Here is a 57,671-nt window from a genome sequence, read left to right on the forward strand (position 1 = left end):
AAGATAATGGCCGTTCAGTAAGCTTATTACCTGAAAAATCGATTGTAGTAGTACGCAAAAGCCAGATACTTCCGCGCGTCGCTCAGCTCGCCAAAATTTTGCATGAAAAAGCACAACATGGAGAGCGAATGCCATCTTGTATCAATATTATTGCCGGTCCAAGTTCAACCGCAGATATTGAATTGATTAAAGTGGTTGGCGTACACGGCCCTGTGGCAAAAGTTTATTTAGTGATTGATGACCTATAAAATTTGCTAAAAATTGACCGCACTTCGTGGTGAAAAACCGCAAGTGCGGTTTTTTATTGCGCGATTTTCTACTAAAATAGATTCATTCAGAAGCATTTTTCTACTATACACAGAACATCAATATGCAAGTTGCCCTTCAAAAATACTACGATTATTTACGTATTGAACGCCAATTAAGTGCTTATACGTTAACCGCGTATCAACGCCAACTGACTGCAGTGGTAGAAATTTTGCTGAAAAATGAAATTCATTCTTGGCAAGCTGTTTCACCAAGCGTAGTGCGATTTGTAGTAGCAGAAAGCCGAAAATCAGGTTTACACGAAAAAAGCCTTGCCTTACGTTTATCTGCCTTACGTCAATTCTTAGGCTATTTGGTGATACAAGGTGAATTAAAGGTCAATCCTGCTACCGGTATTTCAGCGCCCAAACAAGGAAAACATCTACCCAAAAATATTGACGAAGAACAAGTGACTCAACTTCTCAATAACCAAAGCAAGGAACCGATTGATATTCGTGATCGCGCGATAATTGAGTTAATGTATAGCTCCGGATTACGGTTATCTGAATTACAAGGATTGAATCTCAACAGTCTCAATCTGCGTGCTCGTGAAGTTCGCGTGTTGGGGAAAGGAAACAAAGAACGAATTCTGCCCTTTGGGCATCACGCTTTGCATGCTATTCAAGCATGGCTAAAAGTGCGGTTGCTTTTTAATCCAAAAGATGACGCATTATTTGTGAGTTCTTTGGGGAACCGCTTAACCCATCGTTCTATTCAAAAACGCTTGGAAGTGTGGGGTATAAAACAAGGATTAAACGCCCATTTAAATCCCCATAAATTACGTCATAGTTTTGCTACTCACATGCTGGAAGCCAGTTCGGATTTACGTGCTGTGCAAGAATTATTAGGCCATAGCAATCTTGCCACCACACAGATTTACACCCATTTAAATTTCCAACATTTAGCGGATGTCTATGATAAAGCACACCCGAGAGCAAAACGCAAAAGCTGATATTCAAGGAAAACAAGATGAAATTTTACTGCACTTTTATGCCATTTAAGGCGATCAGTTTCGATCTTGACGATACGCTTTACGATAATCGCCAAGTTATTCAAAATGCTGAAAATCAGTTTGTGGCTAAACTGTCGGAATTGTTAGGACAAGGGGTTTCAATCGATGAATGGAAGCAATGGAAATTTAAGATTTTGGCAGAAGATCCTGTGTTGTGTGAAGATGTGACCCAATGGCGGTTTGAAGCGGTTCGTGCTTTTTTGTTAAACATCGGAAAAAGTGCGGTAGAAATTGAGACCATTTGGCAAACCACTATCGAACATTTTTTTGTTTGGCGGCATAAAATAGCGATTCCGGCACAAAGTTTTTCCGTGCTTAAACAACTCAAACAACATTACCCTTTAATTGCCATTACCAACGGCAATGTTTCGCCGGAACGCATTGGCTTAGATTTTGATCTGACTTTAAAGGCCGGCGTTCACGGCAGAGCTAAGCCACATCAAGCATTATTCCACCAAGCCGCCGCGGCATTTCATCTTCATCCGCAAGACATTTTGCACGTAGGCGATAATCTTGTAACAGATGTTCAAGGCGCGATACAAGCGGGTTGCCAATCGGTGTGGATTAATTTATCCGATTTAGGCATAGGAAAATTTACAGAAGCTCGACTGCTACCGACTGTGGAAATCGCAGATTTAACCGAACTCTTGTCACTCACAAAATAAGCTTATAGAATTCATTTATTTATACTCTTAACACAAGGAACCACTATGCGCGGATTAAAACATCTCAGCTATTTTCTCACTAAATTCACGGCTCTCGTGATTATTCTTACGGCAATGGTCACATTCTACGTACCGAGTGCATTTACCTGGGTAAAAGGCGATGCACAGATCATCGTATTAGGCATCATCATGCTCGGCATGGGTGTGACACTGGGCAAACAAGATTACAAAATCTTAGCCCAACGCCCTTTAGATATTTTTATCGGTGCCGTAGCGCAATACACTATTATGCCCTTTATTGCCATTACCATCGCCAATCTCTTTGATCTTTCCCCGGGTTTAACACTAGGTCTTGTATTAGTCGGTTGCTGCCCCGGTGGTGTATCTTCCAATATTATGAGTTTCTTATGTAAAGGGGATGTGGCGTTTTCTGTGGGGATGACAACGGTTTCAACCATAGTTGCACCGGTTATGACACCCTTATTAATCAATTACTTAGTCGGCGAAACCATTGATATGGATGGTTGGGCAATGTTTAAATTTATGCTCTTAGTCACCATTTTGCCTGTGGCTATTGGCTCAGCATTTAACATTTTCTGCCATAAACAAAAATGGTTCCACGATGTAAGAAGCGTCATGCCCGGTGTGGCGGTCATTGGATTTGCATGTATTGTCGGTGGCGTAGTAGCGGTTCACGGTCCAAAATTTCTCGAATCCGGTTTGGTTATCTTCGTTTGTATCGCATTCCATAACATTATTGGTTATGTTTTAGGCTATCTTGCGGGTCAATGTTGCGGTATGAGCACAGCGAAAAAACGCACCTTATCTATCGAAGTAGGCGTACAAAATGCCGGATTAGCCACAGGATTAAGCTCAAAATTCTTCCCAACCAGTGCAGAATCCGCGATCGCCGCCGCCGTATCTTGTGTATGGCACTCTATTTCAGGCACAATCTTAGCGAACCTTTTCCTTTGGTGGGATAAAAAACGCGCTCAACCTACAGAAGCATCTCAAACGGAAGTTGTGGATGCCTAAGTAACAAAAAAGTGCGGTGAAACAACCGCACTTTCTTTTTTATGGTACAAATTAACGGCGTCCAAACATTCCGCCTAAGCCGCCTAATCCACCGAGACCGCCCATGCCGCCGCCCATTAATCCTTTCATGCCACGCATCATTTTTGCCATACCGCCATTGCGCATTTTTTTCATCATACGTTGCATTTCGTCAAATTGTTTAAGCAATTTGTTCACATCTTGCACTTGCGTACCTGAACCTAAGGCAATACGGCGGCGGCGCGAACCTTTAATGATTTCAGGGTTTGCCCGTTCTTTTAACGTCATGGAATTAATGATCGCTTCCATTTTGATAAACATTTTGTCATCCACTTGATTTTTCACGTGATCAGGCAAATTTTTAGCACCGGGTAATTTCTCAAGCATTGACATCATTCCGCCCATTTTTTTCATTTCAACGAGCTGTTCACGGAAATCATCAAGGGTAAATTGGTCGCCTTTTTTGAATTTTTGCGCCATTTTTTCCGCTTTTTCATGGTCAACGTTGCGTTGTAAATCCTCAATCAACGACAACACATCGCCCATACCCAAAATACGCGATGCTACACGATCAGGATGAAACGGTTCTAATGCATCGGTTTTCTCGCCAACACCCAAAAACTTAATCGGTTTTCCTGTAATTTGACGAATCGATAACGCCGCACCACCGCGGGCATCACCGTCCACTTTGGTTAAAATCACCCCGGTTAACGGCAAGGCTTCATTAAAGGCTTTTGCGGTATTGGCGGCGTCTTGACCTGTCATGGCATCAACGGTAAAGAGCGTTTCAATTGGCGAAAGTGCGGCGTGAATTTGCTTAATTTCGTCCATCATTTCGCCGTCAACATGTAAACGACCTGCGGTATCCACAATCAACACATCGTAGAATTTCAATTTGGCATCCGCAAGCGCAGCTTTGACGATTTCAACAGGATTTTGTTGTACGTTTGATGGGAAGAAATCCGCGCCAACCGCTTGCGCCAAGGTTTCCAATTGTTTAATCGCCGCAGGGCGGTAAACGTCCGCGGACACCACAAGCACTTTTTTCTTATGACGTTCTTTTAAGAATTTCGCGAGTTTACCTACAGAAGTGGTTTTACCCGCCCCTTGCAAACCTGCCATTAAAATTACCGCGGGCGGCTGAGTAGCCAGATTGAGTTCTTCATTCGCATCACCCATGGCCATTTCAAGCTCGCGCTGAACGATTTTCAAAAACTCTTGCCCTGGGGTTAGGCTTTTGTTCACTTCTTCGCCAAGGGCACTTTCTTTGACTTTGTTGATAAAATCGCGAACAACAGGCAACGCCACATCCGCTTCAAGCAATGCCATACGCACTTCGCGCAAGGTATCTTTAATATTATCTTCAGTTAAACGGCCTTTCCCCGTGATATTGCGTAGGGTTTTCGATAGGCGATCGGATAAATTCTCAAACATAACATTCTCATTTCTAAATGGAAAAATTGCGCTGATTATACCTGAATTCTTCCCCTATTTGAATTTTTAACTTAGAATAGCTCTCAATAAGATAAATGAAGGATCTATAAATGTCATACGCCATTTTTTCTATGCTTTGCTATTGTGTCAGTATTTTACTGATTGCGCCTTCTTTGGCACAGGGTCAAACGGTACAAATTAATAAAATTTGGGTTTTATTGACCGCACTTGCCGGGATTGCGTTGCACTATTTGAGCCTGCATTATTGGGAAGATAGCACGCCCAATGGTACAAGTATGACCTTACTGGAAATCAGCTCCTTGCTCAGTCTATTTATCGCCATTTTAGCCAGCTTTCCCCTTTGCTTAAAAGTGCGCACCATTTCCTTTTTGCTACCGATTGCTTATGGGTTTGCGGTGATCAATTTAATTATGGCAGAATTTATTCCAAGCCAAATGGTGCAATTACATCATCAAGTTTTTGCCCATATTGTCTTATCTATGGTGGCCTATTCTGTTTGCTTTATTGCGATGCTTTACAGTATTCAAATTGCGTGGTTGGACAATAATTTGAAGCAGAAAAAAATCATGCCATCCCCTGCGGTTCCGCCGTTAATGTTAGTAGAACGCCATTTTTTCCGCGTGTTATTAAGTGGGGAAATCTTGCTAACCATTACCCTTATTTCAGGAATGTTCTACTTGCTAGATGCCCTTGAACCCACCAATATACATAAAGCCCTCTTCTCATTTTTTGCTTGGGTGGTGTTTGGTGTGTTGCTATTTGGGCACTGGAAATGGCATTGGCGCGGAAAAAGAATGATCATTTTCACAATTTCAGGTATGATTTTGCTCACCATTGCTTATTTTGGTAGCAAAATTCTTTAATATTTAGCGAGTTGGCTCAGGGAAAGCCCTAGCCCAACTTTTTTATCAACAAACAAAAGGATCCGATTTTGGACAGTATCCCCCTTAGTACATTAGTCATCTCTCTCATTATCTGTTTAGTTCTCTCCGCCTATTTTTCAGGCTCAGAAACCGGTCTTCTCTCCGCAAACCGTTACCGTATGCGCCATTTAGCAGAAAAAGGTCATCGCGGGGCACGTAAAGCAGAAAACTTATTAAAAAAGACAGATAAATTACTCAGCCTTATTCTTATTTGTAACAACCTTGTCAACATTACCGCCTCTGCCATTGCCACGATTATTGGTATGCGTTTGTATGGTGATGCCGGGGTTGCCATTGCAACAGGTGTGCTAACCTTTGTCATGTTAGTCTTTTCTGAGATTTATCCTAAAACAGTTGCCGCACTTTACCCTGAAAAAGTCGCGTTTTTATCGAGCCATTTCTTGTCATTGCTGATGAAGATTTGTTCGCCATTAGTTTTCTTAATGAACGTTATTATCAAATTAATGATCAAAATAACCGGATTAAAAACAGAAACTAAAACCAATCATTTAAGCCCTGAAGAACTGCGTTCCATTGTTAACGAAAGCGGCAAATTTATTCCTTCCGCCCACCAAGAAATGCTGTTATCCATTTTGGATTTAGAAGAAGTTACCGTAGACGATATTATGGTACCGCGTAATGATATCTCAGGCATTGATATTGAAGATGACTGGAAAGCCATTATGCGCCAGCTGAACCACGCGCCGCACGGTCGGGTCTTGCTGTACAAAAATAGCATTGATAACAATGTGTTAGGTTTTTTACGCGTACGCGAAGCCTATCGTTTAATGCTAGACAAAAATGAATTCACCAAAGAAACCTTAATTCGCGCGGTAGATGAAATTTACTTTATTCCTGAAGGTACGCCACTCAACGCCCAATTGGTCAATTTCCGCAATAACAAAGAACGTATCGGATTGGTCGTGGACGAATACGGCGATATTAAAGGCTTGGTCACCCTTGAAGATATTTTGGAAGAAATTGTGGGGGAATTTACTACCTCAACCACGCCATCCATTGATGAAGAAATCGTGCCACAATCAGACGGCTCAGTGATTATTGATGGATTAACCAATATTCGTGATATCAATAAGTTATACGACTGGAATTTAGATACAGAAGAAGCACGCACCTTCAACGGGCTGATTTTGGAAACCTTAGAAGATATTCCTGACGAAGGCACAGAGTTTGAACTCAACGGACTTAAAATCACCATCCTAGAAGTGGCGGATAATATGGTTAAACAGGCAAAAGTAGAAAAATGTTAGAAAAAATGACCGCGCTTTAAAGTGCGGTCATTTATTTTCCTATTCTAACGCTTTCCCTTTCAATTCAGGGATTAAGAAAATCGTTGCAAGCATATCAAGCACATAGATTGTGGCTAAGAATGCAATGGCGATTTGGAATGAATAGGCAGAAACAATTGCCCCGACAACCACAGGTCCAAAACCGCCTACAGCTCGACCTAAGTTGAATAAGACATTTTGCGCTGTCGCACGAGCTTCCGTTGGATAGGCTTCTGACATTAAAGCCCCATAACCGCCCATCATCCCGTTTACAAATGCCCCTAACGCCGCACCTGCAAATAACATGGCGGTTGGGTTAGTCAATTGTGAATAGGCAATGATGCTGATGACTGCACCGGCTTGGAAAATTAAGAAACTCGGTTTGCGCCCAATTTTATCCGCTAAACGCCCAAAAATCCAAATACCCGCCATCATGCCACAAATGGTAACTGCCGTCCATAAACCTGATTTGGTTAAACTAAAACCTAATTGTTTCGACAAAAAGTTAGGTAACCAAATCATAATGCCGTAATAGCCGAAGTTTTGTACTGACGTTAAAACAACAATCCCTGCGCTCACTTTGGCGGTTTTGCTGTCATTAATCAATAATTTGAAAGGCGATTGTTTCGGTTTTTCCCTTTCTAATTTGCGGGTAAAGACTTCCGGCTCATGTAAACGCGCGCGTAAAAACCACGCCACAAAAGCGGGGAAAATCCCCACCACAAACATTCCACGCCAGCCAATCACAGGAAGCAATAATGGCGTTAATAAGGCAGCAGCTAATACCCCCACTTGCCACCCCAGCGCCACATAAGATGACGCTTTGGCACGATGACGTGCCGGCCAAGCTTCGGCGGCTAACGCCATCCCGATACCAAATTCACCACCTAAACCGATACCTGCAATAGTGCGATAAATCAGTAAATCCCAATAACCTTGTGCGATAGCACATAAGCCTGTGAAGACGGCAAAGAGAACGATTGTCCAAGTTAATACGCGGACGCGCCCATATTTATCGCTTAATGCGCCGAAAATAATCCCACCCGCCACAGCACCAATTAAGGTCCAAGTCACTAATGAGCCACCTTGCGCAGGGGTTAAACCAAGATCAGCGGAAATAGCAGTTAACATAAAACCAAGGATAAGTAAGTCAAACCCATCCATTGCGTAACCTACGGCTGAGCCTAATAGGGCTTTCCAGCCATAATTATCAACTTTGTGTGTCATTTTGATGTCCTTTTGTTGCTCACAGGCAACCTTTTAAAGATAAAGAAGGGAACCGTTTTTGTTAAACAAAAACTTGCGGCGTAGTGTAGTATTTTTTAGGAAAATGGCAAGGAAATTTATCGTAAAGTATATTCCACAATCAAACTATTCTCTTGAATAAATATAACTCAAAGGTTATTATAAGGGTAAATCACAGCCGGTATATAACTTATATGTTTGAATTATTGTTTCATCCACAAGCATTTGCTGAGATAGAATCACTCAATGATGTTATGAAAGCAAAATTGTTAGCAAAATTAGATAATTAGAACTGCTGGGCAATGAGCTTCGTTTTCCCGATACGCGCCCCATTCAACAGGGATTATTTGAATTACGTGTCGGGAAAAAGGATATCACACGAACGTTTTTCGCCTTTGCTATTGGTCGGAAAATTTATATTTTGCGTACCTTTGCGAAGAAAACCCAAAAAACACCACAATCTGAAATAGATATTGCACTAAGTCGTTTACAGGAGCTAACTGATGAAAATCCAACCTATCTCATATAAAGCCGTCAAAGAAAAATTACTCGCTGATGAAAATGTAAAAGCTCTTTATCTTGAAGAAAAAGCAGCTGAAGATGCGGCATCACTACTTTATGATATGCGAAGTAAAGCAGGCTTAACATCATCTCAAGTTGCTGAAAGAATGGGGGTCTCACAACCTGCTATATCGAAATTGGAACGAAATGCGAATAAAGCCACCCTATCAAGTCTTATTCGCTATGCCAGAGCTTGTGGTATGGAATTACAACTTTCTGCGCACTCTTAATGGTATCCAAAAGCGCGGTCAAAAAAGGCAGGTAAATACCTGCCTATGTCTGAAAAAATATATTTACTCTACCGTTACCGCTTTCGCAAGATTGCGAGGTTGGTCAACGTCTGTCCCTTTAATTAAAGCAATGTGATATGACAATAATTGTAACGGTACGGTGTAGAAAATTGGTGCCGTAATTTCATCCACTTTCGGTAATACGATAGTTTTAAAGCCTGTGGCTTCTTCGAAACCGGCTTCATGATCAGCAAATACATATAACTGACCACCGCGCGCGCGAACTTCTTCGATGTTAGATTTGACTTTCTCTAACAAATCATTTTCAGGCGCAACGACCACGACCGGCATTTCACTATCGATTAATGCTAACGGACCATGTTTCAACTCACCTGCCGCATAGGCTTCTGCATGGATATATGAAATTTCTTTTAATTTCAATGCAGATTCCATCGCGATTGGGTAGTATTCACCACGACCTAAGAATAAGGTGTGATGTTTTTCTGCGAAGTCTTCCGATAATTTCTCAATTTGTTTATCGAACACTAATGCACTTTCAATTTGTGCCGGTAAACGTTGTAACGCTTGAATAATGTGATGTTCTTGTTCATCGCTTAAATTGCCTTTTAAACGACCAATCGCAGCATTTAACAGCAACATACAGGTTAATTGCGTAGTAAAGGCTTTCGTTGATGCTACGCCAATTTCCACACCGGCTTTGGTCATAAAGGCGAAATCGGATTCACGCACTAATGACGAGCTTGCCACGTTACAAATTGTCATGGCTGACATATAACCTGATTCTTTCGCCAAACGAAGTGCGGCTAACGTATCCGCCGTTTCACCTGATTGAGAAAGGGTGATTAACAAGCTATTTGGACGTGTCACAAATTTACGGTAACGGAATTCTGACGCAATTTCCACATCACAGCTTACACCTGCAATGGCTTCAAACCAGTAACGCGCCACCATACCTGCGTTATATGATGTACCGCAAGCCACGATTTGTACGTGTTCCACTTTGCTTAAAATTTCTGCTGCATTTGGCGCAATCGCTTCAATGTTCACGCGACCATCTTTGATACGACCATCAAGGGTATTCATAATTGCCACTGGCTGTTCAAAGATTTCTTTTTGCATATAGTGACGATATGGACCTTTATCGGCCGCATCGTTTTCATAGTTACCTTCGTGAATTTCACGGGTCACTTTATTGCCTGCGCGATCGTAAATATCTACGGTAGTACGTGTAATTTCAGCTACATCGCCTTCTTCAAGGTAAGTAAAACGGCGAGTGACGCTTAACAACGCCAATGGATCTGAGGCTAAGAAGTTTTCGCCAATACCATAACCAATCACTAACGGCGAACCAGAACGTGCCACGATTAAACGAGAAGGATCTTCTTCATTCATCACCACCGTACCATAAGCACCACGTAATTGAACCACGGTTTTTTGCACTGCTTCTAATAAGGTTTTCGCAGTGCGGAATTCCCATTCCACCAAGTGTGCGATAACTTCAGTGTCTGTTTGTGATTGGAATACATAACCACGTTCTTGTAAAACCACTTTTAATTCTTCGTAGTTTTCGATAATACCATTGTGAACCACCGCAATTTTGCCTGAGCGATGTGGGTGCGCATTGGTTTCAGAAGGTTCACCATGGGTTGCCCAACGAGTATGAGCAATCCCTGTTCCGCCTAATAATGGGCTCGCTTCTAACGCATCATCTAAGGCTTTCACTTTACCCACACGGCGCACAATGTGCATTTGTTTGTCTTGACCCAGTACAGCAACGCCCGCAGAGTCGTAACCACGATATTCTAAACGGTGTAAGCCGTCCACCAAAATTGCTGCTACATTACGTTCTGCTACTGCACCAACGATTCCACACATAATTTTTTCCTTTTTCAGTTAATTTAATACATTTACTTGGCAATAATCACTTCAACATTCTGTTGTTCAATCATTGCTTTATCTTGTTCCGTCAACAAATCATCGGTAATTAACACATCAATCTGCTGCCAGTTTAATTCTAAATTTGGCATTTTCCGCCCAATTTTTTGGCTTTCCACCATCACAATCACTTCGCGGCTCACATCTGCCATGACCTGACTGAGACCAATCAATTCATTAAACGTTGTGGTGCCACGTTCCAAATCCACGCCATCGGCACCAATAAATAATTGGTCGAAATCATAAGAACGCAAAACCTGTTCCGCCACTTTTCCTTGGAAAGATTCCGATCGGGTATCCCAAGTGCCACCGGTCATTAAAAGCGTAGGTTCATTTTCCAAGGAACGTAATTCAGTCGCCACAGACAAGGAATTGGTCATCACAATCAACCCTTGCTTTCCGTTAAGTTGTTTGATTAAGGCGGCGGTTGTGCTGCCACTATCAACAATAATACGATTATGATCACGAATACGTTCGGCTGCCGCCTTGGCTATGACAATCTTTCGTTCCGAAAGTTCTTCTTGCTCATCTTCAATAATGTCTTGCGGCATCAAAATGGCACCGCCATATCGGCGCAATAAAAAACCATTGGCCTCAAGTGCGGTTAAATCTTTGCGAATAGTCACTTCTGACGTATCAAAAAGTTGCACTAATTGGTCAACGCTCACTTCACCTTGTTCTTGCAAAATCTGCATAATCCGATGACGGCGTTGTTGTGTGTTGCGTTGATTTAAATTTCGTTTCATTATCCAAACCCAGCCCTAAGTTTCGTTTCGGAATTATATAAGTAAAAAAAAGAAAGGCAAGATGATTTTAAAAGAAATGATAAAAAATAAAAAACCCTGCCACATCCATGGCAGGGCTTAGATTTTGAAATATTAAAATTACGCGTTTACAGCGTCTTTTAATGCTTTACCCGCAACGAACGCAGGTGCTTTTGACGCAGCGATTTTGATTTCTGCACCAGTTTGTGGGTTACGACCGGTACGTTCTTTGCGCGCGTTTACTTTGAATGTACCGAAACCGATTAACTGCACAGCGTCCCCTTTTTTCAAGCTATCAGAGATCGCATCTAAAGTGGCTTCTAATGCCGCTTTTGCGTCTTTTTTAGTTAAACCAGCTTGTGCTGCGATTGCATCGATTAAATCCGTTTTGTTCATAATATAATTACCTATTTCTTTAAATTTAAAGATTGTTTATTTGTATTAGGAAAAATTCCTAGCACATTGACTGTGAAACAGCACTGTAAAGGATAATCGAAGTTCAGCGTTAAGCCAATAGCTAGAAATGCAAATTTTTGTAAATTTCGTGATGCCGGTCACATTTTACACAATTTCTATCCCAATATTGGATAAACGCGCTTCACGTAATTCATTTTTTAGGTCTAAGATCAGACCAGTATCACGCTCTTCACATTCATTTAATATCCGATAAATTAGCCATTGCACATCTAATTCTTCTTGAATTTCTACCGCACTTTTAAGCTCATTTTCCGACAATTCGCGTTCCTGTTCCGTTTCTAAAACAGTGGCCACGGTTTGCATCGACAGTTGGCTAATTTTAATGGCTTGCTCTAAGCTTTCCCCGGCAATAATGGCGTGCAACAATTCAGACAACCCTTCGCAAGCATCAAGCGCCGGCACAACACCAAAGAAATCATAGTCATTCACATCAGGGATAAGGTTTTCCAACTTTTCAAGCTGATTTTCAAAATTGATTTTCGCCCCTTTTACCGTTAAATGTTCCCACACTAAATTGAGAATATTTTGGTAAAGTTTGGCATGCTCAGGTTGTTCAGTGACATCACAAAACAACTTGAAATTCGGGTACATGCGCTCACACAGGCACGCCATAAAAGTCAGGTTTTGCCAGGTTTCAAAGCGTTCAATACGTTTATGAATTGGGTTTCTCATAATATTTTCCTGTAAGGGGTTAATTAGATTAACCCCGATTCACGTTTATTTGTGTTATTTATGATAGGGTTTGGAATATTGATGAATGGCATCAACAAACACTTTCGGACTTTCAACAGGCACATCTTGATGAATACCGTGTCCCAAATTGAACACATGACCCGAACCTTCGCCAAAATCCGCTAAAATTGACCGCACTTCTTGCTCAATACGCTCAGGAGAAGCGTATAACACGGAAGGATCCATATTGCCTTGCAACGCCACTTTATGCCCAACTTGCGCGCGTGCTTGTGCGATGTTTGTCGTCCAGTCTAAGCCAATGGCATCACAGCCGGTATTGGCAATGTGTTCCAACCACAAACCGCCGCCTTTGGTAAATAAGGTGATCGGTACTTTACGCCCGTCATATTCACGAATTAAGCCATCCACAATTTTGTGCATATATTGCAAAGAAAAATCCAGATAATCACGGTGCGCCAATACGCCGCCCCAAGTGTCAAACACCATCACTGCTTGCGCGCCGGCTTTGATTTGTGCATTTAAGTACAAAATCACGCTGTCTGCCACTTTGTCCAACAGAGCGTGCAATAATTCTGGCTCCGCGTAGAGCATTTTTTTGATTTTGGTAAACGCCTTGCTCGAACCGCCTTCCACCATATAAGTCGCCAACGTCCAAGGACTGCCGCTAAAACCGATAAGTGGCACTTCGCCCTTTAATTCACGGCGAATCGTGCGCACGGCGTTCATCACATACTGTAATTCCACTTCAGGATCAGGAATCGGTAAATTTTCCACCGCACTTTTGCTTTCGATAGGGCGAGCAAATTTCGGGCCCTCCCCTGCACCAAAACTTAAGTCCAAGCCCATAGCATCAGGCACCGTTAAAATATCAGAAAATAAAATTGCCGCATCTAAATCATAACGGCGCAAAGGTTGAAGGGTCACTTCGCAAGCCAAATCCGCATTACGGCACAAGGACATAAAATCCCCTGCTTGCGCACGTGTGGCTTTGTATTCCGGCAAATAACGCCCCGCTTGACGCATCATCCACACAGGTGTGCAATCTACAGGTTCACGCAACAGCGCGCGAAGATAACGATCATTTTTCAATTGATTCATAAAAACTCCCAAAAAGAAACCGCACTTTGACGGTGAATGTGCGGTCATTATAAAGGGAATTTTGTTATTTGTCTTTAGCGCGACAGATTTCCAAGGTAGCGTTGATTAAGGCTAAAGCAATCGTTCCTTGTGGCGGCAAAATTGGTAACGGTTCATCACAATGGAACCATTTGGCATCGGCAATTTCCGGTTCCTGCAAACGAATATCGCCGCTGTCATATTCCGCTAAAAAGCCCACCATTTGCGAATTCGGAAATGCCCAAGGTTGGCTGCCAAAATACTGAATATTTTTCACCCGAACTCCGGTTTCTTCCCAAACTTCACGCTCGACCGCTTGTTCAAAGGTTTCCCCTACTTCCACAAAACCCGCTAATGTGGTGTAGATTTTTTTCTCTTTGTGGCGATGATGGTGAGCGAGTAAAATCTCTTTACCACGGCGCACGGCGACAATAATAGACGGACAAATCACAGGATAAGCCCGATAACCACAATGTTCGTTTTGGCATTGTACCGCCCATTCATCCGCAGTATGGGCTGTTTTTGAACCGCACTTACCACAGAATTGATGGGTTTTATAAAAATGATTAAGCTCAATACCGCGATTAAGCAAATGAAATTGTGCCGCAGGCAATGTGAGTAAATCATACAAATACGTCCACTCTCGAGCGTCATTTGCCATTTCCGCCACTAAAAATAACGGCTGATTTTCCCATTCTCCGATGAGCAACGCATCATGTTGCTGCAAACCTAACGCTTCCGCTGTGCCAAAGGGTAAATTTTGGTTCGGGAAATACACATTGGAACCTTGCGTCATAAGCCAAAATCCGCGATCTTGTGGCTGAACTTTTTTCATAAAAACTCCTTGAGAATAAACCGCACTTTAATACTGTTCTCAATATTATAAGCCCGTTTAGATAATTTATTGAAATACCGCGTGCGTTAGATTTAAAAAAATATTACAATTGTTAAAAATTTGTTGAATTCGTTAAATTTAAACTTCATAGGAACTTTTATGAAAAATATCGTTGTTGTTGGCGGTGGCGCGGGCGGTTTAGAACTGGCGACCTTTTTAGGGAACAAGTTAGGGCGTAAAAAACGCGCCAATGTGACGCTTGTTGACCGCAATCAAACTCACCTTTGGAAACCCTTGTTACATGAAGTTGCCACCGGGGTATTAGACGCGGAAACCGATGCGGTAAGCTATCGTGCTCATGCCTTTAATCACGGCTTCCATTTTGAACAAGGCTCGATCGCGCGTATTGACCGCACCAATAAATATGTGGAACTTGAACCTATTATTGGGCAAGAAGGACAACAAATTGTGGTGGCGCGCCGTATTCCTTATGACTACCTGGTTATTGCTATCGGTAGCCGTTCCAATGACTTTAATACGAAAGGGGTGAAAGATCATTGTATTTTCTTGGACGCACCCGACCAAGCATTGCGCTTCCAAAATCGAATGTTAGAGTTGTTCTTAACCTTTGCAGAAAACAACGCTTTATCCGAAATCGGCGAAGATGAAAGCAGACAAAAATTAGTGGAAGACGACAAGGTCAATATTGCCATTGTGGGCGGTGGCGCAACGGGGGTAGAACTTTCGGCGGAATTATTCAATGCGGCGCAACATTTATCTTCTTACGGCTACGGCAAAATTAAAGACGGACATTTGAATGTGACCTTAATTGAAGCGGGGGATCGCCTGTTGCCTGCCTTGCCTGAGCGCATTTCTGATTCGGTGAAAAAAGAGTTGGAAGAATTAGGGGTTAACGTCAAAACGCAAACCATGATCACGGAAGCGACACAAAATAGCTTAATCACCAAAGACGGCAGCGAAATTAAAGCCGACTTAATGGTGTGGGCGGCCGGGATTTGCGTATCACCAATTACGCAGCAATTTGATGGTTTAGAGCTAAACCGCATTAACCAAATCCATATTAAAGATACCCTACAAACTACCGTAGATGACAGTATTTTTGCCATTGGTGATTGCGCATTCTTGTTGCAAAAAGACGGTAAACCGGTACCGCCACGCGGTCAAGCCGCCAACCAAATGGCAACGGTGTGCGGACAAAATATCTTGGCGTTATTCGACAATAAGCCATTGAAAAACTTTAGCTATTTAGATAAAGGGTCTTTAGTTTCATTGTCAAAATTCACCGCACTTGGCAATATTACTACAGGTAAGAAAACCTCTATGACCATTGAAGGGCGACTTGCGCGCTTAGCCTATATTTCCCTTTATCGCTTGCACCAACAAAAACTGCACGGTTGTTTTAAAACGGGTTTGATTATCTTAATCGGTCGTTTAAATCGTTTTATTCGTCCATCCTTGAAGTTGTATTAAACTCATTCGATATTCTTGACGAAACCCCATTTCGAGCGTATTATGCGCTCGATTTTTTTACTTGAGGACACACACTTTGGACAGTCATAGTCGATACCGACTTTCACTTTAAACTGTCGCCTGTCTTTTGACTTATCGGCGACACGTTCGCGGATAAGTTATCTCCGCCTTAATTGGTATCAAAAATACACGCAATTTTGACCGCACTTTTGCCATGGTTTGCGTAATGTTCATCTTGTTTGTTCATACTAACGGAGTATGAAACAATGATTAACGCATTTGCACTAGAAAACGCTCGTCTTACACGCTTAGACGAAGAACAAGCCGAACTCGATACCGCAATTTGGCTTGATCTTATTGAACCTACGGAAGAAGAACGTACAGAATTACAAGAAGGGTTAGGGCAAAGTCTCGCCTCGTTCTTGGAATTGGAAGACATCGAAGCATCCGCCCGTTTCTTTGAAGACGAAGACGGTTTGCACTTACACTCATTCTTTTATTGCGAAGACGAAGATGACTACGCAGATTTGGCTTCTGTGGCGTTTACCATTCGTGACGGTCGTCTATTTACCTTGCGTGATCGTGAATTGCCTGCGTTCCGTTTATATCGTATGCGTTCACGCTATCAACGTTTAGAAGAATGTAATGCCTATGAAGTGTTGCTTGACTTATTTGAAACTAAAATCGAGCAATTAGCGGATGTGATTGAAACAGGCTATTCTGAATTGGAAAAATTAAGCCGGGTTATTTTGGACGGCAAACAAGGGGAAGCCTTTAATGATGCCTTAAGTACCTTAACCGAACAAGAAGATAACAGCTCCAAAGTGCGGATGTGTTTGATGGACACGCAACGCGCCTTAAGTTTTTTAGTGCGCAAAACCCGCTTGCCCGCCAACCAGTTAGAACAGGCACGCGAAATTTTGCGAGATATTGAGTCCTTGCAACCGCACAATGAATCCTTGTTCCAAAAAGTAAACTTTTTAATGCAAGCGGCAATGGGTTATATCAACATTGAGCAGAATAAAATTATGAAATTCTTCTCGGTGGTATCGGTGATGTTCCTACCGGCAACGTTAGTGGCATCCACCTACGGTATGAACTTTGAATTTATGCCGGAACTTCATTTTAAATATGGCTACCCAATGGCAATCGGTTTGATGATCGCCGCCGCGCTGACGCCTTATATTTACTTCAAACGTAAAGGTTGGTTGTAACAATAAATAATGGCGCAAAAGGTTTCTAGCAATGTAACGAACCTTTTGCGCCTTTCCCTTGAATTTTCCCCGCATTACCCTTATCTTAAAACCAACTTTTTCTTATCAAGGAACAATCTAATGAGCTTTAACTCGATTCAATATCTCGCTTTCACCATTATCAATGTCTATAGCTTAATTTTGATGTTGCGTATGTGGTTACAATACAGCAAAGCGGACTTTTATAATCCCATTTCCCAAGCGGTTGTACGCGCTACCGATCCGGCATTAAAACCTTTACGCAAAGCTCTCAAACCGATTAAAGGTGTAGATCTTGCCGCGCTGACATTGGTTTTTATTTTAGGTTGCGCCAAAGTTCCTGCAATGTGGTTTCTAGGTGGTGTGGGATCCTTTGAAAGCATCGTCACTAACCTGATTGAAATTGCGCTGATTGGCGTATTGAGTATTCTCAGCAATTTTGGGCAAATGATTTTATACGTCATTTTTATCGGTGCCATTTTAAGCTGGTTCCGCCGTGGAAATGATGCACTAAGCTACTTACTTTACCAACTCAGCGAACCTGTGTTGCGCCCAATTCGCCGCTTTTTACCTCAAACAGGCATGATCGATTTCTCGCCAATGATCTTAGCCTTTGCCTTATTTTGGCTCAATCGCGTAATGTATGATTTATTCCCAACCCTTTGGTCTTGGGCATAAGTGCGGTGAAAATAGCGAGAGATTTTATGGCTGCCGTAGAAAAAACACACGAAGGTATTCGCTTACGGATATTCTTACAACCCAAAGCCAGCAAAGATGCCTTTGTTGGCTTGCATGATGATGAACTCAAAATCAGCATCACCGCTCCGCCCATTGATGGTGCGGCAAATGCGCATTTATTGAAATACCTTAGTAAGGCGTTTAAAGTACCTAAAAGTGCAATTATTTTAGAGAAAGGCGAACTCAATCGACATAAACAGGTATTTATTCCGGCACCGAAATTAGTGCCTGAGGAAGTGTTAAGGTTGTTGTGATATGGCTATCTAGGCGTGCAGGGTTCACATTTCAATAAACTCAAGGGCCGCTGCGCGCACAACCGAATAAAATGAATCGCTTTTACAAACTCAATTCAAACATCGCTTTTTTAGGATTTAATCGGAATCCCTCCGATTCCAAAATTGCGCGTTGTTGCATATCTTGTTCCACAGTCAAACGTGTAGATTGCGTAAAGGCAACAAATTCTTTGGCTTTTTCAATCAATGCCTTATAAATCTCGTTCCGATATTTTCCCTCTTGCACAAAAATATCTGTCAGCTGCCAATAACGTTGTAATTGAAGAGATGAAAGACGGGGATACAATTGAATAAAACCGACTGCTTTTTCATTTTCATCCATCACAATAAAAAAAATACTTTCACCAAAACGAATACGATTGCTCAAAAACGTTAAAGTGCGGTCAGGGTTTTCTGACATGCCGTGGGCTAAACGATATTCTTCAAAAAGCGGCAAAAGGGCGGCTACATTCCATTGTTCGGCTTTGAAAATACGCATAATTCGGTTCACTTAGTTAAAATTGATTAAAAAATAACAAAACTATACAGTAAATTGTAACCGCTAAAACTAAATTTAGCACTACTTAGATCAAAAAATAGTGAAAAAAGCCAAAATTACCCCCAAATTTTTGGTATATTAAGCACGTCTGTTTTTTACTAAATATGGAGAAAATAAAATGGCAGCTCGTAAACCATTAGTGATGGGAAACTGGAAATTAAACGGTAGCAAAGCGTTTACTAAAGAGTTAATCGAAGGTTTAAAAGCAGAATTAGCAGGCGTTAACGGTTGTGATGTCGCAATTGCACCACCTGTAATGTATCTTGCAGAAGCCGAAGCCGCCCTTGCAGGTAGCCAAATTGCCTTAGGTTCACAAAACGTGGATGTCAATGTACAAGGTGCATTCACAGGCGATATTTCAACAGCGATGTTAAAAGATTTCGGTGCGAAATATATCATCATCGGTCACTCAGAACGCCGTACTTACCACAAAGAAAGCGATGAATTTATCGCGAAAAAATTCGGTGCGTTAAAAGAAGCCGGTTTAGTGCCGGTATTATGTATCGGTGAATCTGAAGCAGAAAATGAAGCGGGCAAAACCGAAGAAGTTTGCGCACGTCAAATTGATGCGGTAATCAACGCATTAGGCGTGGAAGCATTCAACGGCGCGGTGATCGCGTACGAACCAATTTGGGCAATCGGTACAGGCAAATCTGCTACTCCGGCACAAGCACAAGCCGTTCACGCATTCATCCGTGGTCATATCGCAGCAAAATCACAAGCCGTCGCGGATCAAGTTATCATCCAATACGGTGGTTCTGTAAATGACGCTAACGCAGCAGAATTATTCACACAACCGGATATCGATGGTGCATTAGTAGGCGGCGCATCATTAAAAGCCCCTGCATTTGCAGTGATTGTGAAAGCAGCGGCAGCCGCAAAAGCGTAGTTTTTGCTAACACACCTAGCACGAGCCGTGCTAGGTTCCTTAAGCCCAGCTCCGCTGGGGCTGAAAACAAGAGCCGCAGAGCGGCTCAGATTAAAGAACCCTATACGGCTCGTATAGGGTTCGTCAAAGGTCGAAAGTGCGGTTAAAATTGACCGCACTTTTTTATTTCTACGGTATGATGTGGCAGTTGCACAAGACGGTCGTTGAGCTTGTCGAAACGTAAGTCTTGTGCAACCGCTGAAATGTCTTATAGTTCGACAGGCTCACTAACCGCCATTTCAGCTTTGTGTAATTACTACATCGTATTTTAACGTAATGAAATCCATATGGGGATTGATGATGTGGCGTTTAATTTATACCCTGTTAATGTACATTTTACAGCCGTTTATTTTGCTATTTATGCTATTTCGTAGCCTAAAAGCCCCGAAATATCGCTCACGGTTGAAAGAACGCTATGGTTTTTATGGCACAATGTTGGCACCAAAACCCCGGGGTATAATGGTCCACGCCGCCTCAGTCGGCGAAGTCATTGCCGCCACGCCATTTATTCAAGCCATTCAAGCAAAATATCCCGAATTGGCGATAACCGTTACGACAATGACCCCCACAGGTTCTGAGCGTGTGAAATCTGCTTTTGGCAATCGTGTCACCCACGTATTTCTGCCCTATGATTTACCTTGTGCCGTGCGCCGTTTTATTAATTTTGTGCAACCTAAAGTTTGTATTGTGATAGAAACCGAACTTTGGGCAAACTTAATTCATGGCTTACATCAGAAACAAATTCCCTTTATTATTGCCAATGCGCGCTTATCCGAACGCTCAGCATGCCGTTATGGCAAAGTCAAAAACTGCCTAAAGGAAATGCTCAGCGAAATTGAGTTAATAGCCCCACAAGATAACTTTAGTGGCGCACGTTACCAACAAATTGGCTATCAAGGTAAATTAAGTCTCACGGGCAATATCAAATACGATTTGCATATCAGTGATGAATTGACCCAAAAAATGACTGAATTCAAAACAGCTCTCGGCAATCGCCCGATTTGGATTGCCGCCAGTACGCACGCCGGCGAAGAAGAAATCATCTTAAAATCGCACCGCACTTTACTGGCGACCTATCCGGATTTATTGCTGATTTTAGTACCGCGTCATCCCGAACATTTTAATGGGGTGGCAGAGCTGATTGAACAAGGCAATTTCAGCTATATCCGCCGTTCTACAGGAAAATTGCCCCATAAAGAAACTCAAATTCTGCTCGGTGATACCATGGGGGAATTGCTGTTAATGTATGGTGTGTCCGATGTGGCGTTTGTGGGCGGAAGTCTGATCAAACGTGGCGGACACAATCCCCTTGAACCGCTGGCGTTTAAATGCCCTGTTATTAGCGGCAAACACACCTTTAACTTCCCCGAAGTGTTTGCTAAATTAAAACAAGTGAATGGAATGATTGAAATTGACGCAAACCCCACCGCACTTTCACAAGCCGTTCACTCTTGTTTAGAGAACAAAACCTTACGCGAAAAACTTGGTCATGCCGGTTTCAGCGTATTAATGGAAAACCGCGGTGCATTACAACGTTTAATGGACTTATTAACACCTTATTTAGAGAAAACATCATGACCACCGTCATTTACCCCGGCACATTCGACCCCATTACCAACGGGCATTTAGATATTATTGAACGCAGCGCAAAATTATTCGACAACGTGATTGTTGCCGTTGCCGCCAGCCCAAGCAAAAAACCTTTGTTTGAGTTGGAAGAACGCGTTCAATTAGTGGAAAAATCCTGCGCGCACGTAGCCAATGTCCGCGTCATTGGTTTTTCTGATTTACTCGCCAATGTGGTCAATCAATTAGAAATTACCGCCATTATCCGCGGAATGCGTACCACAATGGACTTTGAATATGAACTTCAACTAGCCCATTTAAACCGCACCCTTACCCAAGGCGTTGAAAGCTTATTTCTCCCCACCACCGAACAATGGTCTTACGTTTCCTCCACCATTGTGCGCGAAATTTTCTTGCACGGCGGCGATGTGAGCCAGTTTGTGCCACAGGCAGTGTTGGAAGGATTAAAGAAAAAATCTTAGAGTAGGGACGCCACGCTTGGCGTCCATTGTAAAAACGAAGCGTAATTTAATTATGGACGCCAAGCGTGGCGTCCCTACAAATGATTTATACGGTAAATAAAATTGATGTATTAAATAAAGAATAAAAAAGTAAAAACAAAAAACGTAAAACATCGGTTGAATTAGACCGCTTACTTTCAGCATCTTGTGATCCTCTGATCGATCAAGATCCTACCGCAATCTATTCACGAATAGTCGCCTATTCAAAAGGAAATCTCAGCGTTTTACCTGCCTTGTGGGAAAGAAATATCAGCTATGTGATAGACAATTTTGTGCGTAAAAAGTTTTCCGCAGGGGTTGATTTTTTTTTTTTTTACAATAGGGAAGTTTTTATTTTTTAGAATGAGGCTTCAATTATGGATTTTATCTTATCTCTTTTAAATTATCTAGCTATTATTGTTTATATAGTAGCAATATTAATTTTTGGAATTCTTTATTTTCTTTCCTATAAATGTAAATCAAAAATCTGGTTTATTATAGTGCTATTAACATTAATAGTTATATCTTCCGTAATTAACATAGATTTAAAAGAAATAGGTCGTTTATATGGTATGGAAAAACCACCTAGCACAGTAGAAATTTTGATAGAAAGTTTTAATTTAAATGGTTTTATACAAACCTTGGTTACAGCTATTTTTTTACCTGTTTTTCTTGTTAGAGTACTAAAAATAGAAGAGGAAAAAAATAAGGAAAATAAAATGGAAGGTGGCAAGGAAAGTAATAAAAAAGGTTGGTGGGAAAAAATAATAAAGTGAAAACTAAGGGGTAAAATGTTTGGATAGCCCCCACATAACTATGTAGCAAAAGCACAAAGGCAAAATCTCACTCCAAATTGAGTAAAATTTTGCCTTTAAATTAAAAAAATCGCGGACAACTTATTTTTACTAAGGTAGTATAAAATAAAAAGGAAATTAAAATGAAAAAAACATTAGTTTTATTATTAGGGATAATTGGTTTATCTTTTTCAACCAATATACTAGCAAATGACAAAGATTTTTATGCTGGCTGGGAAGAATTAGAATTACATGCAGCAGATGTAGTAAATTTTAGAATTGAGCATAATGGAGCAGAATTATTACATAAACATGTTATGTTCTATACAGATAATACTTGTACTAAAGATAAAAAATTGGATATAAAATATTATGAAACTCCTTATGATGAAAGACAAAAAATTCCATATAGATTAGTTTATACCTTTAAACATCAAGGTAAAGAAAAATTATATGTTGAAAGAAATTTATGTATCAAATAAATAATAGGGCTTTAAAGCCCTATTAATTTAGCCTAGTTTAAAACTTACTTTATTGTCATTGTTATCCACATTAGATTCACTAGGATTAAATTTTTCTCCTACATTGGGATGCTGATCTATAGTTGATGATAATTCACCATGGTTTGTCACTTCATCAATATATTCTTTTGGTGTTGAAGAGCTATTTTCCTTATTATCAATATTAGTACCATACTTCTTCTGACTCTTAATTATTTCCTCATCAATATCAATTCCATATTCTCCTAATTTATCTTTTATTTCAGGGTGATTATCTAAAATAGATTGGAGATTTTTTACCTTATTTCCACCATTTGTTAGTTCTGTAATAAACTTTTCTTTTAAACTTGGATCTTTCATGATTTCATCTAAAACAGCTTGATTTTCATTAAATAAAGTTTTAATAACCTCAATGGTGCTTAGGCTTGGGTTTTCTAGATGTAAAGCTCCTAACATATATGTAATATGCTCTGGATTTATCTTTTCCTGATTTTTTACACTCTGGCTAATTGAGTATAAGTGTTGAACAGCATCAGTTTCCAAAGCCCAATTTTCTTTCATCATCTTTTTTTGCCCATCATTTAATGATGGGTTATTATCAATTAATTCAGAATATTCTTTTCTTATCTGAGAAATTTCTTCTAAATCTTGAATTTTACTGATGTCTTTGTATTTTGTTAGAGTATTAAATAATTTTTGTTGAAGTTCTTCAATTTTCTTTTTAAATTCTTCATCTGAAAGTTTATTGTGCTGATTAGCAATAGCAGCAGATTGAATTTCAGCCTGAGTATTTTTAGCTTCTTCTTTATCTTGATTATTCAAGTTAGGAAATAGTTTCTCATTTTCAACAAATTCAGAAAATTTCTCTATACCTATTTTGAAATTTTGTTTTTCTTGATGGGATAAATCATTCCAGCTCATCCCAAATTGGTTAAATAACTTGTCATATAATAAATAATTATGCTGATAAGATGAATTTTCTTTTAAACTGTTCTCTTTGTTTTGTTTTTCTTCTTGCTTTTTAGTTTGAAGATTTTGATAAGCATTTACTTCTTTGTTTTGATATACAGCTTTAAAATATTGTTTCTCTTTGGCTTCTTCTTTGATTTCCTTCTCAATAACATCAGACTTTAAATAAGTTTGATAATGTGGGTTTTCTTGAAGTCTGTTATTAATTTTTAAAGCAGTAAATCTGTGCTGTGGATTAGATGAATTCATTAATTCATTAGCAAAGTTTTCTAACTCCGGAAATAAATTAACATCATTAATAGCAGATAAATTAATATTATTTATCATCTCTAATATAGAATCTTTATTAATAGCCATTTTTTGATTAAAAAGTAAAATAAAACTAACTAATTTTATTATAATAAAAAAAGCTAATTAAATAGCAAAAACACACCAAATGAATCAAAATTTCATGTTTGTGCTTTTCCTACATAGTGATGGGGAAACCATACCCTGCCATTAACCAATCCCAATTTTCATCTGTAAAGCTAATCCCCATGCGTTCCACTTCTTTTAAAAATGAGCGTTTTAAACGTTCAAGATTGCCCTGTTTCCAAGAATTGCCCGATTTTTCACCGCACTTATCGAAATCCAATAGCCAAACTTTTTGCTCGTTATTTTGCTGTTGCACCAAAATATTATGGGCGTTTAAATCCGTGTGGCAGATGCCTAAATCGTGCATTTTTCGGATCATATTGCCAATAGCTTGCCAGCTCGCTTTAGGTAAGGTTTCTTGTTGTAAAAGCGCGGTTAAATCACGGGCATTTTCCACTTTTTCCGTTAAAATATCCGCACGATAGCAACAAAATCCTGTTTTTTCTACTTTTGCCGCAATGGGTTTAGGCACATTTAAACCCGCTTGATACAAGCGTTCAAGCAAATGAAATTCGGCAAAACTTCGTGTTTGTTCAAGGGTAGAAAAATAATAACGATCCCGATTTAATTTGCCGTATAGCCCACCACGATAATAATGGCGCAATGCGGTATTGACCCCAAACAGATCTTGCGATTGAATAAACCACGTGGTGCCTCGCCCTTTTGCTGAGCCTAAAATACGATGTTGTGCTTGCCAAAAGTCCGGCGAAAAGAACCGCACTTGATCGGTATGCGCTCCCTCAAAATTAAATAAGTAAAAACAATTTTTCTCTTGGATTTGTAGCATTTTTTCTATCCTTTCTAGCGTACAACGGCATTCTACTCTAAAATACCGCCAATCCGCAAAATTAGGAACCTAAAATGACAACTTTATTTACCCCACAAAATCCCCCGAAATCCCTTTGTATTCTTCGCTTATCTGCCATTGGCGATGTGACCCATGCCTTGGCTGTGGTGCAAGAAATTCAGCGTTTTTACCCTGAATGTCAAATTACGTGGATTGTAGGCAAAGCAGAATTTGGGCTTTTATCCGCAGTCACGGATTTAAACTTGGTGGCTTACGATAAAAAAGCAGGATTGAAAGGTATGCTCGCGCTTTGGAAACGGCTGTCAAATCAACGTTTTGATGCCTTGTTAAATATGCAAACCGCCTTGCGTGCTTCTTTGCTTTCTTTGGGAATCAAAGCGAAATATAAAATTGGCTTTGGCGAAAAGCGAGCTCGGGAAGGACAAACGTTTTTTGTTAACCAACGGGTTCAAGATCCCGAAAATCCGCATGTCATGGACGGTTTTATGGCGTTTGCCGCAAAAATCGGTGTGCCTGCCTTTCGTCCGCAATGGTCGCTCAAGTTGCCGGAAAATATTGCACAAAAATTCAATTTACCGGCTCAATACGTGGTGATTTCCCCTTGTTCAAGCAAAGCGGAAAAAGACTGGGTGTTAGAACGCTACGCCGAAGTGGCAACCCGATTAAATGCACAAGGGCATAATGTGGTGCTTTGTGGTTCACCTGCGCCACGAGAAATGGAAATTTGCCAAAAAATCACCGCACTTTGCGCCTTTGATGTGATCAATTTATGTGGAAAAACCCGTTTAGATGAGCTTTGTGCGGTGATAAAAAATGCAGACTTGGTTATCGCGCCGGATAGTGGCCCTGCGCATATTGCCACCATGGTTGGTACGCCTGTGATCGGGCTTTATGCCTATCACAACCCTTGGCGCACAGGCCCTTATCACAATCTTAATAACGTGGTTTCGGTTTATGAACAAAATGCCTTGAAAGAGTTTGGCAAACCGTCTTCAGCATTGCCTTGGGCAACGAAACTCAAAGGCAAAAATTTAATGGCACAAATTGAAGTCAAAGCGGTATTAGCACAAATTTCGCTTATTTTGCCATCCATTAAGTAATTCCCATTTCTCTCAATTTGCACTATCACGCCATTGTTCAACATTAAAATCATAAAAAAATTGACCGCACTTGTTTAACTCTACTCGTTTGACTGTACTTGTGCGGTCAATTTTTTAAAACTCAGGCTGACATTCAAAGGTCATTTTTTCCCCTGTTATCGGATGTTTAATGGTTAAACTTTCCGCATGTAAACATAATCGCGGCGACATGGCTTTGGCTTGTGGGTGAGAATAGAATTTGTCGCCTAGAATGGGGTGTCCCAGTGCAAGCATATGTAAACGCAATTGATGTGAACGCCCTGTAATCGGGGTTAATTTGACGCGAGTGCTGTTATTCGGTAGGCGTTCTAACACGTCATATTCCGTGACTGCACGCTTTCCTACGATGTAATCAATGCGTTGACGTGGGCGGTTTTCCCAATCACAGATCAATGGCATATTCACCACGCCACGATCCTGTTTCAACCATCCCCAAACAATGGCTTGATAATGTTTTTCCGTTTCACGCTCGCGAAACTGGCGTTTTAGTTCACTGTCTGCGGCTTTGCTCATGGCAAATAACAAAATGCCACTTGTCGCCATATCTAAACGATGAGCAGGTTCGCAAAAGCCGTATTTTTCTTTCACGCGGCTCATGGCACTGTCGTAATATTGCGGTTGATTTCCCGGTACAGACAATAAACCACTGGGTTTATTTACCACGAGAATATGATTATCGTGATAAACCACGTCAAGATAAGGTTCTAAAGGGGGAAAATATTCAATAAGTGCCATAATAGAATGAAGTGGTAATAAAAAAACAGAGGTGTAGTTTATACGAACCTCCGTTTTTTTGCATTATTTTCTCTAACGCAGCACCAAAATCGGTTTATTGCAATTGCGTGCAACTTTAACGGTATTTGAGCTCAATCCCTTGGCGTGAGGTTTGCTACTGGCGAGCATCACAATTAAATCTACTGCCTTTTCTTCCGCCAACCGATTGATTTCTTCATAAATCGTTCCGTGTGCCACAATATGCTGAACTTTAGCATGCGCCGGGAATGTCGCTTTAGTGAACTCGTGCAAAGTTCGATTCGCTTCTTCGATAAGAGATTTATCAAAATTCTTCGGTAAAAAAGCGGAAATAAAACTATCATCCATGGGTTCTAATATGGTGACCACTCGATAAACCGCCTCGGGATTATTGGCTGTAAGCTTTAAGCAAGTATCCACCACATATTTCGCGCTTTCTAAGTTACTCAAATCAATAGCAATTAATAATTTGTTGTACATAATAAACTCCGTTTTATCAAGCTAGGAAGAGACGCCGCCTAACTTGACCTATTATTTATTCCGACGACGCTGATTCCATGCTATGCCAAAAATCATTAATACGGCCGGGATAAACATTAACTCTTTGGGTAAAGATACTTTTGGTAAAGACACATCCAATAAAGTTTGATCCCAGTTTAACCCTGCTTTGGCAGCAGGTGAATCTAATTCAACGTTATCAATAATAATTTTGGCCGTTTCCTTGCCGTTAACTTCAATGTTGTCACCTGTCTCCAATAAAGTTAAGCCAAGGGCATTTAGGCGTGCTTCGCCGCTTTCCCCCTCCGGCACCTCAAGTTGAGAATAAAACTCGACAGGTTTGCCATAAGGGTTGATACCTGCCACTTTAAGCATTAACTTCTGTCCAACCGGGGTGTGAGCAATTTCTTGAGCCAAATGAACAGGCTCTATGTTATAAGCTGTTGGCGAAATTCGATCCATCACAAAGCCCGGTCGAAACAATAAGAAAGCCGCTAAAATAAGCACCGCACTTTCCCACCATTTATTTTTCGCAAAGAACCAGCCCATGGTTGCTGCTGTAAAGGCAAAGATGCCGATAATCGCGGTAATTAAAACCAATATCCCTTTTGCCCACCCTACATCAATCAGCAATAAATCTGTATTGAAAATGAATAAGAACGGTAAAATAGCGGTTCTTAAACTGTAATAGAACGCATCAACACCTGTACGAATCGGACTTCCCCCTGAAATCGCCGCAGCGGCAAAAGACGCTAATCCGACAGGCGGTGTCACATCCGCCATAATACCGAAGTAAAATACAAATAAATGCACGGCAATAAGAGGAACAATTAACCCGTTTTGTTTACCCACCTCAATGATCACTAATGCCATTAACGAAGAAACGACGATGTAGTTTGCGGTAGTTGGCAATCCCATCCCCAGAATAAGGCTGAAAATCGCCACTAAAATAAGCATTAATAAAATATTGCCCATAGAAAGCATTTCTATAATGCCGGCAAGTTGAACACCAAAACCGGTTAAAGATACTGAACCGACAATAATCCCTGCAGTTGCCGTCGCAATACCGATCCCAATCATATTACGCGCACCGGTTTCTAAGCCTTCTACGAGTTCTTGCAGACCTTGTTTGGCGAGGGGGAATTTCGCGCTAGATTCGCCGCGGAAAAAACTTAATAAAGGACGTTGCGTAATTAAAATTGCGCCCAGCACAAGGGTTCCCCAAAAGGCGGAAAGCCCGGGTGACATACGTTCAATCATCAAACACCACATTAATACCACAACAGGCAATAAATAATGTAACCCTGCATTTACGGTGGGTTTCACCGAAGGTAACGTGGCGATTTCTTGGTCGGGATCATCAGGTTCAAGATCGGGAAATGCCGCAACGCGACGAATTAAAAGCAAATAAACCGCACTTAATAACGCCAATACGATAATAAAAGCTTCATTTGGCGCAACGGTTTTAATCCAACCTAAACTCAATTTTAAGGCAAAATACAGCAAACAAATTGCCAAAAAAGTGGCTAAAGCGCGCATTAATGTCACCAAAATCGGATTGGCCGGATCGGTACGTGGCAATCCTTTCAGCCCCATTTTGCAGGCTTCCAGATGAACGATATAAACTAAAGCAATGTACGAAATAAACGCGGGTAGAAAGGCGTGAGTGATTAATTGACTGTAAGGCATATTGACATATTCAATCATCAAAAATGCCGCCGCCCCCATAACCGGTGGCATAATTTGCCCATTCACTGAAGAGGCAACTTCAATCGCGCCGGCTTTTTCAGGGCTTAACCCCACACGTTTCATCATAGGAATAGTGAATGTCCCTGTGGTTACCACATTAGCAATAGAGGATCCTGAAACCAAGCCGGTTAATGCAGAAGACACCACTGCCGCTTTGCCCGGGCCGCCTTTTAAATGTCCTAAATACGCAAAGGCCGTTTTAATGAAATAGTTACCTGCACCGGCTTTATCCAGCAATGCGCCAAACAACACAAAAAGGAAAACGTATTTTGTAGAAACGCCTAAAGCCACGCCAAATACCCCTTCTGTGGTGATCCATTGTTGGTTGACAATTTGTGCTAAAGAACCTGAACGATGGCTGATAATCCAATCTGTCGGTAAGAATTGACCAAAATAATTATAGAGCAAAAACACAAGGGCAATAATAACCAAAGGCAAGCCTAAACTTCGGCGTGTAGCTTCCAGTAAAAGCAAAATACCTGCACAACCTGCAATAATATCCTGTAAATTTGGTGCGCCAAATCGCGTCACTAATCCTTCATAAAAAAACAAATAATACGCACCAAGAAAGGCACCTAAAATTGCAAAAATCCAATCTTGTAAAGGAATACGATGTTTAGGCGAGAAAGCAAAAGCAGGAAAAGAGAGATAGGCTAAAAATAGAGCAAAAGCTAAGTGAATTGACCGCGCTTTGGTATCATCCACCACCACATTAAGATCGATATTGGCACGCGTTAATACTTCTTGCAACCAAAAAGACAGTGGAGATGTGTAATAAAGTTGGAAAACCGACCACAAAATTGCCGTGATGACAATGAGCTTTTTGGCAAATCCCGTTGGTGTTCGTCCACCCGCATCATTGGATGCCACCATATCTTGCAGATCGTCATAATCCAGAGTTTTTGATTGTGCTGACATAAGCCCCCCGAGTTATTCAAATAACAAACAAAACCACCGCACTTTAAGGATGTTACCTTAAAAGTGCGGTGAAATTTAACGGTGTTTATTTAATCCAACCGCGTTCTTTATAATAACGAACTGCGCCTTCATGTAATGGGGCTGAGAGTGCATTTTTGATCATTTCTTCTTCTTTCAAATTTGCAAAAGCAGGATGCAAACGTTTAAAACGATCAAAATTATCGAACACCGCTTTAACCACCGCATAGACTTTATCCGCCTCTACATCCGCTGAAGTGACCAGAGTGGCATAAACACCAAAGGTTTCCACCGGTTTATCAGATCCTTTATATAAACCGGCCGGAATAGTGGCTTTCGCATAATAACTGTGATCAGCCACTAATTTATCAATTTCAGGACCTGTCACAGGCACTAAATGCGCATTACAAGAAGCAGCAGCTTCTTTAAGTGCGCCGTTTGGGTGTCCTACATTATAGGTAATCGCATCTAAGTTGTTATCACACATCACCGATGCCATTTCCGCCGGTTTTAATTCCGAAGCGACTTTGAAATCTTTGTCTGTCCATTTCTTCGCAGCTAAAATCACATTCATTGTCGCACGTGTACCTGAACCGGGATCGCCCACATTCACACGCTTACCTTTCAAATCATCAAAAGAATTAACGCCTGAATCATCGCGCGCCATCACAGTAAATGGTTCCGGATGTAAAGAGAACACTGCGCGAATTTTGTCATTTTTCTTATTTTCAAATAAGCTGGAACCATTATAAGCATGATATTGCCAATCAGACTGCGCAATCCCCATATCTTGTTCTTTGGCAGCAATCGCATTTAAATTCGCCACCGAAGCCCCCGTTGAAGGTGCGTTACATTTAACGTGCGTTTTGGCGGTATCACGATTAACCAATTGGCAAATGGACTGCCCAACCACATAATACACCCCGGTTTGACCGCCTGTTCCAATGGTAATAAATTTATCTTCTGCTGCTTGTGCCGTGAACGCGCCTAACGCCACGCCTGCAATCACTGAAAGTTTAAGCATTTTTCTCATGGTCTTTTCTCCTTGCGCATAGTGCATATTGGTTTATGTTGTGTACTCGATTTAAAGTCGAGTGCTTTACATATACAAGATTATGCAAACGTTTGCAAGTATTAAGCATTATTCGTGACCAACACGCGCAAACTATCTAAACGCCAATTTGCTTTATCTAACTCAAGCTGAGATTGTTGCGCGATATGTTCTAATGTTTCAATTTCGTCCTGACGGATATTTTTATTCACACTTTTTAGCGCATTCAAACGTGCCAGCTCATTATCTAATACTTGACTCGCTTGCTGTTTGGCTTGCGCAATAATCTCACCTGCCTGTTCGGCGATATGACTTTCTCCTTGTTTCAATAGTGCTTCAATATTTAACCGCACTTTTTTCACAATTTGTGTCGCCAAGGCTTTGCCCATGGGTTTAAGCTGTTTTTCCAATACATTGAATGCCACTTTTTCCGCTAAATTGTTGCCTTTAACATCCAACAATAAACGCACCGGGGTTGGGGGTAAGAAACGGTTGAGTTGTAATTCTTTTGGTGATTGAGTTTCCACCACATAAATCAACTCAAGCAATAATGTCCTTGCAGGAAGATTTTTGTTAATCAGCATACAAGCAGCGGTTTTGCCAATATCGCTCGATAACACCAAGTCCATCCCATTGTTTAACATTGGATGATCCCAAGTCAAAAATTCTACGTCTTCGCGTGCCAGTGCAAGGGAACGATCAAAGGTCACCGTCACGCCCTCTTCTTTTAACCCGGGAAAATCAGGCACTAACATGGTTCCTGTTGGCGTAATCACAATGGATTTTTCGCCTAAATCATCCTGTTCTACCCCAATAATATCAAATAAATTCAGGGTGAAATCCACTAATTCTGTATGACCATCTTCATCAGCAATAGCATTTGCCAACGCTTGTGCGGCTTCACCACCATTGGAATTTAATTCCAATAAACGATCTCGCCCTTTTTCAAGCTCGGCTTTAAGCTGATTTCGTTGCTTCGCCGTTTCTTTGACAAAAAGATCAAAATCCTCAAGTGCGGTCGGTTTTTGAAGAAATTCTTGTAATTTTTCACCGCACTTTTCAAAAACCGCCATACCCATCGGGCAAGTTTCTTCAAAAGCGTTTAGTCCTTGGTGATACCAATCCGCCAACACTGCTTGTGCCGTTTGGCTAAAACTTGGTACATGGATTTGAATATCTCGCGCTTGCCCAATACGATCTAAACGCCCGATACATTGTTCTAATAAATCAGGATTATCGGGCAAATTAAACAGCACCAAATTCGCGGCAAATTGGAAATTACGCCCTTCTGAGCCAATGCTTGAACTTAATAATACCTGCGCACCTTGTTCTGTGTCCGCAAAATAAGCCGCCGCACGATCTCGTTCAATAATGGACATATTTTCGTGGAATACCGCCGCACGAATACCTTCTTTTTCACGTAATGCCTGTTCTAACTGAATGGCTGTGGTCGCATAACGGCAAATCACCAACACTTTTTCTTGGCGATGCATTTTTAAGAAATTCACTAACCATTCCACGCGTGGATCAAATTCCCACCATTTCGCCTCTGGATTGAGTTGTTGGAAAATTTGTTCGGGATAAAAAAGATCTTGTGTTTTCAGCTCCCCCAACATGGTCAACACATTAATCGCATTTTGGTATTGCTTCGGCAAGGCAACATTGACCTGATGATAAACACGATGAGGAAACCCTTTTACCCCTTGACGCGTATTTCTGAACAACAAACGACTCGTGCCGTGTCGGTCAATGAGGTTGGCAATCAACTCTTGGCGAACGGCTGTTTTCTCCTCTTCATTGGCACTATCCAACACTTTCAGTAACGGCTCAACATCTTGCTCTTCCAACAAATCAGAAATCGCATTTTTTTCCACCGCACTTAATGCTTTGCCGGATAGTAAGGTTTGTACCGCATTGGCAACAGGTTGATAATTTTTTTGCTCCGCTAAAAAGGCATCATAATCATAAAAACGATCCCTATCCAATAATTTTAAACGAGCAAAATGGCTCTCTTGCCCTAGTTGTTCAGGGGTGGCTGTCAACAATAATACGGATGGAATTTGTTTACTTAAGCTTTCAACTAACACATATTCAGGACTGCTCTCTTCAGGCGACCAAGCCAAATGATGGGCTTCATCCACAATCAACATATCAAATTGAGCGGCTAAGGCTTGTTTGGCTCGAGAGGGGTGTGTTACTAACCAATTGAGAGAACAAATAATCAGGTTTTCGCTTTCAAAAGGATTGCGTTCCTCGCTGTCTTCCGTTGGTGCAAAATCGGCTGCACGTTCTTCATCAAAAAGCGAGAAGTGCAAATTAAAACGGCGTAGCATTTCTACTAACCATTGATGTTGTAGGGTTTCCGGTACAATTATCAATACACGATTCACACGCCCGGCAAAAATTTGCTGTTGTAAAATCATACCCGCTTCAATGGTTTTTCCGAGCCCCACTTCATCCGCCAACAAAACGCGCGGATGAATACGGCGACCGGCTTCGTTAGCAATATGCAATTGGTGCGGAATAAGCCCCGCTCGAATACCGCGCAACCCACGTAACGGCGATTGAAATTGTGCCTGTTGATGTTGTAAAGCACGATAACGCAGCGCAAAGCGATCGCTACGATCAATTTGAGCGGTAAACAAACGATCTTGTGGCTTGCTGAAGGTAATTTGATGGGCAAGCTCAATTTCTTTCATCACGCACTCTTCGCCATTATCCAAACGTTTAACCAAATAAAGTGCGGTTAAATTATTCATCATTTTGTCAACCACTTGCGCTTTCCAGCCTTCAACATGCGTTACCGTATCTTGCACTGAAAACAGCACGCGAGTTAATGATGCTTCGCTCATTGAATACATCCGTGTTTCATCGGCGGCGGGGAAATAAATTTGTACCACGCGCGTATTAACCTCGGTGATAATCCCCAAACCTAATTCATTTTCACTATGACTAATCCAACGTTGTCCAACTGCATATTCCACTTAATCTTCTCTCCCATCTAAACTCAAAAGCGCGCTATTCTACCGATTTATTGACAATAATGCTATGTATCAAATATTTTACAAATTTGAGATCTAAATCACATTTTTCAGCTTAAATGTAATTTATCCTTGACTTGATAAAAGTGCGGTGTAAAAATCAAACAAATTTTTTATAGAAGGATGTACTATGACTCTTGTAAACAAACTCAAAGACGAATTTTTAGGCGGTTGGAAACCCTTTGAATTAGCTTGGCTATTTCTCTTTTTAGCGGCACAAATCTTCGCTTATATTCAAGCACCGGATTCTTTATTGGCAATGATTTCAGGGATTGCCGGGATTTTATGTGTGGTCTTTGTGGGTAAAGGCAAAATTAGTAACTACTTATTTGGCTTAATTTTTGCATACACCTATTTTTATGTTGCCTTAGACAATAAGTTCTACGGTGAAATGACTACGACACTTTATGTGTACATTCCTGCGCAATTTATTGGCTATTTTCTTTGGAAACAAAATATGCAAAGCCAAGATAAAGTGGAAGTGGTCACTGCGAAATTTCTTAATGCAAAAGGTTGGCTCTCCTTAATCAGCGCCGCTGTAATCGGCTCTCTTGCTTTTATCAGTATTTTGAAAACCACCGATGGGCAATCCATCAGTTTAGATGGGGTAACAACAGTTCTTGTCGTTGCCGCACAACTTCTCATGATTTTACGTTATAGCGAACAATGGATTTTATGGATTGTTATCAACATTCTTTCTATTTGGCTTTGGGCTGAAACCCCGGCAATGTATTTAATGTATGGGGCTTATTTACTGAATTCTGTTTATGGCTATTACAACTGGACGAAGTTAGCGAGGAAAACCGTTTAGGGTGATAACATAACCTATTCTAGGAGCAAAATATTTTGGCTACTATGCCCCAAAAAAACAGGCATAATAACTCACTATCATGCCTGTTTTCCTTTATGTATATTCTAACTAATCACGGAAGTTTTCAAATTGGAACGGTTGACCTAAATCCGCACCTTTAACTAATTGAATTGCGGCTTGTAAATCATCTCGCGATTTTCCTGTTACGCGAACTTGCTCCCCTTGAATTTGGGTTTGTACTTTCAATTTGCTGTCTTTAATCAATTTAGTGATTTTCTTCGCCATATCAGTTTCGATACCTTGTTTCAATTTAATCTCTTTTGAATACAATTTACCGTGATGCTCACTTTCTGCCGGCACATCTAAAGACGTACTTTCAATACCACGTTTAATGCAAGAGCCTAACAAAATTTCATAAAGTTGCTCTAATTGGAAATCTGATTCTGAGGTAATTTTAATGCTTTCGTTTTTTTCATTCAGCTCAATCACCGCTTCTACACCACGGAAATCATAACGTGAGCTTAATACGCGGTTTGCATTTTCTACCGCATTACGCACTTCGTGCATCGTTAATTCTGAAACAATATCAAAAGACGGCATGTTATTTCTCCTTATTTTTAATTTGTTGAACTCGATCATTGGCACTTAATAAACAAATCAAGCCCGTTAAGTCGGCAAAGTTTACCACAACTTTTGCCTGTTGTTGTACTTTTGGTTTCGCGTGAAAAGCCGCTCCCAGATCCGCCACCGCCATCATCGCTAAATCATTGGCACCATCGCCAATGGCAACGGTATTTTCCAACGGAATAGCAAACTCCTGCGCCAAGCGTTTTAATGTCTCAGCTTTATATTGAGCGTGTACAATATCCCCTTTCACATTACCTGTTAGCGTTCCATCGATAATTTCAAATTGGTTTGAAACTGCCGCATCTAAACCTAAGGTTTCTTTCAAATAATCCGCAAAATAAGTGAACCCACCCGAAGCAATGGCAGTTTTCCAACCATATTTTTTCAATTCAGCCAAGGTATCCTGCAATCCTTCCATTAAAGGAAGGTTTTCTCGAACTTGTGCTAAAATGCTTTCTGGCGAACCTTTTAATGTCCCCACACGGCAGCGTAAACTCTGTTCAAAATCTAATTCGCCACGCATGGCTGCCGCGGTAATCGCTGAAACTTCTTCCCCAGTCCCCGCTAATTTTGCAATTTCATCAATACATTCAATTTTAATCGCTGTACTATCCATATCCATCACAAGTAAGCCGGCTTGGTTTAGACATGCATTAAAATCAATCACGGCAGCATCTAATTGTAAATCATGAGCAATAGCAATGTATTCCTTAGAAAAAGCCCCATTAAATAACACAACCACATTATTTATCGCTTGCCAACAAGCTAAAATTTCAAAATTTTGACCGCACTTTGTTTGGAAATCAGCTAATTTCTCTGCATTTAACGCAACGCCAAAAAGAATAGAATAGCCTTTTGTTGCCATAACAGGTTGATCAGGTAAAAGTGCGGTGGGAAATTGAGGATATTGTTGAAGAATACTATGCATAGATGATCCTTTTATAAAAATAATGCTACAATCATACATCATTCTCATTAAGTTAGGAAAAGAACTTGCAAATTCCGCATGAAAAAATCAAGAAATCCGCGCTGTTTGCCACGATTATTGTGTTATGTCTCGCCGCGCTTGGGGTCATTTTATTTGGCGTAAAGCAATTTCATATTGGTTCACAGCTAGCGAGCCTTAACCAAGTAGCTAATTTGTCACATTTATTAGTTCGACAGCAAACGAATTTATTGGCAATGCTCTTATTGAATAATGCCAAAACTGAAAAACTCACGGAAACCTTAGATAATCTTGCACAAGAAAGTTTTGTGATTGATGCCGCTTTATATAATGGGAACGGCGAATTAATCGCCCAAAGCCATGGAAGCCAAAGTCTTAGAGCGCAATTAGGGTTGGATGACAATACGGCAGCACGGCACCAACAAATTGTTGAGCCTATTTACTCCAAAAATGGGGTAGAAGGATTTCTACGCATTACATTTAATAGTCAATATGGGCAAACGACACAAAGTAAAACAAGCCAATTATTTAAACAGCTTTACGGTGAATTTATTGTCATTTTCTTAGTGGGAATTCTCTTAGCCAGTTCAGTTCATTACTTCCTTAGTCACTACCGCCGCGCGCATCGGAGACAAGATACGCCCATTAAAATAACTCGAAAACGCCTTGGTAGTAATGCATTGAGCTATCATCGCCGCCGCAGACGTCTATAATCCCACCCAATTATTGCCATAAAAAAACCGCACTTTGATGTGCGGTTTATCTTCAATATTAGAAGCTAAATTATGCTAATTTTTTGATTTGCGCAGATAATTTAGATTTATGGTTTGCAGCTTTATTGGCGTGAATTAAGCCTTTAGATGCCATACGATCCACGACTTTTTGCATTTCTACGAATGCGGCTTCAGCGGCTGCTTTTTCGCCTGCTGCGACTGCTGCATAAACTTTTTTGATGTAAGTACGCATCATTGAGCGTTGACTTGCGTTGTGTTGACGGCGTTTTTCAGATTGAACCGCACGTTTTTTTGCTGACTTGATATTAGCCAAGGTCAAACTCCTAAAATTTTTAGTTAACTAATTGATAAATATGTTGATTTTCGGTGAGACACAACCGAATGTTACCACCGTTTTAAGGTGCCGCATTAAGCCATTCGCGACGAGATCAACGATGTGGGCGAGATTTTAGCAGTTTTTTTCGTTAGAATATAGCGCAAATATGAAATTTCTATAAAATTAACGCAATTTTTTACTAATGGATCTTAATTTTGAGTAAACGACTTCTAAAATCAGGCATTATTGTCAGTACAATGACCTTACTTTCTCGCGTACTGGGTTTAGTCCGTGACGTAGTTATCGCCAACATTATTGGTGCTGGTGCGGCAGCAGACGTTTTTTTATTTGCTAACCGCATTCCTAACTTTCTACGGCGTTTATTTGCAGAAGGGGCGTTTTCTCAAGCTTTCGTACCTGTTTTAGCGGAATACCAAAAATCAGGTGACATCAATAAAACTCGTGAGTTTATCGGGAAAGTTTCGGGAACCTTAGGAGGGTTAGTCACTATTGTTACATTGCTGGCAATGATCGGTTCCCCTGTTGTCGCAGCAATTTTTGGTACAGGGTGGTTTATGGACTGGCTGCATGATGGTGAAAATGCACATAAGTTTGAACAAGCCTCATTGCTACTCAAAATTACGTTCCCTTATTTGTGGTTTATCACATTTGTTGCCTTATCCGGTGCAATATTAAATACCTTGGGAAAATTTGGTGTGATGTCTTTTTCCCCTGTATTGCTCAATATTGCTATGATTGCCACCGCACTTTTGCTTGCACCACAACTGGATAACCCTGATTTAGCTTTAGCCATAGGTATTTTTGTCGGTGGGTTATTACAATTCTTATTCCAAATTCCTTTTTTAAAAAAAGCAGGATTGTTGGTTAAACCGAAATGGGCGTGGCATGATGAAGGCGTAAAAAAAATTCGTACACTCATGATACCTGCCTTATTTGGTGTTTCCGTCAGTCAAATCAACCTCTTGCTCGACACCTTTATTGCATCCTTTTTAATGACAGGATCAATCAGCTGGCTTTATTATTCCGACCGTTTACTAGAATTTCCTTTGGGGTTATTCGGCATTGCAATTTCAACGGTGATTTTGCCCACTCTTGCACGCCAACACGTGAACAAAACCGATAATCCTCAAAGCGCAGAAGATTTCCGCCGTACGATGGATTGGGGGGTGAGAATGATTTTATTGCTTGGCGTACCGGCAATGATGGGAATTGCCGTACTTGCCAAACCCATGTTACTGACTTTATTTATGCGCGGTGAATTCCGTTTAACGGATGTACAAGCTGCCGCACTTTCCCTTTGGGCATTTAATGCTGGCTTGCTCAGCTTTATGCTCATCAAAATTTTGGCCAACGGTTATTACGCTCGCCAAGATACGAAAACCCCTGTAAAAATCGGGATTATTGCTATGGTAAGCAACATGGGCTTTAATATTTTGGCATTTTGGTTTAGCTATGTTGGACTGGCAATGGCCTCAGCAATGTCCGCAACATTGAATGCATTCTTACTGTATCGTGGTTTAGCGAAAACAGATGTCTACCATTTCAGTCGCCAAAGTGCGGTGTTTTTTGTGAAAGTTCTCATTGCGGCCTGTTTGATGGGAGGCTTAGTTTGGTATTTTTGCCCAAGTTTAGAAACTTGGAATAACATGACATTCTTAAAACGTGTTCATTGGTTAGCCTGGTTAATTGCCATTGCCGCGATAAGTTATTTAGGTTCCTTAGTAGTTTTAGGTATTCGCAAAGAACATTTATTAGCAAGAAAATAAAAGACAAAATCCCACGGCTTAACGTGGGATTTTTCTTGATTATTTTCCAATACAAAATGAACTGAAAATATTACCGAGCAAATCATCGGAAGTAAATTGCCCTGTAATTTCGCTCAAATGGCTTTGTACTAAGCGCAATTCTTCCGCTAATAATTCCCCGGCATAAAATTGCGTTAATTGAATATGGCCTGTCTGCAAATGCTCAGCAGCTTTTTCCAACGCTTCCAAATGACGGCGGCGTGCTAAAAAGCCTCCTTCTGTCCCGGTTTGGTAGCCCATCGACTGCTTCAGATGTTCACGTAAAAAATCTACGCCTTGTTGAGTTTGTGCCGACAAACGGATAATAGTGTAGCCATTTTCTTCCTGAATGCTTTCCCCTTCACCACTTAAATCCGTTTTGTTGCGAATAATGGTCACGGGCAAATTCGCTGGCAATTTTGCCAAAAATTCTGACCGCACTTTTTCAAGATCGAGACTATCAGGATCGCTAGTGTCTAACATCAATAACACACGATCCGCTTGCTCAATTTCATTCCAAGCACGCGTAATCCCAATGCGCTCAACCTCATCCGTAGCATCACGCAACCCTGCCGTATCAATAATATGCAACGGCATACCGTCAATATGAATATGCTCTCGCAGCACATCTCGGGTTGTTCCGGCAATATCCGTCACAATCGCCGCTTCTCGCCCTGCAAGCGCATTCAGTAAGCTGGATTTCCCTGCATTTGGACGACCCGCAATTACAACTTTCATTCCTTCGCGTAAAATTGAACCTTGACGCGCCTCGCGACGTACGTGGTCGAGTTGCGTCATAATATCTGTCAAATGCCCTTCAATTTTTCCGTCCGCCAAGAAATCAATCTCTTCATCAGGAAAATCAATTGCGGCCTCCACATAGGTGCGCAAGTAAATCACTTGGTCAACTAACTGATTGACTTTATTGGAAAATTCACCTTGTAAGGATTTTAAGGCTGAACGTGCCGCTTGTTCAGAACTGGCATCAATTAAATCCGCAATCGCCTCTGCTTGGGCTAAATCCAGTTTATCGTTTAAAAAAGCCTGTTCAGAAAATTCACCAGGTTTGGCTAAACGCACACCTTTCACTTGCAAAATGCGTTTCAATAATAAATCCAACACCACCTGACCGCCGTGACCTTGCAGTTCAAGCACATCTTCGCCAGTAAAAGAATTTGGCGCTTTAAAGAATAAAGCAATACCTTGATCGAGTGTTGTGCCGTCAATGTCTTGAAAAGGCAAATAATTGGCTAAACGCGGTTTTAATTCTTTTCCCACAACGGCTTTTGCCACTTCTGTGGCTAAAGGTCCTGACACGCGCAAAATGCCTACACCACCACGTCCAATTGGCGTTGCTTGCGCGACAATGGTGTCTTTTTGAAAATCTGTCATAAAATAATCCTAAAATTGACCACACTTTAGCCTACGAAGTGATAAAAGTGCGGTGAAAAATTTGTGCGGAATTATAGCATAGCATTACATATAAATTTTTATTTGCTTATTGACAAGAGCCATTTTTTTTTTTGAATAATAGGGTTAAAAATAACAAGGAGTAATTTATGCAAAAAACTTATCGAAAATCGTGGTTCCCTTACATTCTTCCAGTAATTATATTACTGCTTACTCTTTTCGGGACTTATGTTGTTATTGTATCAGCGGCACATCAATGGTGGCTATTAATACTAATTCTTACGGTATATTCAATAATAGCCATATTGAGATTAAGAGCATTTAAGCTAATTATTGATGAAGATGGCATATGGTGTAGCAGTGGTATTTTCCCTTGGGAGAAGAAAACTAACGGCTTACATTGGCGAGATATCAATGGGGCTAATTACACCACAGGATTCATTAGTTGGATTAGCAATTCATACGAGGTTTATTACTTGAGAAAACCTAACGGAATTTCAAATTACTATAGCCACATTTATAATGGAAAAAAATTTGTTGACGATGTAAATCAAATCGTTAATCAAAAATAAAAAGCAAAAAGGCATCATCACGATGCCTTTTCTTTTTATTTAATTTTATTTCTTACGGCTATGCAAGCCTTTTTTCTCTAATCCACGATAGATTAATTGTTGTTGGATAATGGTAATTAAGTTTGATACTAACCAGTACAATACAAGACCTGCAGGGAACCATAAGAAGAATACGGTAAAGATCACTGGCATAAAGTTCATGACTTTTTGTTGCACTGGATCAGCCACAGGGGTTGGCGACATTTTTTGCAACAAGAACATTGAACCACCCATTAATAATGGCAGAATGTAGTAAGGATCTTGCGCAGATAAGTCTTGGATCCAACCAAAGAATGGGGCATGACGTAATTCGACCGCTTCCATAAATGTCCAATATAATGCGATGAAAATTGGCATTTGAATTAATAACGGTAAGCAACCACCTAATGGATTCACTTTTTCTTCTTTATAAAGTTTCATCATTTCTTGGCTCATACGTTGACGATCATCGCCAAAACGTTCACGCATTTCTTGCAATTTTGGCTGCAGCATACGCATTTTCGCCATAGACGTGTATTGTGCTTTAGTTAATGGGTAAAGAATGGCTTTAACCACTAAGGTGACACCGATAATCGCTAAGCCCCAGTTGCCAACAAGGCTTTGAATAAGAGTTAACAATTTAAATAATGGTTTCGCAATAAACCACGCCCAACCGTAGTCAACAGTTAAATCTAAGTGGTTTGCCACTTCGCCCATTTGCTCTTGTAATTTAGGTCCGGTCCATAATGAGCTATTGATCGTTTTAGTTTCGCCTGCTTGAATCGCTGTAACCGGACCGCGATAACCGATAAAGCCCATACCATTGTTCGTTGTGGTATAAAGTTGGTTATCCGCATCTTGATTTGGAATCCACGCCGAAACGAAATAATGTTGTAATACGGCTACCCAACCTGCTTTGGTGTTGATAGACAGGTTGCTACTTTTCATTTCATCAAAGCTATATTTTTTATAGTTTGTTTCTGATGAAGAATAAGCACCACCCGTATAGGTTGGCATTGCCATACTGCCTGAACTTTCCACTAAAGTATGTTTTAATTGACCGTAAGGCTGCACTTCAATCGCTGCTGCACTGTTATTTTGAATTTCATAGTTAACCGCAACATCATAAGAACCACGTTTCAGTACAAAGACTTTGTTGAAGATGACACCGTCTTTTTCTAAGGTTAAAGGTACGCGTAATTCATCTTGACCATCGGCTAATTTAAATTCATCGCCTTCAACACGATATTGAGCACGACCTGCTGCCGTATCAATACCGTTTTTACCCACTAAGCCACTTTGTGCCACATAGGTTTTTCCGTCTTTATTTTCTAGTAAAGCAAAACGCTCTTCACCGTTTAACTCTTTTGCGTAAGCCAATAAATCGCTTTCTACAACATCACCACCAAGGGTGTCGATTTTTAATTGGAAAACATCATTTGAGACAGTGATGATACGCCCTTGGGCTTGGCTATCAACAGCGTTTGACGCGCCTGTTGCGCTTGTTGGCGTATCAGTTGTTGATTGAGCAACACTTGTTTGTGCAACGACAGGTTTTGGTGCTTTATCCATTTCCCATTGTTGATAAACAAGGAACGAGATGAAAAGTAAAGCGAGTGCTAATAAGCCACGATTTGAATTCATTGGTTGTTCTCTTTATGGTTATTGTTTTTTGGCGGTACAGGATCGTATCCACCCTGATGTAAAGGGTGACATTTTAATACACGTTTAAGCGTAAGCCAACTACCTTTTAACGCGCCATGCGTTTTTATGGCTTCTAATCCATAACAAGAGCAAGTTGGAACAAAGCGACAGCGTGGTGCCATCATTGGACTGATGAAAATTTGGTAGCCGCGAATAATCTTAATTAAGATTTTTTCGCCAAGCGAATGTGACGTTGCCATAGTTTGCTAAGCGTTTGGCTGAAAGTTTGATTGTCTAACTTACCAATCCCTGCTTTTGCCACAATCACAAAATCATAGTGAGGTAATTCATGTTGCAATAAACGAAAACTTTCACGACATAAACGTTTAATACGATTACGTTCATGAGCACGTTTTACATGTTTTTTGGCAACAGTTAATCCTAAGCGAGGATTATCGAGGGAATTAGGGCGAGCGAGAATCGTGACTTCAGGCGTGCTAGCACGCGCCGGGTCTTGGAAGACGTATCTGAAATGCTCAGGGGCTAACAAACGTAGCCCCCGATGAAAAGTTAAGTCTTGCTTAATCACGTTAAAGTGAAAAATTAAGCTGATAAACTTTTACGACCTTTAGCACGACGACGAGCTAAAACTTGACGGCCGTTTTTAGTTGCCATACGAGCACGGAAACCGTGAGTACGGCTACGTTTTAATACAGATGGTTGAAATGTACGTTTCATGTTAAATCTACCTAAATCAAAAGTGTTTGTATTGATCGCTTTATTCGCACTGAGAATCAAAGCGAACAAAACATATTACTTGAAAACAAGGTTATTCAAAAATAGGAACGGAATTTTACTGTTAAAATGCCCGTTCGTCAAATTAGAAATAGAAGAATTTTCTCTTTATCTCAATTAGCGCGGCGAATTATACGTTTTTCGGGGAAAATCTCAAGTCATTTTTTTGATCTTTGAGAGAAGATCTTTTCTTGATTTTATTGTAAAATCTCCCCTATATTCGACCGCACTTTTATGTGCCATTTTCTATAACTCACTTATAATAAAGCTAAAATGGAACACCAACTTTCATCTCTTTGGGCAAATTGTTTATCAATACTACAAGATCAAGTGTCTGCCAATGATCTCAACATGTGGCTACGTCCGCTACAAGCTGATGTCAATAATACAAACCAAATTACACTATATGCATCAAATATATTTGTAAAAAATTGGGTAGAGAAACACTTCTTAGATAAAATTATCAAAACCGCACAAGAATTGAGTCAAAATCCTCATTTAGTTATTAAATTAGTGGAAGGCGTAAAACCTGCCGCCCCTAAAGTGCCGACAACACCTGTACAAGAGCAACCATCACCGACACAAAGTGCGGTCAATACAAGCCAAGATTTAGAGCAAACAGAGTTTCGTACAAACTTAAATCCAAATTATGTTTTCGACAACTTTGTGGGCGGAAAATCCAATCAATTAGCACGCTCGGCAGGTTTAAAAGTCGCTAAAAACCCAGGCGATACTATGGCTAATCCATTATTTTTATACGGCAGTTCGGGGTTGGGTAAAACCCACTTACTCCATGCTATTGGCAATGCGATTTTAGCGGATAATCCCAACACACGTATTGTTTACATTCACTCCGAACGTTATGTACAACAAATGGTAAAAGCATTACGCAGCGAACGCATTGAACAGTTTAAAAAATTCTATCGTTCCCTCGATGTATTACTGATTGATGATATTCAATTTTTTGCAGGCAAAGACGGAACACAAGAAGAATTTTTTCATACTTTCAATTCCTTATTTGAAGGTGGACGTCAGATTATTTTAACCTCGGACAAATTACCGAAGGCTATTGATAACTTTACAGAACGCTTAACCTCTCGTTTTGGTGTTGGCCTAACCTTGCAAATTGAACCGCCTGAATTAGAAACGCGTGTGGCAATTTTGATGAAAAAAGCCGAAGAACGCCAAATAAATCTACCGGAAGAAGTGGCTTTCTTTATTGGACAAAAATTACGTGCTAACGTACGTGAATTGGAAGGCGCGCTCAATCGTGTTCATGCTAATGCTGAATTTACAGGCCGACCAATCACTTTAGATTTTGCTCGTGAAACATTAAAGGATATGCTTGCCTTACAAGAAAAATTAGTCACTATCGAAAATATTCAAAAAGTGGTTGCCGAATACTATCGAATTAAAGTCTCTGATTTAAAATCAAAAAGCCGACTGCGTTCATTGGCTCGTCCACGCCAAGTAGCGATGGCGTTAGCGAAAGAATTAACGAACCGTAGTTTCCCTGAAATTGGCAAGAATTTTGGTGATCGGGATCATACCACAGTGATGTATGCCTGTGATAAAATTGCAGAACTTCGTGAAGAAGATACTAATTTACAAGAAGATTGGTCTAACTTAGTCCGTACTTTATCAGCATAAGGAAATACTATGCAGCTTATCGTTTCAAAAGAAAATCTGTTAAAACCATTACAGCAAGTTTGTGGCGTGTTAAGCAACCGCCCCAATATTCCTGTGCTCAATAATGTGTTACTGCAAATTCGTGGTAATCAACTCACTATTACCGGTACAGATTTAGAGGTTGAACTTTCGACCACAGCGCAATTAGATAATGAAGCCAACGGTGATGTCACCATTCCTGCTAAAAAATTCTTAGATATTTGTCGTAGTTTACACGAAAATGCCATTATTAATGTGGATTTTGAAGAAGATCGCGCCATTATTCGTTCTGAACGCACCAAATTTAATTTGGCGACTTTTCCTGCCGAAGAATATCCGAACTTAACGGATTGGCAATCGGAAGTGGATTTCACTGTGTCACAAGCCAATTTACGCCGTTTAATTGACGCCACGCAATTTTCCATGGCAAACAATGACGCGCGCTATTTCTTAAACGGAATGAAGTTTGAGACAGAAGGTAATCTATTGCGAACGGTAGCGACAGATGGTCACCGTCTTGCAGTTTGTACCATTGAATTAGAGCAAGATCTGCAAAATTATTCTGTTATTTTGCCAAGAAAAGGCGTGTTGGAATTAGCTCGATTACTTGATCCAAGTAGTGAGATCCCTGCTCGTGTACAAATTGGTACAAATAATCTACGTGTTCAATTAGGCTCTGTTATCTTCACCTCTAAATTAATTGATGGACGCTTCCCTGATTATAGACGCGTTCTACCACGCAATGCGGATCGGATTTTAGAAGCGGATTGGGAAAGCTTAAAACAAGCTTTTGTCCGCGCCTCCATTTTATCCAGTGAAAAAGTCCGCACTGTGCGTTTAGAGTTAGCCAATAATCAGCTCAAAATCACAGCGCGCAACCCTGAACAGGAAGAAGTGGAAGAAATGATTGATGTTGCCTACACGAGCGAACCAATGGAAATCGGCTTTAATGTGAGCTATGTCTTAGATGTGCTAAATGCGATTAAGTCACAACGTGTACGTGTTCGTTTAACGGATGCTTCATCAAGTTGTTTGGTGGAAGATATTGCAGACAACAGTGCAGAATATGTAATTATGCCGATGAAATTATAAATCTCAGACAATTTCACCGCACTTTATGGCAATTTCCCGTTTAATTATCGAACACTTCCGAAATCTCACCGCCGTGGATCTTGAATTTGACCACGGCTTTAACTTTTTGGTGGGAAATAATGGCAGTGGCAAAACCAGTTTGTTAGAAAGTATTTTCTACCTTGGGCATGGGCGTTCATTCAAAAGTGCAGTTACTACGCGCATTATTTCTTACGATCAACCACATTTTACCCTACACGGACGAATTCAAGAGCAACAACATCAATGGTCTGTGGGATTGCAAAAACAACGGAAAGAAGGCAATACTCTCGTAAAAATTAACGGAGAAGAGGGAAATAAAATTTCTGATCTTGCCCATTTGCTGCCCATGCAAATCATTACACCGGAAGGTTTAACCCTACTCAATGGCGGCCCAAGCTACCGCCGTGCTTTCCTAGATTGGGGATTATTCCACCACCAGCCCGCTTTTCATGCCGCTTGGTCGTCACTCAATCGTTTATTAAAACAGCGTAATGCGGCACTCCATCAAACCTTTGACTACAATCAGCTAAAAATTTGGGATGTAGAACTCGCTAAATTAGCACACCAAGTCAGCCATTGGCGTGCTCAATATGCGGAAGCATTACGATCTGATATTGAGCGTACCTGTCAGCTTTTCCTGCCTGAACTAGAAATCAATGTGAGTTTTCATCAAGGTTGGGATAAAAATACCGATTATATGGATTTATTACGTGATAACTTTGAACGAGATAAGCATCTAGGTTACACTTTTGCCGGCCCACAAAAAGCAGATTTTCGCTTTAAAGCCAATGGGTTGCCTGTTGAAGATGTATTATCACGGGGGCAATTAAAACTGCTAATGTGTGCATTACGCTTAGCTCAGGGAGAACATTTAATGCAAGAAAAAGAACGCTCTTGTATTTTTCTCATCGATGATTTTGCCTCTGAGCTAGATGAAACCAAACGTGCTTTACTCGCCGAGCGATTACAACAAAGCCATTCACAGGTTTTTGTGACTGCCATTACACCGGAACAGCTGAAACAAATGCAGCCTGAAAAGCATCGTCTCTTTTCCGTCAACAATGGCTTCATTAAGCCTATCAGTTAGGGCTATATTTCACGAAAAAAGTGCGGTCAATCTCGTAAGAATTTGACCGCACTTTTCTGTTTGAGCACAAACCGTGACTAACGTGTTCCGAATACCACAATTGTTTTCCCATGCGCTGCAATGAGATTTTGATCTTCTAACATTTTCAGAATTCTACCTACTGTTTCACGCGAACAACCCACCATCTGACCAATCTCTTGGCGTGTAATTTTAATTTGCATACCGTCTGGATGGGTCATAGCATCAGGCATTTTTGATAAGTTAATCAAAGTCTGGGCAATGCGGCCTGCTACATCCAAAAATGCCAAATTAGTCACTTGACGCGAAGTGTTTTGTAAACGATGAGATAACTGTGCCGTTAAATGCATCAAAATCTCAGGGTTGACCTGAATTAATTGACGGAATTTTTTATAAGATACTTCCGCAATTTCACAGGTTGTGCGTGCTTTTACTGAGGCCGAGCGTGTTTGGTTTTCTTCAAACAGCCCAACTTCACCAAAAAATTCTCCTTCATTTAAGTAAGACAAAATCATTTCTTTGCCTTCCTCATCTTTTACCATAACAATGGCCGAACCTTTAACCAGATAATAAAGTGTATCAGCTTTCTCACCTGCATGAATCAACGTAGTTTTCGTTGGATATTTATGAATATGACAGTGAGAAATAAACCAATCAATTGTTGGATCAATGAACGTGGAAATTGACTGCTCTTCCATTGATCTCATCATTTCTAAATCTTGCATTGATAACACTCCATTATAATATGCAATCGTTCTTAGTATTTCCCTAAGAAGTCATCTTTGTTTTTTATATCAATTGTTTCATGCAACTCAGACCAAACGATAACTGCAGTTCCATTGCGGATTAACGTTAGCAATCGTTGCACTTTTTGCTCCAAAGAAAGCTCTTCAAAGCCGTAATCAGTCCCTTCACGTAAAACCACACTTTCTACGATATTACGTAAAGTGTCCTGATCTAATTCTTGCCAAGGAATAATCATTGAAATAACAGCTCAATCAGTTTCCATTGCTGTTCAAAGCTTTGGTTTGGCGTACGGCGGAAATTGGTGCGCACATAACGCATAAATTGCCCTTCACATAGAGTAACCAAATAAGTTGCCAAGGTTTTCTCATCCATAGCAAATGTTCGCCCTTCTCGCAATTTACTCATTTGTAGAATATTCACAAATTGCAATTCTAAACGATCAAAAAACTGAGCGACTCGCGCTTGCAATTTGGCATCTTCAAACATCAACGCATGTCCTGTTAATACTCGCGTTAAACCCGGATTTTTACGCGCAAAGTCTAAAATCATCTGCATAATATCACGCACGCGATTTACCGTATTGGTTTCCATTCTGATGGATTGAGAAATTCGCGTAAACAAATTCTGCTCAATATTATCAAGCAACGCTTCAAACATTTTCGTTTTGCTTGGGAAATAACGATAAAGCGCCGCTTCAGAAACACCAACGGCTTCTGCAAGGCGTGCTGTCGTCATACGTTCCATACCATTTTCAGAATGAAGCATGCTGGTCAACACCGCTAACACTTGTTGACGGCGTTCATTCACACTTCGTTTCTCGATTTTAGGTGCTTTCGTTTCTAAAGGCGCTGGTTCAATAACCGCAATTTCAAGTTGTTCTTCTACCATGAATTCTTATTTCTTACCCGAATGACCAAAACCACCTTCACCACGATCGGTTTGCTCAAAATCTTCAACAATATTAAATTCTGCTTGTACAACAGGCACAAAAACTAATTGAGCAATACGATCACCAATTTCCACACGAAACGGCTCTTGACCACGATTCCATATAGAGACCATTAACGGCCCTTGATAATCGCTATCAATCAAGCCCACTAAGTTCCCCAATACAATCCCATTTTTATGACCTAAACCCGAGCGGGGCAAAATAACTGCCGCTAAATTCGGATCAGCGATATAAATCGATAACCCTGTTGGGATCAATTTTGTTTCACCCGGTTGAATTTCAAATCCTTCTTCAACTAAAGCGCGTAAATCCAACCCTGCAGACCCTGTAGTGGCATAAGTGGGTAAAGGAAATTCATTGCCAATACGGCTATCTAAAATTTTAACGTCAATTTTTTTCATTTCTTCTTTGTTCTCTTATCGGGTTATAAATCGTTCAACAATTTCTTGTACTAAGCCTTGCGCCAATTTGGTTTTTGAGCAAGTTGGCAATAATTTCTCACCATCTTTCCAAAATAAATGTAAAGCATTCTGATCTTCACCAAAGACCGCACCGCCCGCCACACTATTGGCACAAATCATATCTAAATTTTTTCGCTGCAATTTGTCCTTCGCATATGCTTCCACATTTTGTGTTTCCGCTGCAAAACCTACCACAAATGGACGCTGTTCATCAAGTGCGGCGACACTCGCAATAATGTCAGGATTTTTAACCAAACGTAAAGTCAGTTCATCATTATCGCCGGTTTTCTTGATTTTTTGTGTCGAAATTTCCGCCATTCGATAATCCGCCACCGCAGCACAACCAATAAATAGCTGATTTTTCACCGCACTTTCCATAGCAACTTGCCACATTTCTTGGGCGGAAATCACATTGATACGATTCACATGCGCTGGCGTTGGTAAATTAACCGGTCCACTAATTAGGGTTACTTCCGCACCACGTTCCGCAAAAGCTTGTGCAATCGCATAGCCCATTTTCCCTGAGCTATGATTGCTAATATAGCGAACCGGGTCAATGGCTTCTTGCGTTGGGCCCGCCGTAATGGCTACCGTTAATCCCAGCAAATCTTTTTGAGTGCTGAAATATTCACAAAGTGCGGTAAAAATTTCAGCCGGTTCGGACATACGCCCTGCGCCCACATCACCACAAGCTTGCGCCCCTGAATTCGGGCCAATAAATTTCACGCCACGTTGAATCAGCTTAGCAATATTTTCTTGTGTCACCGTTTGTGCATACATTTGTTGATTCATCGCAGGCGCAAGCAGAATCGGTGCAGCGGCGGCTAGGCAAAGGGTTGATAATAAATCATTTGCCATCCCCACAGTCATACGCGCAATAAAATCCGCCGTTGCGGGGGCAACCACAACAATATCCGCCCATTTTGCGAGCTCAATATGCCCCATGGATAATTCTGCAGATGGATCTAATAAAGATTGTGAAACGGGATTTCCTGAAATGGCTTGCAACGTTAAAGGTGTTACAAATTCCGCTGCAGCGGGGGTTAATACGACCCGCACTTCTGCGTCTGCCTTACGTAATAAACGAATTAACTCAATGGTTTTATAGGCAGCAATTCCGCCTGTAATACCGACAACCACTCGTTTCCCTTGCAAATCTGACATTGTTAGTCCTTTTTCACTTCTTACTGAACTGACCATTGTACTTTAATTTTTATCAAGAAAACATTTAATTTTGTGATCTTAATTCCAAATTTTCTGCCACGCTCTCGCCTTTCTTTTTCCGTTTATTTATCTTGCATAAAGAACGAGTGGCGGTTTATCTTTCAATAAAAAAGCCGCCTCCAACATATTAATATATTAGGAATTTTTATGACAAATCCCTCTTTGATGCCTAGGGAAAAATTGCTGCAATATGGCGCCAATTCCCTTGCTGATCACGAATTACTCGCCATATTTTTGCGCACAGGCATAAAAAATTGCCCCGTGATGCAACTCTCTCAAAATGTCCTTGAACATTTTGGATCATTACGAGGTTTAATTACTTCATCCCAAAAAGAATTTTGCACATTTAAAGGTATTGGGATTACACAATATATCCAACTACAAGCCTGCACAGAAATGACAAAGCGTTATTTACTTGACGAATTAAAATTTGCCCATGAATTTACCGATCCCAATACCGCAAGAATGTATTTGCAAACTGAATTGGAACATCGAGAAAGGGAAGTGTTTCTGGTATTGTTTTTAGATAATCAACATCGCTTAATCAAAACAGAAGAAATGTTCCTTGGCACCATTAATGCCGCCGGCGTTTATCCGCGTGAAATCATTAAAACCGCCCTTTATTGCAACGCTGCCGCATTAATTCTTGCGCATAATCATCCCTCTGGTTTAGCCGAGCCAAGTCGTTCAGATCAACAGATTACCGAAAAGATCAAAAATGCGGCTGAACTAATGGAAATCCGCATCTTAGATCATTTTGTCATCGGTAAAGGCAGCTACTTTTCCTTTGCAGAACAGGGTTGGTTATAAGAATTGTTGGATCTTCATGCGTTTTCGTGTAAAATTTCGCGGTTTTTAATGGAAAAGCTATTTTCCCCTTGAGAAAACAGAATAAAGCAAGTATAATTTGCGACCTTTAATATAGTAAGCGGGTCGGCGACTAGCGACCTGACGAGGTGGCTCTCAAGGCTTTCCTTGAACTTGTATCCGAACCGTAAGCTCGAGCTTATATTTAATTATTGGAGATTATTATGTCTAGAGTCTGTCAAGTAACAGGCAAGCGTCCAGCAGTTGGTAACAACCGTTCACACGCAATGAATGCGACTAAACGTCGTTTTCTTCCAAACCTTCACACTCACCGTTTCTGGGTTGAGAGCGAAAACCGTTTCGTAACTTTACGCTTAACAGCGAAAGGTATGCGTATTATTGATAAAAAAGGCATTGATGCAGTATTAGCTGAAATCCGTGCTCGTGGCGAAAAAATCTAAGGAGCTAAGAAATGGCAGCTAAAGGCGCTCGTGAGAAAATCCGTTTAGTTTCTTCAGCAGAAACCGGTCACTTCTACACAACAGATAAAAACAAACGTAATATGCCGGAAAAAATGGAAATCAAAAAATTTGATCCGGTTGTGCGTAAACACGTTATCTATCGTGAAGCTAAAATCAAATAATTTAGTTTTAAACGAATTAAGAAGCCCGAATGTAAATTCGGGTTTTTTATTATCTACTCGCTAGGAAAAGTTATGCCAGAATTACCCGAAGTCGAAACGGCAAAAAATGGAATTGCCCCTTATCTCAAAGATTTTTTCATCGAAAAAATTATCATTAGGCAGCCTAAATTACGTTGGGACGTTAGCCCTGAATTAGCTCAAATTTCTCACCAAAAAGTGACCGCACTTTCACGCCGAGCTAAATATCTCATTATTCACACAGAAAAAGGATTTATCATCGGCCACTTAGGCATGTCAGGCTCTGTACGCATTGTGACAGCCTCCACGCCTATAGAAAAGCACGATCACCTTGATATAGTGATGAATAATGGAAAAATCATGCGTTATAACGATCCTAGACGCTTTGGCGCATGGTTATGGACAACAAATTTGGATACCTTTCATCTGTTTGCCAAACTTGGCCCTGAGCCACTTTCTGATAAATTTAATGCAGAATATCTGTTCAAAAAATCGCGACAAAAATCCACCGCACTTAAATCATTTCTAATGGATAACGCGGTGGTAGTCGGTGTTGGTAATATTTACGCTAACGAAGTCTTATTTTACTGTGGACTTCACCCTGAAAAACCAGCTGGAAAAATAACCAAGCAAGACGCAGAAGCATTAGCACAGACCATCAAAACTGAACTCACTCGAGCCATTCAACAAGGTGGCACAACATTAAAAGATTTTCTACAACCAGATGGGAAACCTGGGTATTTTGCGCAAGAATTACAAATTTATGGCAAGAAAGGTGAACCTTGCCCGAAGTGCGGTCATAAAATTGAAAGTTTAGTGATTGGGCAACGGAATAGCTATATTTGCCCGAAATGCCAAAAGAAATAAATTTCTTTCTTCAATAAAAAATCCCCTGAAATCAAATTTCAGGGGATTTTATTAGCTTTTATGATTACTCATCGTCAGCCATATTAAGCATTTCTGCTAGGCTTGCTGTTGGATCATCTTCAGCAATGATGTTGAACTCTGCTTCAATTTCAGCTTCATCTGCCGCTGAGAATTTCACTTCAGGTTCTTCATGCGCTTCAAATCCTGCAGCACGGTTTTTAATACGGTTTTGGTGATACGCAAAACCTGTACCTGCCGGGATTAAACGACCTACAATCACGTTCTCTTTTAAGCCACGTAATTCATCGCGTTTACCTGCAACGGCTGCTTCGGTAAGAACACGTGTGGTTTCTTGGAACGATGCCGCTGAGATAAATGACTCAGTTGCCAATGATGCTTTGGTAATACCAAGCAATTCACGTTCGAATTCAACCAACGGTTTGCCTTCCGCAGCACGTTTACGGTTAACAATTTTAATACGTGCTACTTCCACTTGCTCACCTTCTAAGAATTCAGAATCGTAAGCATTGGTAATGACCGCTTTACGTAACATTTGACGAACGATTACTTCGATGTGCTTATCATTAATTTTTACCCCTTGTAAGCGGTAAACTTCTTGCACTTCGTTAACGATGTATTCCGTTACAGCGTGAACACCACGTAAGCGTAAGATATCATGCGGTGCTTCTGCACCATCAGAGATCAAGTCGCCACGTTGTACCATTTCGCCTTCGAATACGTTGAGCTGACGCCATTTTGGAATCATTTCTTCGTAAGTTTCGCCACCATCTGTTGGGGTAATTAATAGACGGCGTTTACCTTTGGTTTCTTTACCGAATGACACGATACCTGAAATTTCCGCTAAGATTGCCGGCTCTTTCGGTTTACGTGCTTCGAATAAGTCTGCTACGCGTGGAAGACCACCGGTAATATCTTTTGTTCCCACAGATTCTTGTGGAATACGTGCAAGTGGATCACCCACTTTGATTTCCGCACCATCATCTAAAGTAACAATGGCTTTACCCGGTAAGAAGTATTGAGCAACTACGTCTGTGCCTGCGATTAAAATATCGTTGCCTTTAGCGTCAACTAATTTGATCGCCGGACGTAAGTCTTTACCTGCTGTCGCACGTTCACCCACATCTTGGACTAAGATTGATGATAAACCTGTTAATTCATCTGTTTGACGGCTTACTGTTAAACCATCAATAATATCAACAAATTTCACGAAACCTGCAACTTCAGAAACCACCGGCATTGTATGCGGATCCCAGTTTGCAACAGTTTCACCCGCATTGACTTCTGCACCATCAACTTTGTTTAACGTTGCACCATAAGGTAATTTATAGTGTTCTTTTGTACGACCGAATGCATCGATAACGGTTAATTCTGTATTACGAGACGTTAAAACTAATTTACCTTCGTGGTTGGTCACCGATTTAATATTCGCTAAACGAATTGTACCGTTGTTTTTCACCTGTACGCTTGATTCTTTCGCTGCCGCAGATGCCGCACCACCGATATGGAACGTACGCATGGTTAACTGTGTACCCGGTTCACCGATAGATTGTGCCGCAATAACACCCACTGCTTCACCTTGGTTAATCAAGTGACCGCGTGCCAAGTCACGACCGTAACATTTCGCACACACACCAAAGTCTGTGTCACAAGTAACCACTGAACGCACCTTGATGCTATCTACTGAGTTTTCATCAATGATGTTACACCAGTTTTCGTCAATCAATGTGTTACGTGGAATTAAGACTTCTTCCGTACCCGGTTTGAAGACATCTTCAGCAACCACGCGACCTAATACTAATTCACGTAATGGTACTTTTTCATCGCCACCTTCAATTAATGGCATCATTTGAATACCTTCGTGTGTACCACAGTCGTCTTCTGTAATCACTAAGTCTTGTGCTACGTCAACTAAACGGCGTGTTAAGTAACCTGAGTTCGCTGTTTTTAACGCGGTATCCGCCAAACCTTTACGCGCACCGTGGGTTGAAATAAAGTACTGTAATACGTTCAAACCTTCACGGAAGTTCGCAGTAATTGGGGTTTCGATAATCGAACCGTCCGGACGTGCCATCAAACCACGCATACCGGCTAACTGACGAATCTGTGCCGCAGAACCACGCGCACCCGAGTCTGCCATCATAAAGATACTGTTGAATGACGCTTGTTTTTCAGGGTTACCTTCACGGTTGAGCACTTCTTCCGTTGAAAGGTTTTCCATCATCACTTTCGCTACGCGTTCATTTGCCGCAGCCCAAATATCGATGACTTTGTTATAACGCTCACCGGCGGTTACAAGACCTGATTGGAACTGTTCTTGAATCTCTGCCACTTCAGCTTCTGCTGCAGAAATAATTTCATATTTCTTCTCAGGAATCACCATATCATCGATACCAACAGATGAACCTGAACGTGCCGCGTAAGCAAAACCGGTGTACATAATATGGTCTGCGAACATCACGCTTTCTTTCATTCCTAAGCGGCGATAGCATTCATTGATTAATTTTGAAATCGCTTTTTTGCCTAAGGTTTGGTTAAACAAGCTAAATGGCATCCCTTTTGGTGCGATCATCCATAAAATAGCTCGACCAACAGTCGTATCCGTTAAAGTTGTTTTTGCAACCCATTCACCGGCTTCGTTTTTCTCGTGTTCGGTAATACGAACTTTAACGCGAGAATGTAATTCCGCTTGACCTGTACGATAGGCTTTTTCTGCTTCACGTGGGTCTTGTAACAACATACCTTCGCCTTTACCGTTCACTTTATCGCGTGTCATATAGTAAAGACCTAATACCACGTCTTGTGAAGGCACGATAATCGGCTCACCACTTGCCGGTGATAAAATGTTGTTGGTTGACATCATTAATGCACGCGCTTCTAATTGCGCTTCTAATGTCAACGGAACGTGAACCGCCATTTGGTCACCATCGAAGTCCGCGTTAAACGCCGCACAAACAAGCGGGTGTAACTGGATCGCTTTACCTTCAATTAAGATTGGCTCAAAGGCTTGGATACCTAAACGGTGCAAGGTTGGCGCACGGTTTAATAAAATTGGATGTTCACGAATTACATCCGCAAGAATATCCCATACGATAGCGTCTTCACGCTCAACCATTTTCTTCGCCGCTTTAATGGTTGTTGCATAACCACGGCTTTCTAATTTCGCATAGATAAACGGACGGAATAATTCCAACGCCATTTTTTTCGGTAAACCACATTGGTGTAGGTGTAAGTATGGACCTACGGTGATTACAGAACGACCGGAATAGTCAACACGTTTACCTAATAAGTTTTGACGGAAACGACCTTGTTTACCTTTGATCATATCCGCAAGTGATTTTAATGGACGGCGATTTGAACCGGTGATCGCACGACCGCGGCGACCGTTATCTAACAACGCATCCACAGATTCTTGTAACATACGTTTTTCGTTACGTACGATAATATCCGGCGCGATTAAGTCTAGAAGACGTTTTAAACGGTTGTTACGGTTAATTACACGGCGATATAAATCATTCAAATCTGAAGTGGCAAAACGACCACCGTCCAATGGGACTAACGGACGTAAATCCGGTGGAAGAACCGGTAATACGGTCATTACCATCCATTCCGGTTTGTTACCGGATTGAATGAAAGCTTCTAATAATTTCAAACGTTTGGTGATTTTCTTACGTTTCGTTTCTGAGTTGGTTTCTTGTAACTCTTCACGTAAGGTTTCACATTCATGCTCTAAATCCATATTGCGTAAAATGGCTTGGATAGCTTCCGCCCCCATTTTCGCATCGAATTCATCTGCCCAACGTTCTTCAGCGTCTAAATATTGCTCTTCGGTTAATAACTGACCTTTTTCTAAATCAG

At 40.9% G+C, this 57,671-nt stretch carries 59 protein-coding genes (2 of these 59 cut by a window edge); 29 read left to right on the forward strand and 30 right to left on the reverse strand.

Annotation, left to right across the window (positions count from 1 at the left end; all coding sequences use genetic code 11):
- The 4 genes from Q0O89_RS00255 to Q0O89_RS00270 form a co-directional block, all read left to right on the forward strand.
- On the forward strand, window positions 1–248 hold the 3' end of the coding sequence (locus Q0O89_RS00255; protein ID WP_293729384.1) for a lactate utilization protein C. Its footprint begins 451 nt before the window's first position; only the last 248 of its 699 coding nucleotides appear in the window; the start codon falls outside the window, past its left edge; it ends in the stop codon at window positions 246–248.
- A 122-nt stretch (window positions 249–370) separates the two neighbouring features.
- Window positions 371–1,258, forward strand: a complete 888-nt coding sequence (xerC, locus tag Q0O89_RS00260) for a tyrosine recombinase XerC (protein WP_273390959.1) — start codon at window positions 371–373, stop codon at window positions 1,256–1,258.
- A gap of 17 nt (window positions 1,259–1,275) precedes the next feature.
- A complete protein-coding gene (locus tag Q0O89_RS00265) occupies window positions 1,276–1,983 on the forward strand; it encodes an HAD-IA family hydrolase (RefSeq protein WP_293729387.1) in 708 nt (235 codons plus the stop codon).
- Window positions 1,984–2,028: 45 nt separating this feature from the next.
- The gene (locus Q0O89_RS00270) at window positions 2,029–3,018 is read left to right on the forward strand and encodes a bile acid:sodium symporter family protein (RefSeq protein ID WP_135710776.1); all 990 of its coding nucleotides are present in this window, start codon (window positions 2,029–2,031) and stop codon (window positions 3,016–3,018) included.
- 51 nt (window positions 3,019–3,069) lie between these two features.
- Here the strand turns inward: Q0O89_RS00270 and ffh are convergent, their stop codons facing one another.
- A complete protein-coding gene (gene ffh / locus Q0O89_RS00275) occupies window positions 3,070–4,470 on the reverse strand; it encodes a signal recognition particle protein (protein WP_273384281.1) in 1,401 nt (466 codons plus the stop codon).
- A 110-nt stretch (window positions 4,471–4,580) separates the two neighbouring features.
- Here ffh and ccsA point away from each other — a divergent pair, with 110 nt between their 5' ends.
- Both ccsA and Q0O89_RS00285 read left to right on the forward strand, forming a co-directional pair.
- Window positions 4,581–5,354 carry a cytochrome c biogenesis protein CcsA gene (gene ccsA / locus Q0O89_RS00280; protein WP_135710774.1) on the forward strand — a complete coding sequence of 258 codons (774 nt, stop codon included), beginning with the start codon at window positions 4,581–4,583 and terminating at the stop codon, window positions 5,352–5,354.
- Window positions 5,355–5,422: 68 nt separating this feature from the next.
- Window positions 5,423–6,682: an HlyC/CorC family transporter gene (locus tag Q0O89_RS00285; protein WP_293729396.1), complete on the forward strand. Its 1,260-nt coding sequence runs from the start codon at window positions 5,423–5,425 to the stop codon at window positions 6,680–6,682.
- A 39-nt stretch (window positions 6,683–6,721) separates the two neighbouring features.
- Here Q0O89_RS00285 and Q0O89_RS00290 read toward each other — a convergent pair whose 3' ends face one another.
- Window positions 6,722–7,927: an MFS transporter gene (locus tag Q0O89_RS00290; protein WP_293729398.1), complete on the reverse strand. Its 1,206-nt coding sequence runs from the start codon at window positions 7,925–7,927 to the stop codon at window positions 6,722–6,724.
- Between the two features lie 349 nt (window positions 7,928–8,276).
- Between Q0O89_RS00290 and Q0O89_RS00295 the strand changes: the two genes are divergently transcribed.
- Window positions 8,277–8,474 carry a type II toxin-antitoxin system RelE/ParE family toxin gene (locus Q0O89_RS00295; RefSeq protein WP_293729941.1) on the forward strand — a complete coding sequence of 66 codons (198 nt, stop codon included), beginning with the start codon at window positions 8,277–8,279 and terminating at the stop codon, window positions 8,472–8,474.
- Entirely contained in the window at window positions 8,449–8,736 is a 288-nt protein-coding gene (locus Q0O89_RS00300; protein ID WP_273384271.1) for a helix-turn-helix transcriptional regulator, read from the forward strand. Before Q0O89_RS00295 ends, Q0O89_RS00300 begins: the two co-directional genes overlap by 26 nt.
- A 63-nt stretch (window positions 8,737–8,799) precedes the next feature.
- Here the strand turns inward: Q0O89_RS00300 and glmS are convergent, their stop codons facing one another.
- The 6 genes from glmS to nudC form a co-directional block, all read right to left on the reverse strand.
- Window positions 8,800–10,632, reverse strand: a complete 1,833-nt coding sequence (gene glmS / locus Q0O89_RS00305; protein ID WP_135710771.1) for a glutamine--fructose-6-phosphate transaminase (isomerizing) — start codon at window positions 10,630–10,632, stop codon at window positions 8,800–8,802.
- Between the two features lie 32 nt (window positions 10,633–10,664).
- Complete coding sequence (locus tag Q0O89_RS00310) at window positions 10,665–11,438, reverse strand: DeoR family transcriptional regulator (RefSeq protein ID WP_273403521.1); 774 nt, start codon at window positions 11,436–11,438, stop codon at window positions 10,665–10,667.
- 138 nt (window positions 11,439–11,576) lie between these two features.
- Window positions 11,577–11,852 (reverse strand): HU family DNA-binding protein, encoded by a 276-nt coding sequence (locus tag Q0O89_RS00315; RefSeq protein WP_135710769.1) that lies wholly within the window; start codon window positions 11,850–11,852, stop codon window positions 11,577–11,579.
- 165 nt (window positions 11,853–12,017) lie between these two features.
- A complete protein-coding gene (locus Q0O89_RS00320; protein WP_293729405.1) occupies window positions 12,018–12,605 on the reverse strand; it encodes a DUF416 family protein in 588 nt (195 codons plus the stop codon).
- A 54-nt stretch (window positions 12,606–12,659) separates the two neighbouring features.
- Window positions 12,660–13,724: a uroporphyrinogen decarboxylase gene (gene hemE / locus Q0O89_RS00325; protein WP_293729407.1), complete on the reverse strand. Its 1,065-nt coding sequence runs from the start codon at window positions 13,722–13,724 to the stop codon at window positions 12,660–12,662.
- A 64-nt stretch (window positions 13,725–13,788) separates the two neighbouring features.
- A complete protein-coding gene (gene nudC, locus Q0O89_RS00330; RefSeq protein ID WP_293729409.1) occupies window positions 13,789–14,577 on the reverse strand; it encodes an NAD(+) diphosphatase in 789 nt (262 codons plus the stop codon).
- Window positions 14,578–14,736: 159 nt separating this feature from the next.
- Between nudC and Q0O89_RS00335 the strand changes: the two genes are divergently transcribed.
- The 4 genes from Q0O89_RS00335 to yggU all read left to right on the forward strand — a co-directional run bounded on the left by Q0O89_RS00335 (window position 14,737) and on the right by yggU (window position 18,292).
- On the forward strand, window positions 14,737–16,068 hold the full coding sequence (locus Q0O89_RS00335; protein ID WP_293729411.1) for an NAD(P)/FAD-dependent oxidoreductase: 1,332 nt from the start codon (window positions 14,737–14,739) through the stop codon (window positions 16,066–16,068).
- 266 nt (window positions 16,069–16,334) lie between these two features.
- Window positions 16,335–17,282 (forward strand): magnesium/cobalt transporter CorA, encoded by a 948-nt coding sequence (gene corA, locus Q0O89_RS00340; RefSeq protein ID WP_135709144.1) that lies wholly within the window; start codon window positions 16,335–16,337, stop codon window positions 17,280–17,282.
- Window positions 17,283–17,402: 120 nt separating this feature from the next.
- Window positions 17,403–17,978 (forward strand): YggT family protein, encoded by a 576-nt coding sequence (locus Q0O89_RS00345; protein WP_135709143.1) that lies wholly within the window; start codon window positions 17,403–17,405, stop codon window positions 17,976–17,978.
- A gap of 26 nt (window positions 17,979–18,004) precedes the next feature.
- Window positions 18,005–18,292 (forward strand): DUF167 family protein YggU, encoded by a 288-nt coding sequence (gene yggU / locus Q0O89_RS00350; RefSeq protein WP_293729416.1) that lies wholly within the window; start codon window positions 18,005–18,007, stop codon window positions 18,290–18,292.
- A gap of 82 nt (window positions 18,293–18,374) precedes the next feature.
- Here yggU and Q0O89_RS00355 read toward each other — a convergent pair whose 3' ends face one another.
- Entirely contained in the window at window positions 18,375–18,809 is a 435-nt protein-coding gene (locus Q0O89_RS00355) for a GNAT family N-acetyltransferase (RefSeq protein ID WP_273316268.1), read from the reverse strand.
- A gap of 178 nt (window positions 18,810–18,987) precedes the next feature.
- Here Q0O89_RS00355 and tpiA point away from each other — a divergent pair, with 178 nt between their 5' ends.
- The 5 genes from tpiA (at window position 18,988) to Q0O89_RS00380 (ending at window position 23,139) form a co-directional block, all read left to right on the forward strand.
- Complete coding sequence (gene tpiA / locus Q0O89_RS00360) at window positions 18,988–19,758, forward strand: triose-phosphate isomerase (RefSeq protein WP_135709140.1); 771 nt, start codon at window positions 18,988–18,990, stop codon at window positions 19,756–19,758.
- 339 nt (window positions 19,759–20,097) lie between these two features.
- Window positions 20,098–21,375 (forward strand): lipid IV(A) 3-deoxy-D-manno-octulosonic acid transferase, encoded by a 1,278-nt coding sequence (waaA, locus tag Q0O89_RS00365; RefSeq protein WP_293729942.1) that lies wholly within the window; start codon window positions 20,098–20,100, stop codon window positions 21,373–21,375.
- A complete protein-coding gene (gene coaD, locus Q0O89_RS00370) occupies window positions 21,372–21,845 on the forward strand; it encodes a pantetheine-phosphate adenylyltransferase (RefSeq protein WP_293729421.1) in 474 nt (157 codons plus the stop codon). Before waaA ends, coaD begins: the two co-directional genes overlap by 4 nt.
- A gap of 395 nt (window positions 21,846–22,240) precedes the next feature.
- Window positions 22,241–22,639 carry a hypothetical protein gene (locus Q0O89_RS00375; RefSeq protein WP_293729423.1) on the forward strand — a complete coding sequence of 133 codons (399 nt, stop codon included), beginning with the start codon at window positions 22,241–22,243 and terminating at the stop codon, window positions 22,637–22,639.
- Window positions 22,640–22,800: 161 nt separating this feature from the next.
- Window positions 22,801–23,139: a hypothetical protein gene (locus tag Q0O89_RS00380; RefSeq protein WP_293729425.1), complete on the forward strand. Its 339-nt coding sequence runs from the start codon at window positions 22,801–22,803 to the stop codon at window positions 23,137–23,139.
- A gap of 27 nt (window positions 23,140–23,166) precedes the next feature.
- Here Q0O89_RS00380 and Q0O89_RS00385 read toward each other — a convergent pair whose 3' ends face one another.
- Entirely contained in the window at window positions 23,167–24,483 is a 1,317-nt protein-coding gene (locus Q0O89_RS00385) for a hypothetical protein (RefSeq protein WP_293729427.1), read from the reverse strand.
- Between the two features lie 109 nt (window positions 24,484–24,592).
- On the reverse strand, window positions 24,593–25,327 hold the full coding sequence (locus tag Q0O89_RS00390; RefSeq protein WP_293729429.1) for a 3-deoxy-D-manno-octulosonic acid kinase: 735 nt from the start codon (window positions 25,325–25,327) through the stop codon (window positions 24,593–24,595).
- 74 nt (window positions 25,328–25,401) lie between these two features.
- On the opposite strand from Q0O89_RS00390, the gene Q0O89_RS00395 reads away from it, so the two are divergent.
- Window positions 25,402–26,448 (forward strand): glycosyltransferase family 9 protein, encoded by a 1,047-nt coding sequence (locus Q0O89_RS00395; protein ID WP_293729431.1) that lies wholly within the window; start codon window positions 25,402–25,404, stop codon window positions 26,446–26,448.
- A gap of 114 nt (window positions 26,449–26,562) precedes the next feature.
- Here the strand turns inward: Q0O89_RS00395 and rluA are convergent, their stop codons facing one another.
- The 5 genes from rluA to rapA form a co-directional block, all read right to left on the reverse strand.
- Window positions 26,563–27,222, reverse strand: coding sequence for a bifunctional tRNA pseudouridine(32) synthase/23S rRNA pseudouridine(746) synthase RluA (rluA, locus tag Q0O89_RS00400; RefSeq protein ID WP_293729433.1), 660 nt, complete (start codon window positions 27,220–27,222; stop codon window positions 26,563–26,565).
- Between the two features lie 72 nt (window positions 27,223–27,294).
- The gene (locus Q0O89_RS00405) at window positions 27,295–27,720 is read right to left on the reverse strand and encodes a universal stress protein (protein WP_273405392.1); all 426 of its coding nucleotides are present in this window, start codon (window positions 27,718–27,720) and stop codon (window positions 27,295–27,297) included.
- Between the two features lie 51 nt (window positions 27,721–27,771).
- Window positions 27,772–30,405 (reverse strand): TRAP transporter permease, encoded by a 2,634-nt coding sequence (locus tag Q0O89_RS00410; RefSeq protein WP_293729439.1) that lies wholly within the window; start codon window positions 30,403–30,405, stop codon window positions 27,772–27,774.
- An 85-nt stretch (window positions 30,406–30,490) separates the two neighbouring features.
- A complete protein-coding gene (locus Q0O89_RS00415; RefSeq protein WP_293729441.1) occupies window positions 30,491–31,456 on the reverse strand; it encodes a TAXI family TRAP transporter solute-binding subunit in 966 nt (321 codons plus the stop codon).
- A gap of 101 nt (window positions 31,457–31,557) precedes the next feature.
- A complete protein-coding gene (gene rapA, locus Q0O89_RS00420) occupies window positions 31,558–34,458 on the reverse strand; it encodes an RNA polymerase-associated protein RapA (RefSeq protein WP_293729443.1) in 2,901 nt (966 codons plus the stop codon).
- Between the two features lie 187 nt (window positions 34,459–34,645).
- Here rapA and pnuC point away from each other — a divergent pair, with 187 nt between their 5' ends.
- Complete coding sequence (gene pnuC / locus Q0O89_RS00425) at window positions 34,646–35,326, forward strand: nicotinamide riboside transporter PnuC (RefSeq protein ID WP_293729445.1); 681 nt, start codon at window positions 34,646–34,648, stop codon at window positions 35,324–35,326.
- Between the two features lie 108 nt (window positions 35,327–35,434).
- On the opposite strand, the gene Q0O89_RS00430 is transcribed toward pnuC, so the two are convergent.
- Complete coding sequence (locus Q0O89_RS00430) at window positions 35,435–35,926, reverse strand: YajQ family cyclic di-GMP-binding protein (RefSeq protein ID WP_293729447.1); 492 nt, start codon at window positions 35,924–35,926, stop codon at window positions 35,435–35,437.
- Window position 35,927: 1 nt separating this feature from the next.
- A complete protein-coding gene (serB, locus tag Q0O89_RS00435) occupies window positions 35,928–36,881 on the reverse strand; it encodes a phosphoserine phosphatase (RefSeq protein ID WP_293729449.1) in 954 nt (317 codons plus the stop codon).
- Window positions 36,882–36,946: 65 nt separating this feature from the next.
- On the opposite strand from serB, the gene Q0O89_RS00440 reads away from it, so the two are divergent.
- Window positions 36,947–37,612 carry a YtjB family periplasmic protein gene (locus Q0O89_RS00440; RefSeq protein WP_293729450.1) on the forward strand — a complete coding sequence of 222 codons (666 nt, stop codon included), beginning with the start codon at window positions 36,947–36,949 and terminating at the stop codon, window positions 37,610–37,612.
- 70 nt (window positions 37,613–37,682) lie between these two features.
- On the opposite strand, the gene rpsT is transcribed toward Q0O89_RS00440, so the two are convergent.
- Complete coding sequence (gene rpsT, locus Q0O89_RS00445) at window positions 37,683–37,946, reverse strand: 30S ribosomal protein S20 (RefSeq protein WP_273395312.1); 264 nt, start codon at window positions 37,944–37,946, stop codon at window positions 37,683–37,685.
- A gap of 218 nt (window positions 37,947–38,164) precedes the next feature.
- Here rpsT and murJ point away from each other — a divergent pair, with 218 nt between their 5' ends.
- A complete protein-coding gene (murJ, locus tag Q0O89_RS00450; RefSeq protein ID WP_293729457.1) occupies window positions 38,165–39,736 on the forward strand; it encodes a murein biosynthesis integral membrane protein MurJ in 1,572 nt (523 codons plus the stop codon).
- Window positions 39,737–39,775: 39 nt separating this feature from the next.
- Here murJ and mnmE read toward each other — a convergent pair whose 3' ends face one another.
- Window positions 39,776–41,146 carry a tRNA uridine-5-carboxymethylaminomethyl(34) synthesis GTPase MnmE gene (mnmE, locus tag Q0O89_RS00455; protein WP_293729459.1) on the reverse strand — a complete coding sequence of 457 codons (1,371 nt, stop codon included), beginning with the start codon at window positions 41,144–41,146 and terminating at the stop codon, window positions 39,776–39,778.
- A gap of 167 nt (window positions 41,147–41,313) precedes the next feature.
- Between mnmE and Q0O89_RS00460 the strand changes: the two genes are divergently transcribed.
- The gene (locus Q0O89_RS00460) at window positions 41,314–41,736 is read left to right on the forward strand and encodes a hypothetical protein (RefSeq protein ID WP_293729461.1); all 423 of its coding nucleotides are present in this window, start codon (window positions 41,314–41,316) and stop codon (window positions 41,734–41,736) included.
- Window positions 41,737–41,781: 45 nt separating this feature from the next.
- Here the strand turns inward: Q0O89_RS00460 and yidC are convergent, their stop codons facing one another.
- Genes yidC through rpmH form a run of 4 tightly spaced genes read right to left on the reverse strand, consistent with a single transcriptional unit; the run spans window position 41,782 to window position 44,136 of the window.
- Window positions 41,782–43,398, reverse strand: coding sequence for a membrane protein insertase YidC (yidC, locus tag Q0O89_RS00465; protein WP_293729463.1), 1,617 nt, complete (start codon window positions 43,396–43,398; stop codon window positions 41,782–41,784).
- Window positions 43,395–43,658: a membrane protein insertion efficiency factor YidD gene (yidD, locus tag Q0O89_RS00470; RefSeq protein ID WP_135710004.1), complete on the reverse strand. Its 264-nt coding sequence runs from the start codon at window positions 43,656–43,658 to the stop codon at window positions 43,395–43,397. Before yidD ends, yidC begins: the two co-directional genes overlap by 4 nt.
- Entirely contained in the window at window positions 43,622–43,987 is a 366-nt protein-coding gene (gene rnpA, locus Q0O89_RS00475; RefSeq protein WP_293729469.1) for a ribonuclease P protein component, read from the reverse strand. The genes yidD and rnpA overlap by 37 nt, the downstream gene beginning before the upstream one ends.
- Before the next feature lie 14 nt (window positions 43,988–44,001).
- Window positions 44,002–44,136: a 50S ribosomal protein L34 gene (gene rpmH / locus Q0O89_RS00480; protein ID WP_005539760.1), complete on the reverse strand. Its 135-nt coding sequence runs from the start codon at window positions 44,134–44,136 to the stop codon at window positions 44,002–44,004.
- 330 nt (window positions 44,137–44,466) lie between these two features.
- On the opposite strand from rpmH, the gene dnaA reads away from it, so the two are divergent.
- From dnaA to recF, 3 genes are read left to right on the forward strand one after another with little or no spacing between them, the layout of a single operon-like run.
- Window positions 44,467–45,843 (forward strand): chromosomal replication initiator protein DnaA, encoded by a 1,377-nt coding sequence (gene dnaA, locus Q0O89_RS00485; RefSeq protein WP_293729867.1) that lies wholly within the window; start codon window positions 44,467–44,469, stop codon window positions 45,841–45,843.
- Between the two features lie 9 nt (window positions 45,844–45,852).
- Window positions 45,853–46,953: a DNA polymerase III subunit beta gene (gene dnaN / locus Q0O89_RS00490; protein ID WP_273395301.1), complete on the forward strand. Its 1,101-nt coding sequence runs from the start codon at window positions 45,853–45,855 to the stop codon at window positions 46,951–46,953.
- A gap of 25 nt (window positions 46,954–46,978) precedes the next feature.
- Entirely contained in the window at window positions 46,979–48,061 is a 1,083-nt protein-coding gene (gene recF, locus Q0O89_RS00495) for a DNA replication/repair protein RecF (RefSeq protein ID WP_293729868.1), read from the forward strand.
- A gap of 77 nt (window positions 48,062–48,138) precedes the next feature.
- Here the strand turns inward: recF and crp are convergent, their stop codons facing one another.
- The 5 genes from crp to coaBC are packed head-to-tail and all read right to left on the reverse strand — an operon-like array spanning window position 48,139 to window position 51,400.
- Complete coding sequence (crp, locus tag Q0O89_RS00500) at window positions 48,139–48,777, reverse strand: cAMP-activated global transcriptional regulator CRP (protein WP_293729943.1); 639 nt, start codon at window positions 48,775–48,777, stop codon at window positions 48,139–48,141.
- Between the two features lie 59 nt (window positions 48,778–48,836).
- Complete coding sequence (locus Q0O89_RS00505; protein WP_293729869.1) at window positions 48,837–49,061, reverse strand: YheU family protein; 225 nt, start codon at window positions 49,059–49,061, stop codon at window positions 48,837–48,839.
- On the reverse strand, window positions 49,058–49,714 hold the full coding sequence (gene slmA / locus Q0O89_RS00510) for a nucleoid occlusion factor SlmA (protein WP_135709998.1): 657 nt from the start codon (window positions 49,712–49,714) through the stop codon (window positions 49,058–49,060). The genes Q0O89_RS00505 and slmA overlap by 4 nt, the downstream gene beginning before the upstream one ends.
- Before the next feature lie 6 nt (window positions 49,715–49,720).
- The gene (dut, locus tag Q0O89_RS00515; RefSeq protein ID WP_293729870.1) at window positions 49,721–50,176 is read right to left on the reverse strand and encodes a dUTP diphosphatase; all 456 of its coding nucleotides are present in this window, start codon (window positions 50,174–50,176) and stop codon (window positions 49,721–49,723) included.
- Window positions 50,177–50,191: 15 nt separating this feature from the next.
- Window positions 50,192–51,400: a bifunctional phosphopantothenoylcysteine decarboxylase/phosphopantothenate--cysteine ligase CoaBC gene (gene coaBC, locus Q0O89_RS00520; protein ID WP_293729871.1), complete on the reverse strand. Its 1,209-nt coding sequence runs from the start codon at window positions 51,398–51,400 to the stop codon at window positions 50,192–50,194.
- A gap of 207 nt (window positions 51,401–51,607) precedes the next feature.
- Here coaBC and radC point away from each other — a divergent pair, with 207 nt between their 5' ends.
- The 4 genes from radC to mutM all read left to right on the forward strand — a co-directional run bounded on the left by radC (window position 51,608) and on the right by mutM (window position 53,795).
- A complete protein-coding gene (gene radC, locus Q0O89_RS00525; protein WP_293729872.1) occupies window positions 51,608–52,270 on the forward strand; it encodes a DNA repair protein RadC in 663 nt (220 codons plus the stop codon).
- 221 nt (window positions 52,271–52,491) lie between these two features.
- The gene (gene rpmB, locus Q0O89_RS00530; RefSeq protein ID WP_006251446.1) at window positions 52,492–52,728 is read left to right on the forward strand and encodes a 50S ribosomal protein L28; all 237 of its coding nucleotides are present in this window, start codon (window positions 52,492–52,494) and stop codon (window positions 52,726–52,728) included.
- Between the two features lie 11 nt (window positions 52,729–52,739).
- Entirely contained in the window at window positions 52,740–52,910 is a 171-nt protein-coding gene (rpmG, locus tag Q0O89_RS00535; protein WP_011978673.1) for a 50S ribosomal protein L33, read from the forward strand.
- Window positions 52,911–52,982: 72 nt separating this feature from the next.
- On the forward strand, window positions 52,983–53,795 hold the full coding sequence (gene mutM / locus Q0O89_RS00540; protein WP_293729873.1) for a bifunctional DNA-formamidopyrimidine glycosylase/DNA-(apurinic or apyrimidinic site) lyase: 813 nt from the start codon (window positions 52,983–52,985) through the stop codon (window positions 53,793–53,795).
- A 64-nt stretch (window positions 53,796–53,859) separates the two neighbouring features.
- Here mutM and rpoC read toward each other — a convergent pair whose 3' ends face one another.
- Window positions 53,860–57,671 carry the 3' portion of a DNA-directed RNA polymerase subunit beta' gene (gene rpoC / locus Q0O89_RS00545; RefSeq protein ID WP_293729874.1) on the reverse strand. Its footprint extends 457 nt past the window's final position, so only the last 3,812 of its 4,269 coding nucleotides appear in the window; its start codon lies beyond the right edge, outside the window — the gene reads right to left on this strand; the stop codon is at window positions 53,860–53,862.

It is taken from the genome of uncultured Actinobacillus sp. (assembly GCF_945915845.1).
Lineage (GTDB): Bacteria > Pseudomonadota > Gammaproteobacteria > Enterobacterales > Pasteurellaceae > Exercitatus.

Bases quoted from the DNA above. Each gene is read 5' to 3' on its own strand.
- xerC (WP_273390959.1), top strand. From the start codon at position 371: ATGCAAGTTGCCCTTCAAAAATACTACGATTATTTACGTATTGAACGC.
- Q0O89_RS00265 (WP_293729387.1), top strand. From the start codon at position 1,276: ATGAAATTTTACTGCACTTTTATGCCATTTAAGGCGATCAGTTTCGAT.
- Q0O89_RS00270 (WP_135710776.1), top strand. From the start codon at position 2,029: ATGCGCGGATTAAAACATCTCAGCTATTTTCTCACTAAATTCACGGCT.
- ffh (WP_273384281.1), bottom strand. From the start codon at position 4,470: ATGTTTGAGAATTTATCCGATCGCCTATCGAAAACCCTACGCAATATC.
- ccsA (WP_135710774.1), top strand. From the start codon at position 4,581: ATGTCATACGCCATTTTTTCTATGCTTTGCTATTGTGTCAGTATTTTA.
- Q0O89_RS00290 (WP_293729398.1), bottom strand. From the start codon at position 7,927: ATGACACACAAAGTTGATAATTATGGCTGGAAAGCCCTATTAGGCTCA.
- Q0O89_RS00300 (WP_273384271.1), top strand. From the start codon at position 8,449: ATGAAAATCCAACCTATCTCATATAAAGCCGTCAAAGAAAAATTACTC.
- glmS (WP_135710771.1), bottom strand. From the start codon at position 10,632: ATGTGTGGAATCGTTGGTGCAGTAGCAGAACGTAATGTAGCAGCAATT.
- Q0O89_RS00310 (WP_273403521.1), bottom strand. From the start codon at position 11,438: ATGAAACGAAATTTAAATCAACGCAACACACAACAACGCCGTCATCGG.
- Q0O89_RS00315 (WP_135710769.1), bottom strand. From the start codon at position 11,852: ATGAACAAAACGGATTTAATCGATGCAATCGCAGCACAAGCTGGTTTA.
- Q0O89_RS00320 (WP_293729405.1), bottom strand. From the start codon at position 12,605: ATGAGAAACCCAATTCATAAACGTATTGAACGCTTTGAAACCTGGCAA.
- hemE (WP_293729407.1), bottom strand. From the start codon at position 13,724: ATGAATCAATTGAAAAATGATCGTTATCTTCGCGCGCTGTTGCGTGAA.
- nudC (WP_293729409.1), bottom strand. From the start codon at position 14,577: ATGAAAAAAGTTCAGCCACAAGATCGCGGATTTTGGCTTATGACGCAA.
- Q0O89_RS00335 (WP_293729411.1), top strand. From the start codon at position 14,737: ATGAAAAATATCGTTGTTGTTGGCGGTGGCGCGGGCGGTTTAGAACTG.
- corA (WP_135709144.1), top strand. From the start codon at position 16,335: ATGATTAACGCATTTGCACTAGAAAACGCTCGTCTTACACGCTTAGAC.
- Q0O89_RS00345 (WP_135709143.1), top strand. From the start codon at position 17,403: ATGAGCTTTAACTCGATTCAATATCTCGCTTTCACCATTATCAATGTC.
- yggU (WP_293729416.1), top strand. From the start codon at position 18,005: ATGGCTGCCGTAGAAAAAACACACGAAGGTATTCGCTTACGGATATTC.
- Q0O89_RS00355 (WP_273316268.1), bottom strand. From the start codon at position 18,809: ATGCGTATTTTCAAAGCCGAACAATGGAATGTAGCCGCCCTTTTGCCG.
- tpiA (WP_135709140.1), top strand. From the start codon at position 18,988: ATGGCAGCTCGTAAACCATTAGTGATGGGAAACTGGAAATTAAACGGT.
- waaA (WP_293729942.1), top strand. From the start codon at position 20,098: ATGTGGCGTTTAATTTATACCCTGTTAATGTACATTTTACAGCCGTTT.
- coaD (WP_293729421.1), top strand. From the start codon at position 21,372: ATGACCACCGTCATTTACCCCGGCACATTCGACCCCATTACCAACGGG.
- Q0O89_RS00375 (WP_293729423.1), top strand. From the start codon at position 22,241: ATGGATTTTATCTTATCTCTTTTAAATTATCTAGCTATTATTGTTTAT.
- Q0O89_RS00380 (WP_293729425.1), top strand. From the start codon at position 22,801: ATGAAAAAAACATTAGTTTTATTATTAGGGATAATTGGTTTATCTTTT.
- Q0O89_RS00385 (WP_293729427.1), bottom strand. From the start codon at position 24,483: ATGGCTATTAATAAAGATTCTATATTAGAGATGATAAATAATATTAAT.
- Q0O89_RS00390 (WP_293729429.1), bottom strand. From the start codon at position 25,327: ATGCTACAAATCCAAGAGAAAAATTGTTTTTACTTATTTAATTTTGAG.
- Q0O89_RS00395 (WP_293729431.1), top strand. From the start codon at position 25,402: ATGACAACTTTATTTACCCCACAAAATCCCCCGAAATCCCTTTGTATT.
- rluA (WP_293729433.1), bottom strand. From the start codon at position 27,222: ATGGCACTTATTGAATATTTTCCCCCTTTAGAACCTTATCTTGACGTG.
- Q0O89_RS00405 (WP_273405392.1), bottom strand. From the start codon at position 27,720: ATGTACAACAAATTATTAATTGCTATTGATTTGAGTAACTTAGAAAGC.
- Q0O89_RS00410 (WP_293729439.1), bottom strand. From the start codon at position 30,405: ATGTCAGCACAATCAAAAACTCTGGATTATGACGATCTGCAAGATATG.
- Q0O89_RS00415 (WP_293729441.1), bottom strand. From the start codon at position 31,456: ATGAGAAAAATGCTTAAACTTTCAGTGATTGCAGGCGTGGCGTTAGGC.
- pnuC (WP_293729445.1), top strand. From the start codon at position 34,646: ATGACTCTTGTAAACAAACTCAAAGACGAATTTTTAGGCGGTTGGAAA.
- Q0O89_RS00430 (WP_293729447.1), bottom strand. From the start codon at position 35,926: ATGCCGTCTTTTGATATTGTTTCAGAATTAACGATGCACGAAGTGCGT.
- serB (WP_293729449.1), bottom strand. From the start codon at position 36,881: ATGCATAGTATTCTTCAACAATATCCTCAATTTCCCACCGCACTTTTA.
- mnmE (WP_293729459.1), bottom strand. From the start codon at position 41,146: ATGACAGATTTTCAAAAAGACACCATTGTCGCGCAAGCAACGCCAATT.
- Q0O89_RS00460 (WP_293729461.1), top strand. From the start codon at position 41,314: ATGCAAAAAACTTATCGAAAATCGTGGTTCCCTTACATTCTTCCAGTA.
- yidC (WP_293729463.1), bottom strand. From the start codon at position 43,398: ATGAATTCAAATCGTGGCTTATTAGCACTCGCTTTACTTTTCATCTCG.
- yidD (WP_135710004.1), bottom strand. From the start codon at position 43,658: ATGGCAACGTCACATTCGCTTGGCGAAAAAATCTTAATTAAGATTATT.
- rpmH (WP_005539760.1), bottom strand. From the start codon at position 44,136: ATGAAACGTACATTTCAACCATCTGTATTAAAACGTAGCCGTACTCAC.
- dnaA (WP_293729867.1), top strand. From the start codon at position 44,467: ATGGAACACCAACTTTCATCTCTTTGGGCAAATTGTTTATCAATACTA.
- dnaN (WP_273395301.1), top strand. From the start codon at position 45,853: ATGCAGCTTATCGTTTCAAAAGAAAATCTGTTAAAACCATTACAGCAA.
- recF (WP_293729868.1), top strand. From the start codon at position 46,979: ATGGCAATTTCCCGTTTAATTATCGAACACTTCCGAAATCTCACCGCC.
- crp (WP_293729943.1), bottom strand. From the start codon at position 48,777: ATGGAAGAGCAGTCAATTTCCACGTTCATTGATCCAACAATTGATTGG.
- Q0O89_RS00505 (WP_293729869.1), bottom strand. From the start codon at position 49,061: ATGATTATTCCTTGGCAAGAATTAGATCAGGACACTTTACGTAATATC.
- slmA (WP_135709998.1), bottom strand. From the start codon at position 49,714: ATGGTAGAAGAACAACTTGAAATTGCGGTTATTGAACCAGCGCCTTTA.
- dut (WP_293729870.1), bottom strand. From the start codon at position 50,176: ATGAAAAAAATTGACGTTAAAATTTTAGATAGCCGTATTGGCAATGAA.
- coaBC (WP_293729871.1), bottom strand. From the start codon at position 51,400: ATGTCAGATTTGCAAGGGAAACGAGTGGTTGTCGGTATTACAGGCGGA.
- radC (WP_293729872.1), top strand. From the start codon at position 51,608: ATGACAAATCCCTCTTTGATGCCTAGGGAAAAATTGCTGCAATATGGC.
- rpmB (WP_006251446.1), top strand. From the start codon at position 52,492: ATGTCTAGAGTCTGTCAAGTAACAGGCAAGCGTCCAGCAGTTGGTAAC.
- rpmG (WP_011978673.1), top strand. From the start codon at position 52,740: ATGGCAGCTAAAGGCGCTCGTGAGAAAATCCGTTTAGTTTCTTCAGCA.
- mutM (WP_293729873.1), top strand. From the start codon at position 52,983: ATGCCAGAATTACCCGAAGTCGAAACGGCAAAAAATGGAATTGCCCCT.